This window comes from Sphaerochaeta sp. PS (assembly GCF_032144095.1).
GTDB lineage: Bacteria > Spirochaetota > Spirochaetia > Sphaerochaetales > Sphaerochaetaceae > Sphaerochaeta.
Genome location: NZ_JAVSNJ010000008.1, coordinates 56,226 through 96,919, shown reverse-complemented (window position 1 = coordinate 96,919; position 40,694 = coordinate 56,226). Strand labels below are relative to the sequence as shown.

Below are 40,694 nucleotides of genomic sequence, written 5' to 3'. Positions count from 1 at the left end.
GTAATGCGCAGAAGCTGATTTTCCCATCCTTTTTTCTTGGTGCTAATTCATTTCCATTTCCTCTTCTGAGCTCTTCAATAATTTGTTGCCAGTCTTGGAATTCCTCCACCAAATTTTCAGTTGGTTTAGCATAATAATTGTCATGTACTGTTTTTTTATTTCGAATCGCATAATCCCGCAGGTTTTTCAAGATTGCAGCTTTTAATTTTGTGTTGTTCATGGTTGTCCTCCATGGCTCTCAGTATCAGGTGGAAGTTCTTATGTTGCAACGAAATTAATACTCTACTTCAAGGTAAACCGTACTGGATACCGTAAGGTCACCGGTACAGCCTTACCCCCCAGGATCGCTGGCTTGCCCTGCAACCCAACAAAGGCATGTACTGCAGCATCAGAAAGCCCATAGCCAGGATCTTCCTCCACCTCAATCCTCTCAACCATTCCAGAAGCGGAGATGAACAGGCGCAGTATCACCAAACCCTCTCTTCCTTGCCGCTTGGCAAGGGGAGGGTACTTGATCCTGGAAGCCAGGGTCGTCCTATCAAAGGTCGGGCCCTGGTCAGTGCTTGCCTCTTCATAATACCCGTCAACCAAAGAGAGGGTAGGCTCTGCTGAGAGGGCAGAGGCAGCAAGAGAGGGGTCTGAGAAGGAAGAATCAGACACCATTTGGTCGTCTGGTTCTAAACGAGTCTCCTCTTCAGGTTCTGCTGGTTTTAGTGTAGGTTCCTCTTCTTCTGGGAAAGAGGGTAGTGGTGAATCAATGGTTTCCGGCACAAGATCCTTCACTGGTTCATCGTTAGGTGTCTCAATAGCTTCTTCCTGCACAGGTGGTGGGAGTGAATCAAGAAGGGGTGGGGGACTATCGACAAGGGAGATGGTCGCCGCCGTTGCTTGGTTGGGCTGTTCCACCACAGGCCCTCTGTTGAGGGGGATGAGAAGGGCCGCCAGGGCTGAGGCTGTTACCAAAAGGGTTATGAGTGTGGTTTTGACGAGGTTCATCGGCTTTGCTCCACAACGCAGTGGAGGGTGGTCACACCCTTCTCCTTCAAGGCTTGTATGACTGGCTGGAGTATCTTGAAAGGGGTCTCCTTGTCGGCAAGGAGGGAGAACTCCTCGGCATGGGGAAGGTTAGAAAGAAGGATTGGGTTCCCTTCATAGAATAGCGAGCCATCGAGGCCTACCATAAGGATGTGTTTGGTTTCTTCTGTTGCAATAGAAGAATCGCTTGTCGCAGGATTGAGGGGTATGGGAAGGATGTGGGTGGAGATGGCCAGGATGAGGAAGAAGAGCAATAGCAGAAATGCTATGTCTGTCATGGCTGTAGGGGCAGTGGTTCGTTTCTTCCTCATGGTGCCATCTCCAAGGAGAGGCCTGCTATCTTTCTTTGTTCGGTGAGGGAGAGGATGTCGACCACCTGTTGCCAGGAGGTCTCACCTTCTACCTGGAGATGGAGGGTGGTGTTGTCCGAGAGCTTGGATGAGAACTCCAAGGGGCTAAAGGTTGTTCCCTCAAGTACCAAAGTCCCTTGTTGGGTAAGCAGGGCCTGTAAGGGAACGGTGTCTGTCTGGGCTACGTTACTTGCATTTGTGTGCAGGGATAAGCTCTGTGTGGTATTGATACCGGCTAGGAGCAGGAAGAAGATGATGAGGAGAAAGGCTATGTCACTGGGCTGGCCTAGGTCTCGTCTTTTTCGCATAGGGCTCCTGCAGCCATATCAAGGAGAAAGCCCAGTATGGTTGCAACAATGGAGATGATGAGGCCGAAGGCTGTAGTGAAGAGGGCTTCATAGAGGCCTGAGGCTACCACCTGCAGTTGCACTGAGGCTGCTTCCGATACTGACTTGAAGGCGTTGATCATCCCTGTCACGGTTCCCAGGAACCCCAACACAGGGCTGATCATGGCAACGAGGTCGAGTACGGAGAGAGGGGCTTCCAGCTTCTTGAGAGGAAGCCTCTCTCCGCTTTTCCAAAGCAGCAGGAAGGTGATGGTCCTCTCCAGTGCAATGATCACCGTTATGACCAAGAGGGCGTAGAGCGGCCACATGACCGCTCCCCCCCTTTGCATAAGTGAATAGAGGGTTTCTTTCTGCATACTAGAACTTCAGGTTTCCGCCAAGGCGGATCTTGGCACCTGGCATCGGATAGCCACCTACTAGCTCATAAGAGGCATTGAGCAGGTTGTCTACTGCAACATAGACCTTCAGGTCATCGGTAACCTGGGCATTTACGCTGAGGTTGAGGACGACGATCTGCTTGGAGGAAGTGGAGCTCGTTTTCCCAAGATACTCTCCGCTAAGTACAGCATCGAAGATGGTGTAGGCAAAGGATGCTGAGGCTTTTGCTGTATGCTTCCGGACGCTACTTACCTCGATGTCATCAGAGAAGCTATTGGTCCCTGAAAGATCATAGCTCTTGTTGTAGAGGTAGCTGGCTGAGAGGGCAACCATCTCATTCAGCTCGAGGGTAACTGCCTGCTCGGTTCCCAGGTAGACACTGTGTGCTATGTTGTTCGGGGTATTTGCAGTATAATCATAAATAATTGCATTATAAATATTTCTCCCAAAAACCGTGCCTTCGTAGGAAAGAGGGCTAAGTTTCGTGCTGAAGCCAAACTCGCCCTGCACACCCTTTTCAGTTTTTAAATTGCTATTACCACTATACCCATATGAGTCCAGTTGCCAATATAGGTCGCTAAAATTTGGTGGATTCTCGGCATAGCTGATGTTTGCCTTCAAAACAGTATCCTGGCCAAGATTGTAGATAGCTCCAAGGGATGCATTGGGAGAAAGTGCTTCCCTGTCACTGAGGTAGGCTAGGTTTGCACTTGGATGGAGAGAGAGGACCCCTTCAAGCAGGTAGAGGTTTGCATGGGCGTAGATGGCAGGGTTGAATCGGAACTCCTTTCCGACATTGGTGCTGTCTACATAATCGAAGGCAAAGTCAGTTCCTGTGACAATGTTATAGGCATCCCCAAGCTTCCAGGTTCCTTCAACCATGACATTCCCTTTGTTCTTGTTATGGGTGCTGTCAGTTGCGTCATCATCATGAAAGAAGGTTTGTCCGTACCTATAATTGAATTCAGTTTTCACATCTGTCAGAGTTTCACCAATATGGGAAAAGGAGACTGTGTTATTCGTGCTGATGAGTATGTTGTTCATATAATCATCAGGAGACAAGTAGGTTGGATACATACCAGGAGTCCCGAGGTGTTGATAGTTGGCAAGGGTATTGGAAGAGACCTCAATATTCTCTCCAATGGCCCTGCTTGCGTTGATGCCCCCATTTACTGAGTAGACCTGGGCATTCTCCCTAAGGGCCTTTACAGAGGTTCCATTGTCATAGGTATAGGCATTCTGGGCTACAAGACCCCCTACATTGGCGGCAAGGTTTGTTCCCTTAAGGGTATTTGCATATGTTACATCGATCTTCTGGCTATCGACGAAGGAGAGCCAGTTTCTGTCATCGGAAGAACCATAGGCTTCAGGAAGGAAGGAGCCGTTCTCAACGGTGACAGAGAAGGGCTTGGTTGTTGCTTCGCCTCTCTTGGTGATGATGTTTATCATGCCCCCGATGGCATTGGTCCTTCCTAGGTTGCCTGTGCCGCTCTTGATGACTTCTATGCGTTCAATGGTGCTGACGGGTATAATGGAAAGGTCTACGGTCCCTTCATGGGCTGAGGTGAGTAGGACGCCATCGAGGAAGATGAGGCTCTTGGAGGAACTTGCCCCACGAATGACGACTGTCTGTGCAGCACCCAATGCACCATAGGAGTTGAAGTTTGTCCCTATCGCCTTGTTTACGAGCTCTGCAGTCGTTTGTACATTGTATGCCTCGATCTGGGCTCTGGTGATGGTAGAGACAGAAGAGGAGTTGTTTGTTTCAGCCTGTGATAGTGCTACGTCTGATATGACGAGTTCATAGGCTGTTCCGATGTCGGTGGTTGTTTGTGTTGCTGCAAGGAGGGTAGAGAGGGCAAGCAATACGACCAGGGAGAAGATTCCGCGCTTCTTCATGAAGGGCCTCCAAAAGAAAGGATGTGCTTTTTCTTCGTGGAGGTAGGATATGCCTAGACCTATAGTATGGGGCTGTCTCTCGTACCACGAAGAATTTCAATCTGGAAACGTCTCCTGGCTTACGATTCTTCTTACTGACAGGCCTTCTCATCCTGGAGGACAATGGCGTTATCTGTGTTCATCATCGATTACAGTGGCGGGACCGTCGGGGAATCACACCCCGTTCCGTTTTTCCAGATCCAGCAACTCTCATGCTAGTGTAAGAGCGTGAGGTTGGTCAATGGACAAAGCAGGAGCCTCCGGTTGGAGGCTCCTGAGAAAAGGTAATCGCTTGCACGCGGATTCAATAAATATTAGGTAGCATTGAAGGAAAAGGTTACAGTGCCTGCATAATCTCCTGCTACAGCTGCATTGAAGGTATCGGCATCGACACTGAGGGTGATGGCCTCGGAATTGCCTGTGAGGACATCGAGAGTCCCTATGTCGACGATGGTTACCGGCTCGATCACAGCAGCACCATTGGTTGTTATGCTGCCGGTTCCACAGCCAACGGTATAGTCAATATAGGTGGTGGAACTGCCTTGGGTACTGCTCATGGCAGTAGCGGTCATGGTTACTTCATAGCCTGTTCGGTTATTGCAGAGGGTGGTCATGTATGCGTTGAAGATCTGGTTTCCACTGGTTGATATGCCAAGGGTGTCAAATGACCCTGAATTGGTATAGGCCGTGACTGTGTTTGCAGCAATGGCAGCTGAAGAAACTTTCATATATCCGATGAGGGTGATGCCGGTGGTTACAGTAAAGGAGTCCTCCACGGCAAAGAGGGATGTTGATGCTATAAGTAAGAGTAGAAGTGTTGCTAGTAGAGTCCTTCTCATATGTATTCCTTACGATGTCCACTCTGGTGCAAGAGTTTGATTTCTGTTCACTTTTCCTGTGTACGCCTGTATGATAGGGGGTAATTCAACTTATGTCAATACTTGTGTAAATGTTTTATAATTTGGTAACTACATTAGAGAAGAAAATATTAATTGTATATAATAGAAATATATATAAAATATTTTTTATAGCTTACCTGTGACAAGACACGATATCCTGCAAAAGATGATACAGGTAGTAGAGAAATCCTTTGCTCTATCATTACTGTATTTTGGCATATGGAGATGGTAGTTCTGACACATCCCGAAAAAGAGTGTTTGTTGTCATTGTTGTAGAGGTTCCTGAAAAAGGAGGGACTCCGGGGCGGAGTGTAGCAACTCTGCAGAAAATTCCGCTGTTGGTTTAGTAAAATGTGGGATAGTTCTCGTGGGAAAAAACAAGCAAGAGGCCTCCTGGGAGGCCTCTCTCTACAGAAAAGAGTGCATGGGTATTGCTTGTGTTACGTGGCGGTGAAGGTAAAGGTCACGGTCCCTGTATAGGACCCCGATGCTGCTGCATCGTAGGTTGTTGGGTCGATGGTGAGGGTAATGGCTTTCGAGCTTGCTGTGAGCGAGGAGAGTGTTGTCACTGTGAGGACATCCACCGGGCCAAGGGCGGTTGCTCCAGAAGGTACCAGTTGCACACCATTGCAGTTGACTGTGTATTTGATATAGGTGATGGGTGTCCCTGGACTGGTCATAGCAGATGCAGACATGGTTACTTTGTAGCCAGTTCGCTTGTTGGAAAGGGTGGTAAGGTAGGCAACGGTGCCCTTGGCACCACTGCCTGTTACGCCATAGTTGGTAAAGTTGCTCAAGCCGTTATATGCGGAAAGAGTATTGTTGGTCCCAATGCTAGCAGTCGTGATTTTCATCAGCCCGATCTCAGCTACAGTGGTGGTGACAGTAAAGTTATCAGTGGTTGCAGCAAAGCTATTGGTTGAAGCTAGGAGCAGTAGTAAGAGGGTTGCAAGTAGTATCTTCTTCATGCTGTATTCCTTTAGGGGCAAAGTTCCTGTGCAAGATTTCTTTTGTGCTCTTCCTTTAAGCACATCTATAATTTACAGGCTAGTGAGACTTATGTCAATGGTAAAAATATATAGAAGTGGAAATTAGTAAATATACTTCTAGAAAAAATACTAATTCTATATATTATAATAAAAAGAATTCTTATAAGTATTTCTATACCTATGACAAGTGTGCGGGATATGTTTTGTAGGTTTGTACTTACAATTATATGATATTAGTAGTATTTGAATTATATAATGGATATATCTCTATATAAGACATAAGTTTCCCTTTTTATATACTCCAATGTGCTTGTTTTGGAGGTAGCATTTGGTATTGGATCGAAGCTCTCGTATTTGAGAGAGGTTCAAGGGAAGCTGTGCAATAGAAAGAAGGCATACCAGGGATTTCTATGCCAAATCTTCTGTGACGGTGGATGGCCTGGAAGCATTTCTCTTTGACTGGGTTTGAGGAGGATTGCCATCCTTTACTACAGGAAAAGAGAAATTGCACGGCTCAGCACAGGTAAGAGGAGAATACTGATGAAGCCATAACACAAAGCAGAGGCCTCCGATCAGGAGGCCTGGCTGCATAGTATGGATCCAGCTTGTCAGTTCGCTGTGTATATGAAGGTTACGGTACCGGTATAGGAGCCTGAGAGGGCTTTGTCGAAGTCGGTCTGGATTACGGTAAGGGAGATCTTGTTGGAGGTTTTCGTTACAAGAGAAAGGGAGGGGTAGGTCAGTATTGGGGATGTTGCCGTCACTTCTGCTGCGTCGTTTGTGGTAACCGATTTGGAGTTGCAGGTGACAGTGTAGTTGATGAAGGCGTCTGCCTGTCCTGCGATCGAGCTCTTCATGGCTGTTGCTTTCATGGTTACCTTGAATCCTGCACGGTTGTTGGAGAGGGTAGAGAGCCATGCATTGAAGGTCTGGGCTCCACCGCCGGAGATTGCAAGGGTGGTGAAGGGCACGAGGGCCTCAAAGGCTGCTACTGTTGTTCCGGTGAATTGGGTTGTTGAGATGGTCATGAGGTCTACGTTGGCTACAACGGTTGTGACGTTGAAGTTGTCGGAGACTGCTGCGAACAGTCCGGTTGAAGAAAGAAGTACAATGAGTAGTGCTGTAATGAGGGTTTTCTTCATGGGGTATTCCTGGGGAGAAGCTCAAGCTTCTGTACAAGTCGTTGTACTTTTTCCCTAAGTACAGTGGTAGGATATAGTGTAGTGAGACTTATGTCAATACTAATAAATAAAATCCAGAATAAATTAAGAAAAATATATAATAAATTAGTAAATATTTGTTTTATAAAGAATTAACCATAAAATACATTTTAGCTACTTATGACATGTGAAGAAGTATTTATGATACTATGAACAATATTGAGTTTGGTTGAGTATTTTATAGCTAATAGTATTAGTCAGATTAGGTAACTTATGCTATAGGTTGTGGTAAGAGGGGAAGGCGTGGGGGTGGAGGTTTTTTTAACTGATCAGTAGTTGAGGAAAAGAAGAGATACCTTCTGGTGGGGTTTGGTGAGACTTGGGATTTTTCTTATTGACAGTTCGACAAATTATGCTATTCTACAAGTGTAATGGTTCTTCTTTAGAACCATTTTATGAGAATAGTTTCTGTTTTTACTCCAAAATCTTATAAAATTGGTTCTTTTTTAGACCAAATAGATGAAGTTTGTCACTTGAGTTGAGCTAATACCCAAAGGAGGGTTATGTAATGAGGAAAAAAGGTTTGTTATTGGTGGTTGCATTGTTGGCAATCATGACGATTCTGCCTGCTGCAGGATCACAAGAGAAGTCAACAAAACCGTTGCGCTTCATCGACGTGTCTCCCAGTCCGACCCGACAGGAGTACTTTACCACTACGTTTGCAAAGTTCAAGCAAGAAACAGGACTTGATGTTGTCTACGAAAGTGTCCCTTGGGATGATGCTGCAAACAAACTGACTGTTTTGGGTGCCTCCAATCAGCTTCCTGACGTAATGACCACTTGGGCCGGTTGGCTTGGGCAGTTTACCGAGGCGGGATGGGTTGAACCTTTGAATAGTTACATTGGCAATAGTGCTGATGAATATGCGAAGACCGTTACCCAGCTGGTTTGGAAGGCTGAAAAGGAACTCTATGGTAATATCTATACCATTCCTGATGGCATGATGGTCAAGGGTGTATTTGTAAGAAAGGATTGGGCCAAGGAAGTTGGCTTGAACCTTGATCCTACCAAGGGTTGGACATATGCAGAGTACTTTGATGCTGTCTACAAACTGACCGATCCATCAAAGAATCGCTATGGTACCTCTTTCCGTGGATCCCGTGGAGCTTTTGATCCTTTGTTTGTATATCTTGAAAGTTTCAATGGAGGTTCTGCCTACGCTGCTGATGGTTCAACCTTGATGGCTGACCAGGAGGCGATTGATGCATACAAGAAGTGGAATGGCCTCTATCTTGATGGGACAGCACCTAAGGATGCCATCAACTGGGGATTCGTCGAAATGGTAGGCAATTTTACCGGCGGCCTTACCGGTACCTTGATCAACGACTCAGAGGTTGCTGCAACCTGCCTTGAGAACATGAAGCCTGAGCAATGGATGGTCATGCCCATGCCAAAGAGTGATAAGGATGGGAAAATCTACAATACCGTAAATTCACCCTATGCATATTCCATTGCAAGTTCTTCCAAGAACAAGGCGAATGCCTGGAAATTGATTGAGTTCCTGACAAGACCAGACAATAATATTGAGTACTGCAAACTGACAGGTCTTATCCCTATCAAGACAGCAGTCGGTAATGACCCGTTCTACGGCCCCAATGGTCCCTATGCAGCTTTTGTCCAGCAATTGAACGACCCTGCTATGGTTGTCCCTGTAGCCTTCGGACCCTTCAATTTCACCGATATGCACCAAGGCATGATGCACGAAGAGATGCAAAAGTATCTTTTGGGCAAGCAGAGTGCAAAAGTCTCCTTGGCCAATGTGGTCTATGAACTTGAGAAACGAATGAAGGCATATTTGGCAGAAAATCCAGGCTCGGCTGTTGAGCAGCCCAAGGGTTTGTTCTGATCGGATTCAGATGAATAGTACTGCAGGGCTCTGCCCTGCAGTATCTCTCAAAAAGGAATAAAAGCATGGCAATGGTATTTCTATACTTGGTCCTTCTTGCAATTCTGTGTGGATTGGGGATATGGATGATCAACAAACACACCAGAGGCGGGAGGGTGTGTTTCTCTCCTAGCACAAAGAGAAGGGCTGAACCCTATCTGTTTCTCTTTCCGACCATGCTTTTGCTTGTATTGATGTTTGGCTATCCGTTGATCAACAGCTTTGTGATGGCTTTTCAAAACTACAAGTTGACGGCTCCAACCAAAATTGCATTCAATGGTCTGGCTAACTTCAAGAAACTCTTTTCCGAAACGGATATCTGGCTCATCATCCAGAACTCATTTCTCTATGTACTATTCTCTGTAGCTGGACAGTTCTTGCTTGGCCTGACCCTTGCCATGGCACTGAACAAGAGGTTTCCTTTTCGAGGTCTCTATCAGGCGATCATATTCCTGCCTTGGTCCTTTTCAGCCTTTGTCATCGGCCTCATGCACCGTTGGTCTTTCAACGGAGAGTATGGTGTAGTCAATGACCTTCTTTTGAAGTTTTCGGTAATTACCGAGAAGATTGCATGGTTGGGTACCCCCGGGTACTCCCTGGCGGTTGTTATCTTTGCAATGATCTGGATGGGGATTCCCTTTTTTGCCATCATGATCCTTGCTGCACTCCAGTCAATACCTGCCGAGATGTATGAGGCTGCGGCCATCGACGGTTGTGGTGTCATACGGAAATTCTTTCAGATCACCTTTCCCTATATCAAGCCTACGGTAATCGTAACTGTTCTGTTGCGTACCATCTGGATATTCAACTCCTTCGACCTTATTGTTGTCATCACCAATGGAGGGCCTGCGAACTACTCACAGACCTTGCCTTCATACATGTATACCAAAGCGTTCTCAAGTTATGACTTTGGGCTTGCCTCAGCTTTGGGTGTAGTCCTTATGGTGGTGCTCGTGCTCTATGTTGCCCTTTTCCTCAAGACGACGAAGTACAACAAAGCGGGGAACTTCTAATGAACTACAGAATAAAACGCCATTTGGGAAACCTCGGCAGAACCTTGATACTCACGTTCTTTCTCCTGTTGGTTGTAATGCCCATCTATTGGATGGCTATAACCTCGTTCAAGACTAACACTGAAATTATCAATGCACAGGAAGTCACCTACTATCCTCATGAATTCACCACTGATAACTACAGCCAGCTATTCAGGCTGTATGATTACAAGGGTATGCTTTTCAACAGCCTTATCGTGTCGATCTCAACAGGGCTTAGCATTACCATGTTATCAATATTTGGGGGCTATGGGCTTGCCCGGTATGCGTTCAGGGGTAAGGATTCCATGCTCCTTTTTTTCCTGATCACCCAGATGATCCCAGGGATATTGGTCATCATTCCACTCTATGTGATATTCTCCAAGCTTGGGTTGATCAACACCCGACTCAGTTTGTTCTTTTTCTATCTCATCTCCAATCTTCCCTTCTGCGTCATTACCATGCGCAGTTTCTTTGAACGAATTCCTTACAGCCTTGAAGAGGCAGCATATGTCGATGGCTGTTCGAAGATGGGGACCTTGTGGAAGATCATCCTGCCAGTCATGTTTCCTGGAATTGTGGCAGTATTTGTCTTCGCCTTCATCGGAGCATGGAATGAGTTGATAGCCGGTACCATTTTCATCAATACTTCAGACCTCTGGACAGTTCCTGTAGGATTGAAGTCCCTCATCGGCAAATATGATGTAAAATGGGGCGTCTTGATGGCAGGTGGCATGGGGGCCTTGTTACCGACTGCGATTATGTTTGCATTCATGCAGAAATTCGTTGTTGAAGGCCTTACAGCCGGGGCTGTCAAAGGGTAGGGGAAGTATGGTGACGCAAAATGAAATACAGCCGATCGAACCGATCGGAAAACGACTGCTGCATGAGAAGGTATCTGATGCCCTTCTCAGCTATATCTATAGGAATGGACTGAAACCTGGGGATAAGCTCCCTGGGGAAAGGCAGCTCGCACTTGAACTGACAGTGGGAAGGAACTCGGTCCGCCAAGGGCTTTGCCAGCTTGAAGAGGATGGTATTGTCGAAAGGATGGTAGGCAAAGGAGCCTTTCTTCGGAAAGAGGTTTCTGCCGATTCGATCCAGCTCAAGCTGTTGAGGGTCAACTACAAGGATTTGTTGGAGATAAAGATCAATCTGGAGCAACTGGCAATCAGAAGGGCCATAGACATAGCTACCGATGAACAGATCAGGGAATTGAAGGGCTTTGCCACAAAGCTATGTGACCTTGCTGCCAAAGGCCAATTCTCCATTGACCTCGATAGGGAGTTCCATACTGCTCTGTTGGGGTGTGGAGGCAGCCCCACCCTTTCCCAGCTTGTCCTCTCCCTTGTTGATTCGCTGAACAGCTATTCCAAGACTTGGGGTGATGTCTCGAATGTCTGGGTAAGGACGATTCCCTACCATATGGATATTGCAGTAGCACTTGAGCAACGGCAGCTTTCGTTTGCCTTGGCTGCTAGCGAATACATATTCCAGCATGACCTCCAGGTACTCAATGAACTTACTGATATACACAGGTATCAAGAGAGAAAAAAATGAAAAATGAAATGGCAAAGTGGTGGGATGATGGCAAGTTTGGCCTGTTCATTCACTGGGGGCTCTATTCGCTGCTAGGTGGTGAGTATAAGGGGAGAAAGACTGACAATATTGCTGAATGGATCATGCATGACCTTGATATCGCGCCAGAAGAGTATCGCCAGCTTGCCTCTTCCTTCAACCCTACTGTTTTCGACGCTGAGGCAATAGTCAGACTGGCAAAACAGGCCGGGATGAAATATGTCGTTCTGACGAGCAAGCACCATGAAGGCTTTGCCTTGTACGATTCACAAGCGAGCTCCTATACGTCGGTGCAAGCGACTCCTTATGGCAAGGATGTGGTTGCACAGCTACAAAAGGCCTGTGAGAAATATGGTTTGGTGTTTGGCCTCTACTACTCCCAAGCCCAGGACTGGGACGACCCCAATGCATGTAGGGATGGCTTCAGTGAGGAGGGAAGGGATTTTTCTTCCTATCTGACCAAGAAGTGCATTCCTCAGATTACGGAGCTGCTTACTGGGTATGGGCCCATCGGGTTGCTCTGGCTCGATACCCCCATGTATATGACCTACGAGCAGTCAAGGACCCTGCACACCCTCATCAAGAAGCTCCAGCCGAATTGTCTCATCAGTGGGAGGATCGGTCACGGTCTTGGCGACTATATGACTACAGGGGACAACTTCATCCCAGCCCTGCCGTATCCCAGGCCCTTTGAAGTGCCTGCAACCATCAACAGTACGTGGGGCTACAATAGATCCGATACAGGGTGGAAGAGTGCTTCAAAGATTCTCCGGTCCTTGGTAAAGGTCGTCAGCAGGGGTGGAAATTATCTTTTGAACATCGGACCCCGTGGTGATGGTTCTGTGCCTGAGCAGAGTATTTCCGTCCTAAAGGAAGTAGGCCTCTTTATGGAAAAGAATGGAGAGAGCATCTATGGGACTCGTGCCCTTCCGCTCTACCCGTATGATATTGGCTGGGGCTACTTTACTTCCAAGAAAGGAAAGCTCTATATCCATGTCTTTGAGGATAAGACAGAGGCCTATCTGCTAAATATTGCAAACAAACCTCTTCGGTGTTATCGCCTCAGTGATGGTTTGCCTCTGACCCTGAAGGAGAGGACAACCTGCGAAGGCGACAGCAGCTGGCTTATCAAGCTTCCTCCAAGGGAGGCGGGTGTGATCGATGAGGTCATCTGTGTTGAAATTGAAGGGGACGATGTAGTTTTTGAACCTATCAAGGGATAATACGTTTATTGTAAACAAGGAAATATATATGAACAATGCTGCCAATATTGTCACTGATGATGCCTATGAGTTTCTCTCTGTAGAACGGCCAGTTGCTGCTCCCCTCTACCAGACTTCCCTTTTTACCTACCCAAGTGTTGATGCACTAAGGCAGGGTATCAAGGATGAATCATTGACCCATCTCTACTCACGGGGCAACAACCCCACTGTGGAGCAGGTAGAGGATCGTATCGCAGCCCTGGAAGGGGGAGAGCAGGCAAAACTCTTCTCTGCAGGTGTTTCTGCCATTGCAAGCAGTATCCTCAGTTGCGTCAAGCAAAACGACCATATCGTCTGCAGCAACGACTCGTATGTCTGGGCACAGTACATCAGCAGCACCTATCTTTCTAGGTTCGGGGTCTCTGTTACGTTTGTCGATGCTACCGATCTTGAGGCAGTGGAAAAGGCGATCCAGAAGAATACCAAGGTATTGTATCTAGAGAGCCCGGGGTCGATGCAACTTCGGGTGCAGAACCTTCCCAGGCTTGCCGCTTTGGCCAAGGCCTATAAGCTGACTTCGATAGTTGACAACACCTGGGCTACGCCCCTGTACCAGAACCCCCTGGCAATGGGGATCGATCTGGTGGTCCACTCTGCCTCCAAATATCTTGGGGGCCACAGTGATGTGATAGGGGGTGTGGTAGTTGGCAGCAAGGCTTTGGTAGGACGTATTTTCAAGACTGAATTCCTCCCCATTGGCCATGTTCCCGATCCATTCCAGGCGTGGTTGATCCAGCGTGGCATGAGGACCTTGCATGTCAGGCTTCCTTTCCATTATGCCTCGGCTCTGAAGGTGTGTGATTACCTCTATGACTCGAACAAGATAGCAAAGGTGAACTACCCGATGCATCCCAAGAGCCCCTGGTACTCCTTGGCAAGTGAGCAGATGACAGGTGGCAGTGGATTGCTTTCCTTGGAGGTGAAATCCAAGGATGTGCAAAAGATCGAGGAAGCCGTCGACCGCCTGAAGATGTTCAGGATCGGGGTAAGCTGGGGTGGCTATGAGAGTCTGGTGTTCCCAACCTTGGTGAGCAGTCCCAACAATCCCTCCCTTATACGCTTGCATATAGGCCTTGAGGATCCAAAAAGCCTTATATCTGATCTGGACCAGGCATTTTCAGTCTTGTAGAAAGCATCTGAGATGGTTGGACAAGGACAAGTGTAGAGCAAAACCAGAAATACTAGACAGAAGAGGACATGATTCATGCTTATCAATAATCATCCGATGTTGGCCACCAGCAAGCCTTATGCTCGCTGGTGGTGGTTCAGTGGGGCCATTGCGTATGGCCAGATAGACGAACAGCTTTCTTGGTTTTCAAGCCATGGGTTCGGTGGTGTTGAGATAGCTTGGGTCTATCCATATGAAGGAAAGAGGGGAGAAGGGCCGAAATTTCTCGATGAGGAGTTTCAGGCTCTTCTTCACTATACCCAGGAGGGGTGTAGTGAGAGAGGTCTTGGTTGTGATTTGACCTTTGGAACTCTCTGGCCTTTTAATGGAACCTTTATCCCTAAGGAGTATTCCAGCAAGACGTTCGATGGTTATTCAACTCAAACAGTCGATCGCAGTTGGGAGGCCGGGAATACACAAACACCGGCAAAGGTACTCGACCATCTCAGTAAAGATGCACTGCACTGGTATGCAGAGCATCTGTTAAGCCATGGGTTTGGTGAGGCATCAAAGAACAGCTCGCTGTCATTCTTCTGCGATTCCTGGGAGGTTGAGCCCGATGGGCTCTTCTATGATGGTCTCTTTGATGATTTTGAAAAGAGGTTTGGGTATTCGCTTGAGAACAATATAATACAACCACCTGCCAATGCTGATATTCGTTTTGATTATCGCACCATCATCTCTGATAGGGTCCTCTCTGATTTCTATAAGCCGTATGCAAGCATGTGCAACAAGGCAGGAGCTCTGTCGAGGGTACAATGTCATGGTGCACCCACCGATGTTTTGGCTGCCTACGCTTTGGTCGATATTCCTGAATCGGAGACGTTGCTCTTTGACCCGGATTTTTCCTTGCTTGCAGCCTCTGCTGCTGCATTCCATGACAAGCCTATTGTTTCGAGTGAGACTTTCTCTTGCATCTATGGGTGGGTTCCAACTCCCCATACCCCTCCAGGGCTAGCTGATGAGCAAATACGTGATCTTAGGTGTGTAGCCGATGCTCAGTTCGCATGGGGGGTGAATAGGGTGGTGTGGCATGGTAAGCCGTTCAGTACAAAGGGGGACCCTAAGAAATTCTATGCTTCAGTTCACCTTGGTGCTGATGGAAGGTTGGAGAAGGATCTGAACGAGTTCAATGCGTATTTGGAAACAGTGAGTGACTATATGAGCCGGGGTGAGACTTACTCCAGGCTTGCTGTCTATTTTCCCCTGGAAGATCAATGGATGAAAGACAGGCTTCCTGAAGAACTTAGGAAGCCCAGCAGTAATTTCTATTGGGAACTGCAGGAAGTACATATGGATGAGGAGCTTCTGAAGTATAGGCCCTTGTGGTTTTCCAAGGAGTGGTTGCAGGATCTGGTATATGAAGAGCCGTTCTTCAGGTATAGGAACAGAAGGTTTGAGGCCATTCTTGTTGATTCAGAGTGGATGGTTCTAGATTCCTTGAGAGCAATAGCAAGGCTAAGAAGACAAGGGGCCCCAGTTATCTTCAGGAGATGGCCAAAAGAGCCAGGGGTTGTCAAGCATGAAGAGTATCAGGGCCTGTTAGACGAACTAAAACAACAGGAAGAGATTAAGCTCACAAGCATTAGGCCTATCTTGGAGTCAGAGCAGCCTCTTGATTACTGGTGCAGGAAAGATGGGGATGATTACTACTTGTTCATTGCACATCCAAGGATGAGGAAGCTTAGGTATCCGTTGGAGTATGGGTATGGTGAGAGGGTGGAAGAGTTAACAGTTAAAGCTAAGTTTTATGGGGGGAAGGAAGAGACTGATTTGAAGCTAGAGTTTAAAGAGAGGGGAAGTTTGGTGGTGAGGATGAGGGGAGAGGTGACAAGAGGTGGTGAATAGTTTTGAAGACTAACCTTAATATGTTTATGAACACTTACTCTAATGCCGTTGTTTTGCTTCAAAGCAGCATAAGAGAATTGGTGCTGAGGCATAAAGAAGAACTAGAGCTTTTGTAAGTCCTAGTCTTTGTGGAAGTATTGGATTTGCTTCCAGGTATCTTATTATTCAGAAACCCCTCTGGGATGCCCCACAAGCCCCTTTTCGTGGAACCTGGGGAAATTGTACCTGAGCCCTCGGTTCATACTGGGGCATCAGCGTCTTCTGGCTCATAGGGCAGATCTGTTGGCTTATTCGATCTACAAGTGTGTTGCTCCTCACTGTGATTTGATTGATGGGGGGAGAGAAAGCAAAAAAGAACCCACAACGTATGCTGTGGATTCTTTGGATTTGCTACACGGTACCTACTCTCCCCAAACCGTCTCTGGGATGCCCCACAAGACCCTTTATCTGGAACCTGTGGAAGTTGTACCTGGTACCGTTAGTTACAAGAAAGTGTCTACTATAACGTACTCATAGCAAAGGCTGGCCATTTCTGGCCAACCCTGTGTTGTGGATTTATTGGAAATCCTTCCTGGTACCTCGAATCCTCAAATCACTCTCTCAGTGCCCTAATTTAGCACTTTTTGTGGAAAATGTGGTAGTTGTGGTAGTTGTACCTGGTACCGCTAATTCCGTTATTAATTTATTAATTATACTGCTGTAATATTAAAGTAGATTAGACCTACATAATTACCAGCACCAGCACTATCAAAGTCATTTGTAACTATTGCAACTGAAATTGCCTTACTCGCAATATTTACCCCATTATTAACATCACCTGTTACACTTAAGGCTTCTGTGAAAGTGGTAGAACCTGCAACAGAAGAAGTAGAAAGAGCTTCAACACCCACTGCATCTCCACAAGTAACAGTATAACCAATTTCAGTTTTAATTCCTTCTGCTGCTAATTTACCAGCTTTAAGACCAATTGAGTAAGCAGTTGTAGAGTTGTTTGCAACTGTCAGATATGCTGCTCCGTCCAATGTGCTTGTCCTATCTACACCTAAAGTTGTTCTTGTAAGAAGTGCAGTAAATTTAGAAAAGTCATTAACATCACCAGCATCAATTGGTGTTCGCGTTACCTTGAATTCATTAAGTGTAGCTACTGTAGTAGTTAGTTGCAATGTCTTATCAGCAGCAAACAGTCCAACACCAGCGAGTACGAGTACTAATAGAATAGCGATTGTTTTTTTCATTTTGTTTTTCCTTTTAGAAGCCCTTTTGCTTCTGTGCAAGCGATTTCTTTATGTGTGCCCTCTTTCCTGAGCACATCTGTATAATACGAGCTAAAGAGACTTATGTCAATACTAAAAATTAAAAAAACAAATAAAAATGAAATATTTATATAAAATATAGGTAAATTGTTGTTTGGTAAGTATTTAGACATAAAAATAGTTTTTTTGACTTGTGACAACAGGATTGCTATATGGGTGGGAAGTAAGGACTAAGTGACTTTTTATCATTTTTGTTCACAGAGTGGTTTCTCTGCGTTTAGGCGAGTTCCGTTAGAAGTAGTGTATAAGCGCTGTATGCCTCTGCTTGATAGTGCAAGAATATGCAGATTTTGGGGTTTCTCCTATCTTATTATATATAGGGGATGACGGAATATCTATTTTTGTATCGTCTGTCGCGTTTTGATAAGCATGTGTATTTCTGGTATGTACTTGTCACTAATGGTGTTTTCTCTGCCTTTTTATGGGCTTTTTTACTATTTCACTTGTATCAAAGGGATTCCGTGCGCAATAATGATTGCATCTATTGTAATTGGAGGGCTTGTATGAAGAAACTGACTGTTAGCTTGTTGGTGATACTTCTTTTGGGATCGGTACTCTTTGCTGCTGGAACCAGTGAGACCAAGAGTAGCGTAAAAGAGGTGGTAATTGGCGTATTCGAACCCCTTACCGGTGAAAACGGTGGTGGTGGATACCAGGAAGCCTTGGGCATCAGATATGCCAACGAAGTGTACCCCACTGTTAAAATCAACGGTGAGACCTACAAAGTTCGCCTTGTGGAAGCCGACAACAAGAGCGACAAGACCGAAGCCGTAACTGCTGCACAGAGCCTGCTCTCCAGTGGTGCCTCTGTCATCATCGGTTCCTATGGTTCAGGCGTATCCATTGCAGCTGGAGACATCTTCCTCGACAACAAGATCCCAGCCATCGGTGCATCATGCACCAACCCCCAGGTAACCCAGGGCAACGACTACTACTTCCGCGTATGCTTCCTCGATCCCTTCCAGGGAACCGTCATGGCCAACTTTGCATGGCAGGAAGGAGCCAAGAAGGCTGCTGTCATCACCCAGCTTGGCGATGACTACTCCTCAGGTCTTGGAAACTTCTTCAGCAAGGCCTTCAAAGACCTTGGAGGAAATGTGGTCAGCGAACAGCGCTTCCAGACCAACACCACAGACTTCAAGTCCATCCTCACCAACATCAAGGCCGCGGCCCCCGATGTAATCTTTGCCCCATCATCCATTGCCACCGCCCCTCTTATCATCAAGCAGGCCCGTGAACTTGGCATGACCGCCAAGATCATGGCTGGCGACACATGGGAAAACTCCTCCATCATCGAAAATGCTGGAAAGAGTGCAGAAGGCGTAGTGCTCTCCACATTCTTTGACGATGCAGACCCTGCCACCGCAGAAGCTGCCAAGTTCATCCAGGGCTTCAAGCCATATCTGGTGAAGAACAACCAGCCTGAGATCATCCCAGCTGTTTCCGCTCTTGGCTACGATGCCTACATCACAGCCCTGAAGGCTATCGAAAAAGCAAACTCCACCAAGGGTTCTGCCATCCGTGATGCACTTGCCAGCGTAGCTGTCGAAGGCGTAACCGGAAAGATCACCTTCAATGCCAATGGCGATGCCGACAAGGACATGGCTTTCATCAAGGTCGTCAAGGACGGCCAGTTCAAGTTCCTGAAGACCGTAAGCATCATGTAATCCACTGCTCTAGGACCTGTCGGGATGGGCAACCATCCCGACATCCCTTGTTTTGGAGCCATGCCCTTTTTTTGAAACGTTTGGCTTTATGTTTATTGTAGTGTTGCTGTTCTTTGTCTTTGATCGTCAGCATGGTGTTGGGCTTCTTTTTTTACCCTTCCCTTCTGTATTCTTGCTTTGATTTGACCGTCCCAAGCATGTTCTTGCTTTTCTGCATCAAATTGCTGGTATACTGGTAATCCCTCAACTCTTGGTTTATTGGATCTGTTCTTTCTGTTTTTTTGTTTGGTTTCAGCCTTTGTCCCTAACCCCATTGATACACGAACCGTTCTCCCCTGTTGAGGACACCTGGTTCGGATATGGAGAATCTTTGATGAGTATGACAACCATCCTGCAGCACTGCCTGACAGGTATCTCCCTAGGAGGAGCCTACGCCCTTATCGCCATCGGCTACACGCTGGTGTACGGCATCCTCCGTCTGATCAACTTCGCCCATGGCGATATCTTCATGATGGCGGGCTATTTCATGATCTTCGCCCTTGCCAGCTTCCCCTGGCCTGTGGCCATCATCATTACCCTGGTTGTCACCACGGTAATGGGAATTGGCATAGAGAAGTTTGCCTACAAGCCTCTGAGGAATGCCCCACGCATGTCCATCATGATAAGTGCCATCGGTGTCTCATATCTTTTGCAGAACGTCTCCACCTACTTCTTTACTGCAATCCCCCGTGGGTATCCTGAACTACCGTACCTGAAGAGGATCTTCCAGATAGGGGAGTTGAGTGCTTCGTTCGTAACCATCCTTACCCCCATCCTTACCATCGTCCTGGTGGTCATCCTCATGATCCTGGTCAACAAGACCAAGACCGGTATGGCGATGAGGGCCGTAAGCAAGGACTTTGAGACTGCCAAGCTGATGGGCATCAACATCAACCGCATCGTCTCCGTTACCTTTGCCATAGGCTCCCTGCTTGCAGGCATCGGCTCCATCCTCTACTTTACCGACCGCATGTCGGTTACCCCCTTCTCAGGGACCTTGCCAGGGCTGAAGTGTTTCGTCGCGGCCGTCTTCGGCGGCATCGGAAACATTCCCGGCGCTGTGGTAGGAGGCTTCTTCATCGGCATCGTGGAGACCCTTCTCGTAGCCCTTGGCTACTCGACCTTCTCCGATGCCTTCACCTTCTTCTTGTTGATCGTAATGTTGCTCGTCAGACCTACCGGCCTGTTTGGCGAAAAGAATGTGGAGAAAGTATAGCAATGAAAATGAAACGAAATACCCTACTTACCACCATAACCCTCGCCTTGCTTGTCGTCTTCCTCTACTGGCTGAGCGCCAACCGCATGCAGCACGGCATGCTGGTGTCGGTCTTGCAGAAGGGAGTCATCCTTGCCCTGGTCGCAGTCTCCATGAACCTGCTCAACGGCTTTACAGGACTGTTCAGCCTGGGACAGGCTGGCTTCATGTCCATCGGTGCCTATACCACGGCAATCCTCATCATCCCGGTGAAGAGCCTCGATGGTGTATACTATATGAATGGGGTACACCCAGCCATCCGGGTCCTGAAGATGATGGTCGCCGATTCCCCTGCCTTTGTGCAGAGCGTCTTTCCCTTTGTAGCCTTGCTGCTCGGAGGCCTGCTTGCAGCCCTCATCGCAGCCTTTGTGGGTGTGGCGGTCCTGAGGCTGAAGAGCGACTACCTGGCCATAGCAACGCTGGGGTTGTCGGAGATCGTCCGGGCCATCTTCTCCTCCCCCCAGTTTGACCAGATAACCAACGGCTCCTACGGCCTGAACAAGATCCCTACCTTCCCCGTGATGGCATGGGGCCTCATCCCATCGCTGGTGACACCATTTATTGTGGTGGGCCTCTGTGTTGGCTTTATCCTCCTGCTCATCAACTCCTCCTACGGAAGGGCCTTCAAGGCCATCCGTGAGGATGAGATCGCAGCAGAGGCGATGGGCATAAACCTCTTCAAGCACAAGTCGATGAGCTTTGTGGTGAGCTCCTTCTTCTCGGCCATCGCCGGAGGGCTTCTGGCTATGTACATGCGCTCCATTGAAGCCAAGACCTTCTCCATCTCCATGACCTACGACATCCTGCTCATTGTGGTCATCGGGGGCATCGGCAGTGTTTCTGGAAGCATCCTCAGTGCCTTCCTCGTGACGGCAGCAAAGGAGTGGTGGCTGCGCTTCTTCGACCAGCCTCTCTTCTTCGGAACCTGGCAGGTACCTCTTTTCAGGACCGGCTTCAGGATGGTGATCTTCTCCATCCTTCTCATGGTGGTAGTCCTTGTCTACCGCAAGGGCCTTATGGGTAGCGAGGAGTTCAGCTGGGACCGCATCATAGGACGCTTCAAACGTACCAAGAAGAGTGAAGGGGGTGCCAGATGAGTACCATCCTTTTGAAGACCGAACATATAACCATGCAGTTTGGCGGTGTCGTCGCAGTCGATGACCTCAACATAGAGATTCCTGAAGGCAAGATCACCGCCCTCATCGGGCCCAACGGGGCCGGCAAGACCACAGCCTTCAACGTCATAACCGGCGGCTACCAGGCTACCAACGGCCGGGTCATCTTCGACGGCCAGGTCATCGGGGAGAACTACCCCCGATCCAAGATGAAGAAGATCTACAACGGGACCTACAAGACATTGAACGAGCACCAGGTCGTCAACACACCTGACAAGATCACCCGCCTGGGCATGGCAAGGACCTTCCAGAACATTCGCCTGTTCAAGGACCTGACCGTATTCGAGAATGTCCTCATTGCCAAGCACTGCCATATCAAGGCAGGGATGCTCACTTCCACCTTCAAGCTCAATGCGGCTGAAGAGCTGCTGATGAACCAGGAGGCCGACAGGCTGCTGCTTACGGTAGGGCTGGGCGAGCACCGTGACGAGAAGGCCTCCTCCCTTCCCTATGGCAAGCAGAGAAGGCTTGAGATAGCGAGGGCTCTGGCCACAGGGCCCAAGCTCCTCCTGCTTGACGAACCTGCTGCCGGCATGAACCCCAAGGAGACGGAGGAACTCGCTCTCTTCATACAGGAGATCAAGGAGTCCTTCTCGCTGACCATATTCCTCATCGAGCACCATATGAACCTGGTCATGGACATCTCGGACAAGATCTATGTGCTCGACTATGGCAAGACCATTGCACAGGGAACCGCAAAAGAGGTTCAGAACGATCCTGCCGTCATCAGGGCATATTTGGGAGTTGAAGAAGCATGAGTCTATTGGAAATACGCGATCTGAAAGTCTGTTATGGCGGTATCGTTGCCCTCAATGGCATCTCCTTTGATGTCCAGGAGCACGAGATCGTCACCCTTATCGGTGCCAATGGCGCCGGTAAGTCGACCACCTTGCGCTCCATCATGGGCCTTGTTCCCCTTACCAGTGGGACCATCTTCTACGATGGGGTGAAGATCAACGGTATGGATACCCGCAAGATCGTGGAGATGGGCCTGGTCCTGGTTCCGGAAGGCAGGAGGGTATTCCCCAACCTGACCGTCCTTGAGAACCTGAAGATCGGCGGCTACCTCCAGGACGGGAAGAGGGAACAGCAGGCCCTGGAGCATGTCTATGAGCTCTTTCCCCGTCTGCTGGAAAGGCACTGGCAATCGGCAGGGACCCTCTCGGGAGGGGAACAGCAGATGCTGGCAGTGGGGCGCGCCCTCATGGCCAATCCCAAGGTCATCATGATGGACGAGCCCTCCTTGGGCCTAGCTCCCCTGGTGGTGAAGGACATCTTCTCCATCATCAGGAAGATCAACGAGGAAGGGGTTACCGTCCTGCTCATCGAGCAGAACGCCAACGTTGCCCTCAAGACAGCCCACCAGGGCTATGTCATGGAGACTGGGAACATCACCCTCTCAGGCCCTGGCAAGGCCCTGTTGGAGAATGAGGAGATCAAGGTAGCATATCTGGGTAAGACACGATAGAAAGACCAGGAAGGCCGTTGATAGAACAGACCAGTGTAAAGTAGTGCAGGAGGGGGAGACCCCTCCAGTTTTTGTTCTCAAATCCCCTTCAGGTTCGCTAAACAGGCAATAGAACAATCCGATCACTATTGTAGCTCCATCGATACCCTTTATATCATTGTAGATTGTGACATGCATGGTTTCAGGGATTATCAGTATGATATGCTACGGCAGAAGTGTGTGGAAGCAGGGTATTTCCTGGCAATTTCCAACCCCTGTTTTGAGGTATGGTTGCTCTTTCGCTACAGCGACCTGACAGAATACGATCATCAGATGATTCTTGCTCACAAAAAATTGGCAAACGTACCCAAACAGAGGTATACCTCAAAGATAAGCTGAAAGGAAGTTACAGCAAGACAAGGATCAAGTTTTCAACCCAGTTTCTTGGTAGGGTTGAGCTGGCCATAGAGCATGCCACCCCTGTAGAGGGCTTGAAAAAATCCATAGGCTCAAATATTGGGCTTCTCCTGGAAACCCTTCAAGGGAAAGCAGAATAGGGATTTGTACTATGGTAGGCATACAGGGTATCCAGCATGACTTTTACCACACCTTTGCGCCCTGTCCTTTTGCGATATCCAGAAAGGCTGGGCTCAAGGGGAAAGGTAAGCAAGGCAAATGCATGATAGGTGCAACATCTCAAGGCCCTACAATAGGACAGCCGCTGATTTCTCAGCGGCTGTAAGAGGTGCCAATCGGATTCGAACCGATGAATCAAGGTTTTGCAGACCTTTCCCTTACCACTTGGGTATGGCACCATGATTTGGACACTGTTGACCATACCAGTTTTCTAAATGATAATCAAGAGATAATTCTTAACTGATACGCAAAGGAGCTGGCAATGTCTAGAAAGATCATATCCCTGTTATGTGTGCTTTTCCTCGTAGGTAATGCCCTCTTTGCCGATATCCCGGAAAGCTGGATCAACAACTCCATCACCTATGATTGGTCATACAATTCCAAGCTGGCCCTCAGCAGTGGAACAACCGATACCATCGGGTACAACTTCTCCTGGTATGGCTTCCCCGGTGGATCAAGTGTAGGGGTAGCCACACACCTGGGCATGGCATTCTCCCTCGATGCCGACCCTCTCTTTACCGCAATGCATGCCTTCATGGGACCGGCCTTCAACACCGTCCTGGCAGGTGGGGTCCTGGGGTATGCTTCCATTGGGCCCTCATACAACTTGTCGGGCTACGACCAGCCGACCAGTTTCACCGAACAGCAGCTTGGGGTGGGTTTCGATGTAGGCGCCAGGTTCAGGGTAGCGGGAAGTGAACGGTGGGACCTGGCCCTCATGACAGGGGTCTTTGGGGACATCACGCTGCTGCATCTGGTCAACTCCAGCCGTCAGCAGGATTTTTCCGGAAACCTGTCAGGATACTTCGGCTTCTCGTTTGGTTCGGCCTTGAATTTCCCGGGCTATGGTATCTATTCCCCGATCATGTACTACTACTGACCTAAAATACAGGGAAAGATACCCGTATAAAGTGACAATCTAACACAGGCATATGTTTGGCTCTTGGTGAAGCATCTGGCTATATAACAAATAGTTGGGTGCTTTTTCTTGTTTGATTCATGATTTTGGTTTTGTACAAACAATATGGTTGACCTCCCAAGACGAATCGCCAATACTCAAGATATTGTTACACATGTCTAGTAATGGAGGAGTCTTTCATGTGTCGAAAAATCTTGTTGCTCTTGCTCATGCTCTTGCTTGTTGTCGGTTCCCTGTTCGCTGTTGCCCCAGGCAGCTGGATGAACGCTTCTCTCGGGTATAACCGGTTTGCTAGTTCCGATGCCTTGGGCATCGACCTCTCCTGGATGGATTTTCCCGGGCGCTCCTGGATCGGGATCGAATCAAGGGCAGGGCTCTCCCTCTCCCTGGAAGATACCTCTTCCTTTTCCAACATGTTCGTGTTTTTCGGCCCTGCATTTTCCGTAGACCTTACCCAGGGAATCCTGGCCTATGCAGCCATAGGGCCTTCCTGCTCTTTTGTGGCTACCAGTTCTCCCTCATCTGTAAGCCTGGAGTTTGGTGTTGGACTGGACCTGGGAGCTCGGTTCAGGCTGGTAGGATCTGAAGAGTTGGACCTGGCCCTGATAACTGGAGCCTTTGGGAATCTGCCCCTTTCAGGTGGGGGAGAGTCTACCAACGTCAGCCTCTATGTAGGCCTTTCCATCGGGCCTGCCTTCACCATCCCCTGGCTATGGTAGTGGCTATCTGCCGAATATAGAGTGCCTTCCCATATAGATGATGTTTTGCTCCTCTTTCTTGCAGATAGAGGAGCATTTTCATTGACACTTGAATGTTTGTGATTGTATCATGGGATTGTACGCAAGAAATGTTCAAAAACATTCATGGAGTATCCTATGTCAACCATTCCAGCAGGCAGGCACCAGTACATCCTCTCCCTGATCGAGGAAGAGGGGACAGTCAACGTAGGCCAGCTTGCAGAAGAGCTTTCTGTCAGCGAGCTGACCATCAGGCGGGATTTGGACCAACTGGCAAAGAAAGGCCTGGTCGAGCGTACCCACGGAGGGGCGACTGTCCGCAGGAACCTTCCCATTGAACCCGACTACCTGCAGAAGGCCTCGGAGTTCCCCCTCGAGAAGGCAGCCATAGGAAGGGTAGTTTCAGAGATGGTCGAGGAAGGGGATACCCTCTACATCAACAGTGGGTCGACAACGCTGGAGGTCATCCGTTGTGTTGCCTCCCTGGGCAAGAAACTCACCATAGTCACCAACAACATCGATGCCCCCTGGCTTTGCAAGGAGTATGAGGATGTCCGCCTCATCTTGGCCGGAGGCGTATACCGCCCCCGTTCCCACTCTGTCTCGGGGTCGCTCTCCTCGCTTCTGGTCTCTGAGGTCTATGCCAACAAGGCCATCATCGGGGTCGATGGATTCTCTCCCACAGCAGGGCTTACCACCCCCATCCTGGAAGAGGCCGAGACAACCCGGGCGATGATAGAGCACACGGTAGGCAAGGTCATTGTCGTGGCAACCAGCAACAAGATCGGGGTGGTATCGAACTTCAAGACCATCGCACTCGACCGTGTCGATGTGCTGGTAACGGACAAGAAGGGTGGACAGCTCATAGCACAGATGGAGACCCCGGAAGGGCTCTCGATAGTAATAGCAGATATTGAAGAATAGGAGGAACATATGAAATTTATGGATGAGTACGGCGACCATTATGCAGATTGTGCCTGGGTACAGTTTCCTGAACTGGAGAAGTTCATGGAAGAGGCTCTTGTACACGCAGGGGTCCCAGCCAGCGATGCAAAGATCATCGGTGATGTCTTGATCGAGAGTGACAAGCGCGGTATCGACAGCCATGGTATCGGGCGCCTGAAGCCGATCTATATCGACCGCATCGATATGGGCATCATGAACCCTGTCACCAAGATCGATGTCATCAAGGACAAGGAAGCCACTGCAGTGCTCGATGGCAACAACGGCATGGGTCATGTGGTAGGCCACAAGGCCATGGAGATGGCCATTGCAAAGGCAAAGAAGTATGGCATTGGCATGGTTGTGGCTCGTAACTCCAACCACTACGGCATCGCAGGCTACTTTGCAACCATGGCCACCCATGCTGGGATGATCGGGGTAACCGGTACCAACGCCAGGCCCTCCATAGCCCCCACCTTCGGTGTGGAGAACATGCTGGGAACCAACCCCCTTACCTTTGGCATCCCCACCGATGAGGCTTTCCCCTTCGTCCTAGACTGCGCCACCTCGGTAAGCCAGAGAGGGAAGATCGAGGTATACGGAAGGGCAGGAAAAGACCTTCCTCCAGGATGGGTACTCGACAATGAGGGTAAGACCCGCACCGATACACAGCAGGTCCTCAAGGACCTTACCACCGGCAAGGCAGCCCTTACCCCACTGGGGGGCATCGGTGAGATGACCGGCGGCTACAAGGGCTTCGGCTATGCAACTGTGGTTGAGATCCTCTCTGCTGCCTTGCAGGATGGCGCTTGGATGAAGGCCCTCAACGGGTTCGACGAAAACCAGAAGGCGATCCCCTATCCCCTTGGCCACTTCTTCATTGCCATCGATCCTGAGCACTTCATGGGTCTTGCGACCTTCAAGCGCATTGCAGGAACCATCTGCCGTGAACTGAGGGCAAGCAACAAGGCCCCTGGTGAAGACTACATCTTTACCGCCGGTGAGAAGGAGTATCTAGCCTGGCAGTTCCGTAAGGAGCATGGATGTCCCGTTCCCCCATCACTGCAGAAGGTCATGGTCACCCTGCGCGACCGTTTCAAGATGGACTATCACTGGGATTTTGAGAAGAAATAAGCAGAGCGATGCTAGAGAGATAAGGAGAGTCTTGAGATGCAAGATCAGAATGAATTGAAAAGAAGGGCATTGGCATACCACTGCCTTGATGGAGTCCCAGGCAAGGTGTCGGTAGTCCCTTCCAAGCCCTGCCAGACTGCTGACGACCTGGGCCTTGCCTACACCCCAGGTGTGGCAAAGCCGGTACTCGCCATTGAAGAGAACCCTGAGGATGCCTACAAGTATACCTCCAAGGGGAATCTGGTAGCTGTCATATCCAACGGGACAGCAATCCTCGGTCTTGGAGACCGTGGGCCGCTTGCCAGCAAGCCGGTAATGGAAGGCAAGGGTGTCCTGTTCAAGAGATTTGCTGACATCGATGTATTTGACCTCGAACTGGATGAGAAAGACCCGGACAAGATCATTGCCATCGTCAAGGCCCTTACCCCCACCTTTGGTGGCGTAAACCTTGAGGACATCAAGGGTCCTGAGTGTTTCAAGATCGAGCAGGAGCTTATCAAGAGCTGCAATATCCCCATTTTCCATGACGACCAGCACGGTACTGCGATCATTGCGACCGCAGGTCTGATGAACTGCTGTGAGATCGTCAACAAGAAGATGGCTGACATCAAGATCGTGGTCAACGGAGCGGGGGCTGCTGGCATCTCGTGTGCCAAGATGTTTGTCGCTGCTGGGGCCAAGCATGAGCATATCATCATGTGCGACAGCAAGGGTGTCATCTACAAGGGCAGGACCAGTGGCATGACCAAGGAGAAAGAGGAGTTTGCTACCGAGAACAAGGCACGCACCCTCGCCGAAGCCCTGGTCAATGCAGACGTCCTCATGGGCCTCTCTGTGGCCGACTGTGTAACTCCTGAGATGTTGCTTTCCATGGACAGGGACCCTGTGGTCTTTGCCATGGCCAATCCCAACCCCGAGATCGACTATGAGTTGGCAATGTCCACCAGAAGCGACCTCATCATGGCAACGGGAAGAAGCGACTACCCCAACCAGATCAACAACGTGCTCGGCTTCCCCTTCATCTTCCGTGGCGCCCTGGATGTCCGTGCAACCATCATCAGCGAAGGCATGAAGATGGCAGCTGCCAAGGCACTTGCCAAGCTGGCGAAGGAACCGTTCCCCGATTCTGTAGCCAAGGCCTACGGTGGCAAGAAGTTCAGCTTCGGACGGGAATACATCGTTCCCAAGCCGTTTGACCCAAGGGTAATCGAGTATGAGGCTGTTGCTGTTGCAAAGGCCGCATGCGAAGAGGGCCTTGCTGCAAAACCCATCACCGACTGGGAAGCCTATAGGGTTTCCTTGGTAAAGCGGATGGAGAAGTACTGGAACTAGGATTTGTCAGGATTATATGTTTGGCCGTCTGGAAACAGGCGGCCTTTCTTGTCTTATGCAGACAAGCAAGCATTTATCAGCAATGTGCCTGATCTTTTTTGGACTTTGAATACTCTCGAGCTATTTGATACACTGAATTTGTATTTTTAGCTGAGCTTGTCATATTTGTATTCAAGCGATTGTATGTCAAACACTGAAACATGTATGCATCTGAATTTTTCTGGATAAAAAATTGCAACATTCGAACCATCTTTATTCATTGCGCTTCGGTATTCGAACCCTGCATGTCCAAGGCTTTTTATATAGTCACAAAGATATTGCGTCGGCAGGTAATCCAAAGGGCTGTCATGCCTTCTCATTGGTTTGGCGACTTCATTGCCAAGTCGTTTGAAATTCGACAGATTTACAGCAAGTTGAGTAATGTCACTACCCCAAAAAGGGCTGATTTCCGAGAGAAGGGCGATATTGACCACTTCCACATCTTCAATGGCCTCAAATTGGGCAATTGAAACAAAGTCATATTCTCCAACTCTAGCTTCATGTAGTGTTGTTTCTTCTGAATCCGAAAGGTAAAGACAGCTGATTCCTTCTGAATTTGCCCTTCCTGATGTGGCTTTATCCCTAGGAGGTGCACCCATTTTATCTATTGCAAAACCATTTGCAGAAGGAGCTATTCGGGCCCTATAAAGTATGGTTCCCTTTTTATAGGTCTTTTTTACAAGGTTCAAAAATGGTTGTAATACACTATTGTTGATTCCGTAAGAAAAAAATCTGTTTTGGAACTTGATAGCTTCAACAAAGGCATCCCAAGAAGAGTTCCCAACAATTGAGTTTTCTTGTAGATATGATTCATCATCCTTTTCAAGTATCCCAACCTTATGGACCAATAGAGGCGCTCTAGAATCATCGGAACCTGGATACAAGGCCATGAGGAATTGAACTACTTGTTCTGGCGTAAGATTGAAAATACTCCATTCGTAACATAAATGATTTTCCAGATGATCAAGAAATATTTCAGGGTATTCTTCTGGAAGGTTGTCTTCAGGTGTATATACATCCAGAAGAACATCAAAATTGTCTCGTAAGGTACTCTCTGAACCCAACGGTTGGATATAAACAGCTTTGGAAGCACAGATATCACAGTTGCCCTGCAATTGCATATTTTTGATTACAGCCTGTATCTCTCGGTCTTTGAAACAATTCACACAGCAGTTCATGCATTGGTCTCCTGTCTTGTGAAAAAGGATGACATCAATTCCAAATGATGCATGATAGAGAGCTTTTTCACAGTTCCTAACCCAGGGTAGGTGCCTTCTTTATAATGTTTCAGCAATGTTTCCAGTCCCATGGTCATTTCTATTTCGCGGGTTGCTACCCACTCAGCCAATTTGTGCACTGCTTCCTGAAATTTACCAGGAGTATCCTGGATATCTTCAACTGAGTCTGATACAAAATGATGAATCCTCAAGCTGTATGCATCATCAAAATAAACCAGATGGATGGTGGCTGCGTAAGGAGCGAATCCCCCTTCGCTAAATTCACTGCCTATGATTGAGTAGTCTGCAAACCCTTCATATCCTTCTTCTGCATAAAACAAATGGGCATCTGAAAAAAACTCATCATCAACTTTACTGTAATCAGCGTTTCTTTTTTGCTTGATAAACTGGTCTTGTAAGATGATTTTTGAACTATGGACACTGCGTCGAAACATTCCTTGATCGGGTATAAGCGTGAATTTTGGAGGGTTAGAGGCAAACTTACCAGCATAGAGTTCCAAGGCATCCCTATCATGAACGATAAGCATCAGGGTTGAACGTTCCAATCCGTTGTTCTCCAACTCTGAGAAATATTCGCTTCCTGGTATATTCCATATGAGGGCCTTTAGTACATAATTGCTGGACATTGCAAGAGTGAATCTATCTGCCAATTTGTCTTTTGTGTTTTTCACGGTAAAAGACCCGACAGCTGGGTTACATATTACTGCTATAGGGTGTTTTGCTTGAATGAAGGCTTCGATTGTAAGAACAAGGGTCGGCGTTAGCCTCACTGGTTCCACCAAAGGGATAATTTCTCTACTTAGCTTGTGATTTTCAAGAAGTTCCCTCAAAGCTATCAATTCAAACTGTCTAGCCCGTAAGTAGGGAATATACACTGTTCTCAACCTCCATACCGTTGTTTGAGAAAAGTCTGGAACCTTCTCTCTTCTGCTTGGTTATATTGGGAAAAATACCGTAAGGACCGTAGGGAATAGGGGATACCCAAACAGTATTCCTCTGTAAGGGAATTTCGTCTCTTCAAGGTTGCAAGAACCATTGGATAGAGTTTTTCCATCTCAATGGTACCAAAACTTTCCAAACAGGCCCGATACTGGAATACTGGTGGAACTTGGGGAAGTTGGCCTGTCACTTGGAGAATAATCTGTTCATATTCAGTCTTTCTCAAGACCTGAAAGAGGACCCGATGGGAAAGAAAGCCCCGTTCTTCCAGAGGTTCTTTGCGTAAACTCAGCGTATTCCGTTTTGTGAGAACTGATACGCCTACAGGGCTTCCCTTCAACATGGTTAGTATGCGAGGAGCCCTATCCTCAGAGGTAACGACACAGACCTGAGCAAATGCCTTGTAATAGTCATTCAACTGCGTCTTGAGTCTGGAGAAGTCATCAAGTTCTGTTTTGATCTCATATACTCTAGCCTTTCCATTGATAAGGATGAAATCAGCAATAGATTTTCCTATGGGTATCTGCATCAAGGCTGTTGTGGTTTTGGTTGAATGTTTTCCAAGCAGCAGCTTGTTCAACAACGTGTTTTGGTAAACATACTCGTTTCGGTAGTGTTTTGCCATGAATTGATAAAGTTCAGAAAGAACTTCACTGTTGTCTCGTGTTTCCGGAGATGAGACGTGCTCTCTGATAAGAGGATCGAAGGAAGAGAGATCTTGTAGGGTTATTAAGGATGCAAGGGTGCTTTTGGTAAACAACGTATTCAGCGATTGCATTCTATTCTCCTTTCTTTTTCCATCATATCACCAAACAGGGATTTTCCCTACCTGTAGATAGAGGGGTTTCTTGCCAGATCGCTTCATGCAGAAAACGCAATCCCGTACCTATATAGAGAAAGAGGCCCTTTCGGACCTCTCTTCAGGAAACCAGCCTTTGCTCCTGTTACGCTATCTTCAACAGCTCTTTCAATTGGTCCTTGGCCTGGTTGAGGATGGTGGTGTATTGCTCATCCAGCTGTGCAAGGTTCTTGTCCAAGAGCTTCATGAACTCAGGGTCCTGTTCTGGCCTGAGGATGAAGTTGGGCCCGTACTGCTGACGCATCTGGGCCTGCTTTTGCTCGAGGTGTGGAGCAAACTGTTGCTTCATCCGCTCGATGAGGTCCTCCTGGTTTTGCAGGTAGGTAGAAAAGAAGTTTTCCATCTGGGAAAGCAGTTCAGGAATCTGTTCATCGCCATCTGCGACGATGGAGCCCAGGGCGAGCAATTTGGGAAAGGAGTCCTTGAATACGGCAGAGCGGGGAAGGGTGAGGTTGGAAAGCAGTGTCAGGGCCATCCCCTCCTTCACGATCGTCTTGTCCTTTGCAGGAAGGGCCTCATATTTTTCCTGGGTTTCCTCTTTGGTTACATCAATATCCATCAGGAATGTGGCTGCAAGCTGCCTGCCTTCCTTCTGTTTAAGGTCATGCCGTATTTTGATGGGATCGGCTTCCAAGGTCGCGGTCTTTTCCAAGGCAAGTTCCCAAGCGGATTTTATTATAGCCATTGTGTACTCCTCTCAACTTTTACTAAGATAGCCAACTTCGCTGTATTGGACAAGTGCGGCATTGGTGATACGCTCAAACTATGCTAATGGAACATACGGTAATATATGCTTTTGACTTGTTTGGCACTTTCATCTTCGCAATAACCGGCGCAGTGAAAGGTGTTCGCTGCAAACTCGACATCCTCGGGGTGGTGGTCTTTGCCTGTACGGTAGGCTGTGGTGGAGGGATGTTCAGGGATATGCTCATTGGGGCAACACCAGTTGCCGCTCTCTCCAACAGTTCGTATATTCTCATATGTGTAGGCACTGGCCTTGCAGTCTTCTTCCTTGCCCCCAAGTTTGTGGGAAGATGGAGGGTGATCCTCTTTTCCGACGCATTGGGTCTGGGAGTCTTTACCGCCATTGGGGTAGCCAAAGGGGCCCTGTACGGCATGGGCCCTATAGGCCAACTCCTCTGTGGTGTCTTTACCGCAGTAGGTGGCGGGATGGTCAGGGACATCATGAGCCGGTCGGTGCCATCTGTCCTGACCAGCGACTTCTATGCCACGGCCTCCCTTATAGGCGGCATTGTCTATCTGCTGTTGGAAAAGAGTAGCCTGACACTACTGCCGAAGTTCCTGATAACCACCTTGGTTGTGTTCGTCATCCGTCTGGTGGCCATCAAGTTCAGGATCCAGCTACCTGTGGCCAGGACCGCCCTGCCTGTCGAAGACCACCTTACCATGCAACGCATCGATTGAGGAAAACCATGAATTCCAGAACTGTATATTACGAAGAACCCTATCTGAAAACCCTTGAAGCAACCGTAGTCGCCATCACCGAAGAGGGGGTTATCCTCGACAGGACCATCTGCTACCCCGAAGGGGGAGGGCAGAGTGGCGATAGGGGGACCATCGGGGGATGTACCCTCCTGGACACCGTAAAAGGGGAAGAGGGGACTATCCTCCACAAGGTCGATAACCCGACCTTCTCTGTCGGAGAGCAGGTCCTGGTCGTGTTGGACTGGGCCCATCGCTACCACTACATGCAGATGCACACTGCCCAACATGTGGCCAGTGGCCTCCTCCATTCCCATTTTGGCATTGGTACGGTAAGCGTGCACCAAGGGGAGAAGATCCTCACCATAGAGACAGACCAGGGAGAAATACCCGCCTCTACCTGCTTTGCCCTTGAAGAGCTGGTAAACCAGAGCGTCCGTGAGGCGCACCCCCTCTCCTACAGGGAGGAGGCGCACGAAGATGCGATGAAGCTGAAGCTGCGGCGTTCCATCAAGGTCGACAACGACACGATCCGGCTCGTGGTCATTGAGGATGTGGATATGACTGCTTGTGGTGGCCTACATCTGGCAAATACAAGCGAGGTCATCCTGTTCCAGTATGAGGGACAGGAGAAGCTCCGGGGCCATGTACGGCTCATCTTCTCTGTCGGGCAAGAGGCTCTTGCCATGATACGGGAGAACCGTTCGCTGGTCGCACAGCTGTGCACGCTCCACTCCGCCCAGAGGGAGAACCTTCTGGAGGTAGAGAGACAACTGCTCTCCCAGATTGCCCAGGACCGAACCCAGCTTCTGAAAAAATCTGAGCAGGTCGCAGAGCTGACCCTCTTTTCCCTGATGGAGAAGGCCGAGCAAATCGGAGGCATCCCCCTCGTCCTCTGGGAGGTAGGTGAGGATATCGACCTCAAGCATGTAGGCACTGCCTGTGCCCATGCTGGGGACCTTGCCCTCTGCGCAGCAAAACAAGAGGAGGGCAAGCTCATCTGGCTCATAGGCCTTGGTGGGAAGGCCTCAGCCCTGCTTGATTTCAATCGTTCGCGAAACCGTCTGCTCGCTCCCATCGAAGGGAAGGGCGGAGGGAGGGACACTCTCTTCCAGGGAGTGGGAAAAGGAAAACCGGAAACCCTCTTTTCAGTTTTCAAAGAGTTGCTCTATGAACATCATTGAACGGATCAAGCCCCTCTTTGCAAAAGAAAGCTACATGCTCGATGATGGGACGCTCGACATGCGCCTGCTTGTCAAAAGGACCATCCTTGCCACCATCCCGATCCTCGCCATCTATCTGGTGGCAATGAAGCTGCTCTCCCTCACACCCTTGGGGAAATCGGAGATGATGAAAGAGTTTGTCCAGAATCTGGGGGTCCATGGGGTAGCCCTCTACGTCTACATAGTGGATTGGTTTGTCCTGCCCATCTCCGTCGATCTGATCTGGCCATTTGTCATGTCCTGGCCTCCGCTCCTTGTCATCCTGGTGATGGGAACCAGCTCAGTGGCAGGGGCCTGGAGCGCATACCTTGTCGGCAGGCTCGTGGGACTTATCCCTCCCATAAAACGATGGGTCCTGAAGGTCTCAGGAACCCATGCGGAGGAGATCATCACCAAGTATGGGGTGTGGGCGATCGTCATCAGCGGCCTAACCCCGCTTCCGTTCTCCACCATCTGTACGGTGGCAGGGGCGGTCAAGTTCAAGCTACACCTATTCCTGCTGGGAAGCTTGGTGCGCTACCTTAGGATGGCCATCTACTATGGTATCTTTGCCGGCCTGATCTACATCAGCTAAGGGCTGCCTCTACCTCTTGGATGACCATGCGGGTCCTCAAGGGTGCATCGCCCACATACTCCTCCGCATTGAGAGACTGGAGCACCTCCTCTTCCTGCATGAAGGAGAGGACCGTCCTGTCACTGCTGAGCATTTCGGCAAGGGTATTGACTTGGCCTTCCTGCACCTCTGCCCAGGCCTTGAGGCTGTAGTGGCGGATAAGCTCGTGCATCTCCTGACGGTTTGCACCTCTTCTTCCCAACTCCATAAGAAGGCGCTCGCTGGCTGCGAACAGGCCATAGGTGGCGAGGTTTCTCTTTACCCCCGATTCATGGATCTGCATCCCTGTCACGATCTTGGTGGCAGTGGTGAGGACCTCATCGGTGGCAAGGAAGCACTCGGGCAGCGTGACACGTCTGTTTGCGCTGTCGTCGAGGGTGCGTTCCAGCATGGTGGATGCGGCATTCTGCCAGAGCACTTCGCTCTGGCTGGATACAAAGCGGCACAGGCTGTCGATCTTCTCGCAGTTGATGGGGTTGCGCTTGAACGGCATGGCAGAGGAGCCCACCTGCTTTTCCCCAAAGGGCTCGCTCCACTCCCCGATGGGAGGGCTCTGCAAGAGCCTGAAGTCGAGGGCGAACTTGTAGAGGGTACAGCAGAGTCCGGAGAGGGCTGTGACGATCCTCCAGTCCTGCTTTCGTGGATAGACCTGGGTGGAGGCTGTAAAGCTCCCAAGCCCAAGGGAGGTCATTACCTCATGTTCCAGTTCAAAGGCTGTCATACCCCGTCCCTTGAGCAGTTCGGTGTAGCTCGCGCTGGTACCTACAGCCCCCTTGATACCTTTCCCCCTGATCGAGGCAGCTACCTCCTGGAGGGCCTTCAGGTCCTCGACGAGGTCCTGGGCACTCTGGGCAAAGCGGTAGCCTATGGTGGTGGGTTCAGCTGGCTGGATATGGGTGAAGGCCATGCAAGGGCTTTCTGCATACGCCTCCATCTTTTCCTGGAACGCCTTGAGCAGGACCTTGGTCTTTTCGATGATGAGCAGGGTAGCCTGCCTGAGTCGCAGGGCATCCATATTGTCAAGGACATCCATGCTGGTGGCACCCAGGTGGATGATGCTTCCCCCCTTGGGGCACTGCTCGGCATAGGTCTTGATTTCTGCCATCAAATCGTGCCGAATCTCAGCCTCGATGGCTGTGGCTCGGTCGATGTCGATGTCATCCTTGTGGGCTATGAGCTCGGAAAGCTGCTCGTCTGTGACAAGAGAGGCCTTTTTCTGTGCTGTGGCCAGGGCTATCCAGATCTGCCGGAGAAGCCGGCGTTTTTCCTGTTCGCTGAAGAGGGAGCGCATGGCAGGACTGCCATAGCGCCAGGTAAAGGGGGAGATGAAGGTTTCATGGGTATAGCTGCTCATAGATGCCTCGCTTACCCATGAATGTACCCTGCATTTTATTCTAGGTCAATGCGCCTTAATTTACGTACCTGATGCTTTCCCAGGCCTTGTTGTACATGTCAAGGTTCTTGCCAAGGTCGTCCTTCAGCTCGTAGTTCTTCAGCATGTCAACGGTGTAGAAAGGCTTGGTTGTGGTGAACTGTTCTGCTGCGGTGTTGACTGAGGCGGGGAAGTGGAACCGGTCGAGGAACTGTGCATAGTTTTCCGGCTGGTGGATGAAGTTGATGAACAACAGGGCCAGGTCATAGTTCCTTGCCCCCTTGGGGATGCACATCGAGTCGATGTACATCGGCCCGCCAGCGGCTGGGAGGAAGAAGTCCACGTTCTCCCACTTCTCTTCAGGAAGCTCTTCGAAGATCGCCTCAGCATAGCCATGGGAAACCAGGTATTCGCCTGAGGCAAAGCCCTTGGCAAACCCCTCGGCATCGAACTTGACGAGGTTGGGCTTCCACTTGGTGTTGACCAGGACCCTCGCTTCCTCAAGTTCCTTTGCGCTGGTGGTGTTGACCGAATAGCCCAGGTATGCCAGGGCATCACCAAGTACTTCGCGCATGTCATCCATCATGACCATGCGGTTGGCATAGGTCTTGTCTGCAAAGATATTCCAGGTCCTCTCATAATCCTTGGCCAGCTTCTTGTTTACGGCTATGCCGGAGGCTCCCATGTAGTAGGGTACCGAGTACTCCATCTTGGGGTCGTAGGTAGCCTTCTCGATGGCCAGGGGGGTGATGTTCTTCAGGTTGGGAATCTTCGAGGTGTCGATTTTCTCGAGCATCCCTTCGTGCATCATGATGGAGACATAGTCCCCTGAAGGGAAGATGATGTCGTAGCCTGCGTTTCCGCTGGCCTTGAGCTTTGCGAACATCTCTTCGTTTGAGGCGAAGTAGTCGAGTACCACATCGACGCCATACTCCTTCTCGAATGCCTCGATCACGGAGTCAGGGGTGTAGTAGGACCAGTTGTAGACGTAGAGCTTCTTGCTTCCGGTGGTGTTCTTCTCATTGGAAGAGTCCTTGCTGCAACCTGTAAGGGTGAATGCGGCCACGGCGAAAAGCACTACTACGATGTGAAAGAGTTTGTTGGTAGGTTTGCTCATTGCAAAACCTCCTCTGCCTTGAAATCTACCCGTCCAGGACAACATACGCCATACCCTGGATCGGTGGTTAGGAAAGAGGCCTTGAGTACAAGGCACGCCACAATTAGTTTAGGCTGGAATAGAAAGGAGAATTGAATTTTCGCAGAATTGCCTAACCATTGGTCATCTCCTTTGATGCATCGAAATGTAGCCCCATAATTGGGTATTTCCTCCTATGAGTCAATAACATGGATGACTAAAATGGGAAAAAAGGGAAGTTTTTTTAATGCGTATAACAACTTATTTTACTGCAAGTACTTAGGAATAAACAAGAACGGGGTGGGCTTCACTTTCTTTGGGGATTTTTCGGTGAATAGGCTGCCTTTCTGGCATGCAAGGCAAAAAATGGGTGAGCTCTGGCTTGCCCTCTTACATGTTTACCCCCATGACATTTACTGTTTTGGCCATCTCAAGGAAAAACCGGAGATTGCGACCACATTGGTTCAGTATCTTGTCAGATGGGCTCTTCTCAGTTTCCTATATTCGCTATATCCTAGAGCGCATGTCCACCACCAGCGGCCGAACCCAGATTGTAGCGCGCATAGAGATTATCATAGCGATGGTTGCCTTTGGTACCATCGGAATCTTTGTCAGGTATATTCCCTTGCCTTCTGCCGAGATAGCACTATGGCGAGGCATCATCGCGTTCTTGGTACTTACGCTGTTCATGCTTACAAGCGGAAGGCTCTCTGGGATTTCGAAATACAGGGGAAAACTGGGAAGACTTTTTTTTGCGGGTGCCGCCATGGGCTTCAACTGGATCCTGTTGTTCGAAGCCTATCGGTATACCAGTGTAGCACTTTCGACCTTAAGCTACTATTTTGCACCAACCATCATAATAGTTGGCAGCTCCCTTATCTTTCGTGAGCGGCTCAATGCCAAGCAGGTGGTCTGCTTCATCGTCTCGACAGCAGGGCTTGCCCTTATTATCGGGGTGCGGGGTGGAGGTGCGAACGATACCATAGGGGTCCTCTTTGGACTTGGGGCGGCTGTGCTCTATGCCTTTGTCTTCCTGACCAACAAGGCAACCCCAGAGTTCGATGGGTTGACCAGGACTTGGATCCAGTTTGCAGCAGCCATTATCGTCCTGACCCCGTACTGCACTCTGGTCACCGGTTTCCATATCCTGGAACTCCATGCATCTGGGCTGGTGAACCTCCTCATCCTGGGTGTAGTCCATACCGGTCTCATGTACTACCTCTATTTCTCAGCCCTGGCCCATCTGAAAGGCCAGCAGGTGGCTATCTTGAGCTACATCGACCCAATAGTCGCCGTTCTTCTCTCTGTAGCGATCCTGCACGAGGGCATTACCCTGTTGCAACTGGCGGGAGGGGGCTTGATCCTTGGGGCGACCTTGGCCAACGAACTGAACCGGAGACCCATAGTTGCTTGATTTCTGACAAGGCGAAATACCCCTACCAGGCTATGGCGAGTTCAGTAGGTGGTGGGTAGTTGTCCGCACTGAATATTCTGGGATAGGATTACTCTATGGAGTAATCTCTATTCATTTTCAATGGTCTATTACTCTGTATCGTAATCTGTACAAATATAGTAGTATTGTTTACTATAGGGCGTAAGCAAAATGTGGATAGATAGAGGGCCTGCATAAGAAATGAGGAGTTTCCCATGTATATAGAACGTGATGAGTACATGCAACTGTTTAAACCCTTTTTCCATAGGGACATTGTAAAAGTCCTCACAGGTATTAGGCGTTGTGGGAAATCGGTGATGCTACACCTTATCCAAGAGGAGCTTGCTAAAGAAGGAGTTCTTCGTTCCTCCATGCTCTCCATCAACTTTGAGTCAATGAAGGAGCCATTTGTTACTAGCTTGAAAGATACCTATGCGCACATACAAGATTTTGTCCAAAAACAGGGACAGAAGGTCTATCTGTTCTTGGATGAGATACAGGAATTGGAAAGCTGGGAGAAATTGGTAAACTCTTGCATGATAGATTTCTCTTGTGACATCTACATCACAGGCTCCAACGCAAATTTGCTTTCAGGAGAACTTGCAACCTATCTAGGTGGGCGGTACGTTGAATTTCCCATCTTTCCTCTCTCTTTCAAGGAGATATTGCCAGTTTTGGGAATTCCCAAACAGGAGGCATTCCAAATATATCTCCAGCGTGGAGGAATGCCTTTTCTCTATCAGACGGAAATGAGTGATGAGACCACAACAAAGTACCTGGAGGATATCTTTGATTCCATTATCATCAAGGATATTGCACGACGTGAAAATATTCGTGACATTGAACTTCTACGCCGTATCATCCTTTTCCTTATGGCCAACATGGGAAACATCTTTTCAGCCAAAAGTATAGTGGCGTATCTGAAAAGCGAGAAACGCACCATATCGCTGGAAACTCTCTACAACTACATCGAGTATGGCAAGCGGGCCTTCCTTTTGCACACAGTCAGTCGGTATGACATTCAGGGAAAGGAATTGTTACAATTCCAACAGAAAATCTACCTTACTGACCATGGATTCAGAGAAGCTCTTTTAGGGTCAGGTCGTTCTACCATTAACCAAACACTGGAAAACATTGTCTGCCAGGAGTTGTTGAGGAGAGGCTATGCTGTAAGGGTGGGTAAGCAAAAAACCAAGGAAGTAGATTTTATTGGGAGCAAGCAGGATACAAGAATCTACATACAGGTTTCTTACCTCCTCGCATCTCCAGAGACAGAGGAGAGAGAATTTGGAGTCCTTGAATCTATCAGAGACAACTATCCAAAGTATGTGCTCAGCATGGATCCAATACAAAGAAACAGAAGCGGCATAGTTCACCTGCATATCATTGATTTTTTGTTAGGATCATGGTGAGCTCGGTAGGTGGTGGGTAGTTTGCCGCACTGAATATTCTGGGATAGGATTACTCTATACCGTAATCTTTCTATATTATTTGCGTTTGGTTACTCTATACAGTAATCCATGTAGGTATAGTGCCTCTATTTTGCATAGGGTTGTCCATGATTGGGATACGAGCAGAGGATCAGCCAAAATAGGTCGTACCCTACAGGTCCCAGTATTGCCGCCACTATCCTTTTTTCTTCAGCCCATGTTGAATAAATCCTGCCAATATCCGATACTATATATCTGTACACTATGCATATACAAACCTACACCCAGGAGGTGGTAAACCTCCATACACATAGCTACTATTGCGGCCACGGATTTGGCGAAGTCGCAGAGTATGCACAGCAGGGCCTACAGCAGGGACTCTCCCTCCTAGGCATGAGCGAACACTGTCCGGTACCCGACAACCGTTGGGGGACCAGCCGCATGCCC

Annotated in this window: 40 protein-coding genes, 1 tRNA gene, 1 pseudogene and 1 riboswitch (1 of these 43 only partly in view); of the genes and pseudogenes, 25 read left to right on the top strand and 17 right to left on the bottom strand. The window is 48.9% G+C overall.

Going from position 1 to position 40,694, the window contains the following annotated elements; all coding sequences use genetic code 11:
• The 9 genes from ROJ03_RS08675 to ROJ03_RS08635 form a co-directional block, all read right to left on the bottom strand.
• The coding region (locus ROJ03_RS08675; RefSeq protein ID WP_313726633.1) for a hypothetical protein at positions 1 to 220 on the bottom strand (220 nt) is incomplete at its 3' end.
• A gap of 62 nt (positions 221 to 282) precedes the next feature.
• Complete coding sequence (locus tag ROJ03_RS08670) at positions 283 to 996, bottom strand: TonB family protein (RefSeq protein ID WP_313726632.1); 714 nt, start codon at positions 994 to 996, stop codon at positions 283 to 285.
• Positions 993 to 1,346 (bottom strand): biopolymer transporter ExbD, encoded by a 354-nt coding sequence (locus ROJ03_RS08665; protein ID WP_313726631.1) that lies wholly within the window; start codon positions 1,344 to 1,346, stop codon positions 993 to 995. Before ROJ03_RS08665 ends, ROJ03_RS08670 begins: the two co-directional genes overlap by 4 nt.
• Positions 1,343 to 1,693, bottom strand: a complete 351-nt coding sequence (locus ROJ03_RS08660; protein WP_313726630.1) for a biopolymer transporter ExbD — start codon at positions 1,691 to 1,693, stop codon at positions 1,343 to 1,345. Before ROJ03_RS08660 ends, ROJ03_RS08665 begins: the two co-directional genes overlap by 4 nt.
• Positions 1,672 to 2,088 (bottom strand): MotA/TolQ/ExbB proton channel family protein, encoded by a 417-nt coding sequence (locus tag ROJ03_RS08655; protein ID WP_313726628.1) that lies wholly within the window; start codon positions 2,086 to 2,088, stop codon positions 1,672 to 1,674. Before ROJ03_RS08655 ends, ROJ03_RS08660 begins: the two co-directional genes overlap by 22 nt.
• 1 nt (position 2,089) lies before the next feature.
• A complete protein-coding gene (locus ROJ03_RS08650) occupies positions 2,090 to 4,009 on the bottom strand; it encodes a TonB-dependent receptor plug domain-containing protein (protein WP_313726627.1) in 1,920 nt (639 codons plus the stop codon).
• 86 nt (positions 4,010 to 4,095) lie between these two features.
• A riboswitch (cobalamin riboswitch) is annotated at positions 4,096 to 4,267 on the bottom strand.
• 95 nt (positions 4,268 to 4,362) lie between these two features.
• Positions 4,363 to 4,887: a hypothetical protein gene (locus tag ROJ03_RS08645; protein ID WP_313726626.1), complete on the bottom strand. Its 525-nt coding sequence runs from the start codon at positions 4,885 to 4,887 to the stop codon at positions 4,363 to 4,365.
• 500 nt (positions 4,888 to 5,387) lie between these two features.
• Positions 5,388 to 5,915: a hypothetical protein gene (locus tag ROJ03_RS08640; protein WP_313726625.1), complete on the bottom strand. Its 528-nt coding sequence runs from the start codon at positions 5,913 to 5,915 to the stop codon at positions 5,388 to 5,390.
• Positions 5,916 to 6,544: 629 nt separating this feature from the next.
• The gene (locus ROJ03_RS08635; protein WP_313726624.1) at positions 6,545 to 7,078 is read right to left on the bottom strand and encodes a hypothetical protein; all 534 of its coding nucleotides are present in this window, start codon (positions 7,076 to 7,078) and stop codon (positions 6,545 to 6,547) included.
• Positions 7,079 to 7,664: 586 nt separating this feature from the next.
• Here ROJ03_RS08635 and ROJ03_RS08630 point away from each other — a divergent pair.
• The 7 genes from ROJ03_RS08630 (at position 7,665) to ROJ03_RS08600 (ending at position 15,928) form a co-directional block, all read left to right on the top strand.
• On the top strand, positions 7,665 to 9,002 hold the full coding sequence (locus ROJ03_RS08630) for a sugar ABC transporter substrate-binding protein (protein ID WP_313726623.1): 1,338 nt from the start codon (positions 7,665 to 7,667) through the stop codon (positions 9,000 to 9,002).
• A gap of 125 nt (positions 9,003 to 9,127) precedes the next feature.
• On the top strand, positions 9,128 to 10,054 hold the full coding sequence (locus ROJ03_RS08625; RefSeq protein WP_313726622.1) for a sugar ABC transporter permease: 927 nt from the start codon (positions 9,128 to 9,130) through the stop codon (positions 10,052 to 10,054).
• Positions 10,054 to 10,896: a carbohydrate ABC transporter permease gene (locus tag ROJ03_RS08620; RefSeq protein ID WP_313726621.1), complete on the top strand. Its 843-nt coding sequence runs from the start codon at positions 10,054 to 10,056 to the stop codon at positions 10,894 to 10,896. The genes ROJ03_RS08625 and ROJ03_RS08620 overlap by 1 nt, the downstream gene beginning before the upstream one ends.
• A gap of 10 nt (positions 10,897 to 10,906) precedes the next feature.
• Positions 10,907 to 11,632 (top strand): FadR/GntR family transcriptional regulator, encoded by a 726-nt coding sequence (locus ROJ03_RS08615; protein ID WP_313726620.1) that lies wholly within the window; start codon positions 10,907 to 10,909, stop codon positions 11,630 to 11,632.
• Complete coding sequence (locus ROJ03_RS08610) at positions 11,629 to 12,873, top strand: alpha-L-fucosidase (protein ID WP_313726619.1); 1,245 nt, start codon at positions 11,629 to 11,631, stop codon at positions 12,871 to 12,873. The genes ROJ03_RS08615 and ROJ03_RS08610 overlap by 4 nt, the downstream gene beginning before the upstream one ends.
• Positions 12,874 to 12,901: 28 nt before the next feature.
• Positions 12,902 to 14,041 (top strand): PLP-dependent aspartate aminotransferase family protein, encoded by a 1,140-nt coding sequence (locus ROJ03_RS08605; protein WP_313726618.1) that lies wholly within the window; start codon positions 12,902 to 12,904, stop codon positions 14,039 to 14,041.
• 75 nt (positions 14,042 to 14,116) lie between these two features.
• Positions 14,117 to 15,928: a glycosyl hydrolase gene (locus ROJ03_RS08600; protein ID WP_313726617.1), complete on the top strand. Its 1,812-nt coding sequence runs from the start codon at positions 14,117 to 14,119 to the stop codon at positions 15,926 to 15,928.
• A 689-nt stretch (positions 15,929 to 16,617) separates the two neighbouring features.
• Here ROJ03_RS08600 and ROJ03_RS08595 read toward each other — a convergent pair.
• The gene (locus tag ROJ03_RS08595; protein WP_313726616.1) at positions 16,618 to 17,163 is read right to left on the bottom strand and encodes a hypothetical protein; all 546 of its coding nucleotides are present in this window, start codon (positions 17,161 to 17,163) and stop codon (positions 16,618 to 16,620) included.
• Between the two features lie 581 nt (positions 17,164 to 17,744).
• Here ROJ03_RS08595 and ROJ03_RS08590 point away from each other — a divergent pair.
• From ROJ03_RS08590 to ROJ03_RS13055, 6 genes are all read left to right on the top strand, one after another.
• Positions 17,745 to 18,908 (top strand): ABC transporter substrate-binding protein, encoded by a 1,164-nt coding sequence (locus ROJ03_RS08590; RefSeq protein WP_313726615.1) that lies wholly within the window; start codon positions 17,745 to 17,747, stop codon positions 18,906 to 18,908.
• A gap of 373 nt (positions 18,909 to 19,281) precedes the next feature.
• On the top strand, positions 19,282 to 20,163 hold the full coding sequence (locus tag ROJ03_RS08585; RefSeq protein ID WP_313726614.1) for a branched-chain amino acid ABC transporter permease: 882 nt from the start codon (positions 19,282 to 19,284) through the stop codon (positions 20,161 to 20,163).
• Positions 20,164 to 20,165: 2 nt separating this feature from the next.
• Positions 20,166 to 21,299, top strand: coding sequence for a branched-chain amino acid ABC transporter permease (locus ROJ03_RS08580; protein ID WP_313726613.1), 1,134 nt, complete (start codon positions 20,166 to 20,168; stop codon positions 21,297 to 21,299).
• Positions 21,296 to 22,135 (top strand): ABC transporter ATP-binding protein, encoded by an 840-nt coding sequence (locus ROJ03_RS08575; protein ID WP_313726611.1) that lies wholly within the window; start codon positions 21,296 to 21,298, stop codon positions 22,133 to 22,135. The genes ROJ03_RS08580 and ROJ03_RS08575 overlap by 4 nt, the downstream gene beginning before the upstream one ends.
• Positions 22,132 to 22,845 carry an ABC transporter ATP-binding protein gene (locus ROJ03_RS08570; RefSeq protein ID WP_313726610.1) on the top strand — a complete coding sequence of 238 codons (714 nt, stop codon included), beginning with the start codon at positions 22,132 to 22,134 and terminating at the stop codon, positions 22,843 to 22,845. Before ROJ03_RS08575 ends, ROJ03_RS08570 begins: the two co-directional genes overlap by 4 nt.
• 81 nt (positions 22,846 to 22,926) lie before the next feature.
• Positions 22,927 to 23,223 (top strand): RloB domain-containing protein, encoded by a 297-nt coding sequence (locus ROJ03_RS13055; protein ID WP_409530493.1) that lies wholly within the window; start codon positions 22,927 to 22,929, stop codon positions 23,221 to 23,223.
• A gap of 344 nt (positions 23,224 to 23,567) precedes the next feature.
• Here the strand turns inward: ROJ03_RS13055 and ROJ03_RS08565 are convergent.
• A tRNA-Cys gene (locus tag ROJ03_RS08565) sits at positions 23,568 to 23,639 on the bottom strand.
• Positions 23,640 to 23,722: 83 nt separating this feature from the next.
• Between ROJ03_RS08565 and ROJ03_RS08560 the strand changes: the two genes are divergently transcribed.
• From ROJ03_RS08560 to ROJ03_RS08540, 5 genes are all read left to right on the top strand, one after another.
• Positions 23,723 to 24,340, top strand: coding sequence for a hypothetical protein (locus ROJ03_RS08560; protein ID WP_313726609.1), 618 nt, complete (start codon positions 23,723 to 23,725; stop codon positions 24,338 to 24,340).
• Positions 24,341 to 24,558: 218 nt separating this feature from the next.
• Positions 24,559 to 25,098: a hypothetical protein gene (locus ROJ03_RS08555; protein ID WP_313726608.1), complete on the top strand. Its 540-nt coding sequence runs from the start codon at positions 24,559 to 24,561 to the stop codon at positions 25,096 to 25,098.
• A 156-nt stretch (positions 25,099 to 25,254) separates the two neighbouring features.
• Positions 25,255 to 26,040, top strand: coding sequence for a DeoR/GlpR family DNA-binding transcription regulator (locus tag ROJ03_RS08550; protein ID WP_313726607.1), 786 nt, complete (start codon positions 25,255 to 25,257; stop codon positions 26,038 to 26,040).
• Positions 26,041 to 26,049: 9 nt separating this feature from the next.
• Complete coding sequence (locus ROJ03_RS08545; protein WP_313726606.1) at positions 26,050 to 27,192, top strand: Ldh family oxidoreductase; 1,143 nt, start codon at positions 26,050 to 26,052, stop codon at positions 27,190 to 27,192.
• Positions 27,193 to 27,228: 36 nt separating this feature from the next.
• Entirely contained in the window at positions 27,229 to 28,524 is a 1,296-nt protein-coding gene (locus ROJ03_RS08540) for a malic enzyme-like NAD(P)-binding protein (RefSeq protein ID WP_313726605.1), read from the top strand.
• A gap of 146 nt (positions 28,525 to 28,670) precedes the next feature.
• Here ROJ03_RS08540 and ROJ03_RS08535 read toward each other — a convergent pair whose 3' ends face one another.
• The 4 genes from ROJ03_RS08535 to ROJ03_RS08520 all read right to left on the bottom strand — a co-directional run bounded on the left by ROJ03_RS08535 (position 28,671) and on the right by ROJ03_RS08520 (position 32,284).
• A complete protein-coding gene (locus tag ROJ03_RS08535) occupies positions 28,671 to 29,741 on the bottom strand; it encodes an RES family NAD+ phosphorylase (protein WP_313726604.1) in 1,071 nt (356 codons plus the stop codon).
• Positions 29,738 to 30,676, bottom strand: coding sequence for a sce7725 family protein (locus ROJ03_RS08530; protein ID WP_313726603.1), 939 nt, complete (start codon positions 30,674 to 30,676; stop codon positions 29,738 to 29,740). The genes ROJ03_RS08535 and ROJ03_RS08530 overlap by 4 nt, the downstream gene beginning before the upstream one ends.
• A 5-nt stretch (positions 30,677 to 30,681) precedes the next feature.
• Positions 30,682 to 31,518 carry a sce7726 family protein gene (locus tag ROJ03_RS08525; RefSeq protein ID WP_313726601.1) on the bottom strand — a complete coding sequence of 279 codons (837 nt, stop codon included), beginning with the start codon at positions 31,516 to 31,518 and terminating at the stop codon, positions 30,682 to 30,684.
• 166 nt (positions 31,519 to 31,684) lie between these two features.
• Complete coding sequence (locus ROJ03_RS08520) at positions 31,685 to 32,284, bottom strand: DUF6657 family protein (protein WP_313726600.1); 600 nt, start codon at positions 32,282 to 32,284, stop codon at positions 31,685 to 31,687.
• A gap of 80 nt (positions 32,285 to 32,364) precedes the next feature.
• Between ROJ03_RS08520 and ROJ03_RS08515 the strand changes: the two genes are divergently transcribed.
• From ROJ03_RS08515 to ROJ03_RS08505, 3 genes are read left to right on the top strand one after another with little or no spacing between them, the layout of a single operon-like run.
• On the top strand, positions 32,365 to 33,024 hold the full coding sequence (locus ROJ03_RS08515) for a trimeric intracellular cation channel family protein (RefSeq protein WP_313726599.1): 660 nt from the start codon (positions 32,365 to 32,367) through the stop codon (positions 33,022 to 33,024).
• 8 nt (positions 33,025 to 33,032) lie between these two features.
• Positions 33,033 to 34,226, top strand: a complete 1,194-nt coding sequence (locus tag ROJ03_RS08510; protein ID WP_313726598.1) for an alanine--tRNA ligase-related protein — start codon at positions 33,033 to 33,035, stop codon at positions 34,224 to 34,226.
• Positions 34,213 to 34,839 carry a VTT domain-containing protein gene (locus ROJ03_RS08505; protein ID WP_313726597.1) on the top strand — a complete coding sequence of 209 codons (627 nt, stop codon included), beginning with the start codon at positions 34,213 to 34,215 and terminating at the stop codon, positions 34,837 to 34,839. Before ROJ03_RS08510 ends, ROJ03_RS08505 begins: the two co-directional genes overlap by 14 nt.
• Here ROJ03_RS08505 and purB read toward each other — a convergent pair.
• Positions 34,832 to 36,232 (bottom strand): adenylosuccinate lyase, encoded by a 1,401-nt coding sequence (gene purB / locus ROJ03_RS08500; RefSeq protein WP_313726596.1) that lies wholly within the window; start codon positions 36,230 to 36,232, stop codon positions 34,832 to 34,834. The genes ROJ03_RS08505 and purB overlap by 8 nt on opposite strands.
• A 55-nt stretch (positions 36,233 to 36,287) precedes the next feature.
• Positions 36,288 to 37,367 (bottom strand): extracellular solute-binding protein, encoded by a 1,080-nt coding sequence (locus ROJ03_RS08495; RefSeq protein ID WP_313726595.1) that lies wholly within the window; start codon positions 37,365 to 37,367, stop codon positions 36,288 to 36,290.
• Between the two features lie 541 nt (positions 37,368 to 37,908).
• Here ROJ03_RS08495 and ROJ03_RS08490 point away from each other — a divergent pair.
• From ROJ03_RS08490 to ROJ03_RS08475, 4 genes and pseudogenes are all read left to right on the top strand, one after another.
• Positions 37,909 to 38,799 (top strand): DMT family transporter, encoded by an 891-nt coding sequence (locus tag ROJ03_RS08490; protein ID WP_313726594.1) that lies wholly within the window; start codon positions 37,909 to 37,911, stop codon positions 38,797 to 38,799.
• Positions 38,800 to 39,032: 233 nt separating this feature from the next.
• A pseudogene (locus tag ROJ03_RS08485) lies at positions 39,033 to 39,473 on the top strand (AAA family ATPase); the annotation flags it as partial.
• A gap of 18 nt (positions 39,474 to 39,491) precedes the next feature.
• On the top strand, positions 39,492 to 40,229 hold the full coding sequence (locus ROJ03_RS08480) for an ATP-binding protein (RefSeq protein WP_313726634.1): 738 nt from the start codon (positions 39,492 to 39,494) through the stop codon (positions 40,227 to 40,229).
• A 282-nt stretch (positions 40,230 to 40,511) separates the two neighbouring features.
• A protein-coding gene (locus tag ROJ03_RS08475; protein WP_313726593.1) for a histidinol-phosphatase crosses the window boundary here: on the top strand, positions 40,512 to 40,694 show its beginning. 663 nt of this gene lie beyond the right edge of the window; only the first 183 of its 846 coding nucleotides appear in the window; it begins with the start codon at positions 40,512 to 40,514; its stop codon lies off the right edge, out of view.

Excerpts from the sequence above, each read along its gene's own strand:
- ROJ03_RS08670 (WP_313726632.1), bottom strand. The coding sequence starts at position 996 with ATGAACCTCGTCAAAACCACACTCATAACCCTTTTGGTAACAGCCTCA.
- ROJ03_RS08665 (WP_313726631.1), bottom strand. The coding sequence starts at position 1,346 with ATGAGGAAGAAACGAACCACTGCCCCTACAGCCATGACAGACATAGCA.
- ROJ03_RS08660 (WP_313726630.1), bottom strand. The coding sequence starts at position 1,693 with ATGCGAAAAAGACGAGACCTAGGCCAGCCCAGTGACATAGCCTTTCTC.
- ROJ03_RS08655 (WP_313726628.1), bottom strand. The coding sequence starts at position 2,088 with ATGCAGAAAGAAACCCTCTATTCACTTATGCAAAGGGGGGGAGCGGTC.
- ROJ03_RS08650 (WP_313726627.1), bottom strand. The coding sequence starts at position 4,009 with ATGAAGAAGCGCGGAATCTTCTCCCTGGTCGTATTGCTTGCCCTCTCT.
- ROJ03_RS08645 (WP_313726626.1), bottom strand. The coding sequence starts at position 4,887 with ATGAGAAGGACTCTACTAGCAACACTTCTACTCTTACTTATAGCATCA.
- ROJ03_RS08640 (WP_313726625.1), bottom strand. The coding sequence starts at position 5,915 with ATGAAGAAGATACTACTTGCAACCCTCTTACTACTGCTCCTAGCTTCA.
- ROJ03_RS08635 (WP_313726624.1), bottom strand. The coding sequence starts at position 7,078 with ATGAAGAAAACCCTCATTACAGCACTACTCATTGTACTTCTTTCTTCA.
- ROJ03_RS08630 (WP_313726623.1), top strand. The coding sequence starts at position 7,665 with ATGAGGAAAAAAGGTTTGTTATTGGTGGTTGCATTGTTGGCAATCATG.
- ROJ03_RS08625 (WP_313726622.1), top strand. The coding sequence starts at position 9,128 with ATGATCAACAAACACACCAGAGGCGGGAGGGTGTGTTTCTCTCCTAGC.
- ROJ03_RS08620 (WP_313726621.1), top strand. The coding sequence starts at position 10,054 with ATGAACTACAGAATAAAACGCCATTTGGGAAACCTCGGCAGAACCTTG.
- ROJ03_RS08610 (WP_313726619.1), top strand. The coding sequence starts at position 11,629 with ATGAAAAATGAAATGGCAAAGTGGTGGGATGATGGCAAGTTTGGCCTG.
- ROJ03_RS08605 (WP_313726618.1), top strand. The coding sequence starts at position 12,902 with ATGAACAATGCTGCCAATATTGTCACTGATGATGCCTATGAGTTTCTC.
- ROJ03_RS08600 (WP_313726617.1), top strand. The coding sequence starts at position 14,117 with ATGCTTATCAATAATCATCCGATGTTGGCCACCAGCAAGCCTTATGCT.
- ROJ03_RS08595 (WP_313726616.1), bottom strand. The coding sequence starts at position 17,163 with ATGAAAAAAACAATCGCTATTCTATTAGTACTCGTACTCGCTGGTGTT.
- ROJ03_RS08590 (WP_313726615.1), top strand. The coding sequence starts at position 17,745 with ATGAAGAAACTGACTGTTAGCTTGTTGGTGATACTTCTTTTGGGATCG.
- ROJ03_RS08585 (WP_313726614.1), top strand. The coding sequence starts at position 19,282 with ATGAGTATGACAACCATCCTGCAGCACTGCCTGACAGGTATCTCCCTA.
- ROJ03_RS08580 (WP_313726613.1), top strand. The coding sequence starts at position 20,166 with ATGAAAATGAAACGAAATACCCTACTTACCACCATAACCCTCGCCTTG.
- ROJ03_RS08575 (WP_313726611.1), top strand. The coding sequence starts at position 21,296 with ATGAGTACCATCCTTTTGAAGACCGAACATATAACCATGCAGTTTGGC.
- ROJ03_RS08570 (WP_313726610.1), top strand. The coding sequence starts at position 22,132 with ATGAGTCTATTGGAAATACGCGATCTGAAAGTCTGTTATGGCGGTATC.
- ROJ03_RS08560 (WP_313726609.1), top strand. The coding sequence starts at position 23,723 with ATGTCTAGAAAGATCATATCCCTGTTATGTGTGCTTTTCCTCGTAGGT.
- ROJ03_RS08555 (WP_313726608.1), top strand. The coding sequence starts at position 24,559 with ATGTGTCGAAAAATCTTGTTGCTCTTGCTCATGCTCTTGCTTGTTGTC.
- ROJ03_RS08550 (WP_313726607.1), top strand. The coding sequence starts at position 25,255 with ATGTCAACCATTCCAGCAGGCAGGCACCAGTACATCCTCTCCCTGATC.
- ROJ03_RS08545 (WP_313726606.1), top strand. The coding sequence starts at position 26,050 with ATGAAATTTATGGATGAGTACGGCGACCATTATGCAGATTGTGCCTGG.
- ROJ03_RS08540 (WP_313726605.1), top strand. The coding sequence starts at position 27,229 with ATGCAAGATCAGAATGAATTGAAAAGAAGGGCATTGGCATACCACTGC.
- ROJ03_RS08535 (WP_313726604.1), bottom strand. The coding sequence starts at position 29,741 with ATGAACTGCTGTGTGAATTGTTTCAAAGACCGAGAGATACAGGCTGTA.
- ROJ03_RS08525 (WP_313726601.1), bottom strand. The coding sequence starts at position 31,518 with ATGCAATCGCTGAATACGTTGTTTACCAAAAGCACCCTTGCATCCTTA.
- ROJ03_RS08520 (WP_313726600.1), bottom strand. The coding sequence starts at position 32,284 with ATGGCTATAATAAAATCCGCTTGGGAACTTGCCTTGGAAAAGACCGCG.
- ROJ03_RS08515 (WP_313726599.1), top strand. The coding sequence starts at position 32,365 with ATGCTAATGGAACATACGGTAATATATGCTTTTGACTTGTTTGGCACT.
- ROJ03_RS08510 (WP_313726598.1), top strand. The coding sequence starts at position 33,033 with ATGAATTCCAGAACTGTATATTACGAAGAACCCTATCTGAAAACCCTT.
- ROJ03_RS08505 (WP_313726597.1), top strand. The coding sequence starts at position 34,213 with ATGAACATCATTGAACGGATCAAGCCCCTCTTTGCAAAAGAAAGCTAC.
- purB (WP_313726596.1), bottom strand. The coding sequence starts at position 36,232 with ATGAGCAGCTATACCCATGAAACCTTCATCTCCCCCTTTACCTGGCGC.
- ROJ03_RS08495 (WP_313726595.1), bottom strand. The coding sequence starts at position 37,367 with ATGAGCAAACCTACCAACAAACTCTTTCACATCGTAGTAGTGCTTTTC.
- ROJ03_RS08490 (WP_313726594.1), top strand. The coding sequence starts at position 37,909 with ATGTCCACCACCAGCGGCCGAACCCAGATTGTAGCGCGCATAGAGATT.